Origin of the sequence: Burkholderia sp. BCC1993 (genome assembly GCF_905339865.1) — a bacterium.
Lineage (GTDB): Bacteria > Pseudomonadota > Gammaproteobacteria > Burkholderiales > Burkholderiaceae > Burkholderia.
Genome location: NZ_CAJPGZ010000022.1, coordinates 1 through 54,654, shown reverse-complemented (window position 1 = coordinate 54,654; position 54,654 = coordinate 1). Strand labels below are relative to the sequence as shown.

59 protein-coding genes and 2 tRNA genes (1 of these 61 only partly in view) are annotated in these 54,654 nt (G+C 67.7%); 32 read left to right on the top strand and 29 right to left on the bottom strand.

Annotated features, from left to right (window positions below; all coding sequences use genetic code 11):
• The 4 genes from U4Y91_RS31315 to U4Y91_RS31300 form a co-directional block, all read right to left on the bottom strand.
• Positions 1-205, bottom strand: partial view of a beta-ketoacyl-ACP synthase III gene (locus U4Y91_RS31315; protein ID WP_044844775.1) — the start only. 785 nt of this gene lie to the left of the window's left edge; 205 of the gene's 990 nt are visible here — the first part of the coding sequence; the start codon lies at positions 203-205; its stop codon lies off the left edge, out of view.
• A complete protein-coding gene (plsX, locus tag U4Y91_RS31310) occupies positions 206-1,312 on the bottom strand; it encodes a phosphate acyltransferase PlsX (protein WP_044844776.1) in 1,107 nt (368 codons plus the stop codon).
• A gap of 129 nt (positions 1,313-1,441) precedes the next feature.
• The gene (gene rpmF, locus U4Y91_RS31305) at positions 1,442-1,621 is read right to left on the bottom strand and encodes a 50S ribosomal protein L32 (protein WP_006051932.1); all 180 of its coding nucleotides are present in this window, start codon (positions 1,619-1,621) and stop codon (positions 1,442-1,444) included.
• A 98-nt stretch (positions 1,622-1,719) separates the two neighbouring features.
• Entirely contained in the window at positions 1,720-2,355 is a 636-nt protein-coding gene (locus U4Y91_RS31300; protein ID WP_321808302.1) for a DUF177 domain-containing protein, read from the bottom strand.
• A 291-nt stretch (positions 2,356-2,646) separates the two neighbouring features.
• Between U4Y91_RS31300 and U4Y91_RS31295 the strand changes: the two genes are divergently transcribed.
• Positions 2,647-3,279: a Maf-like protein gene (locus U4Y91_RS31295; RefSeq protein WP_321808301.1), complete on the top strand. Its 633-nt coding sequence runs from the start codon at positions 2,647-2,649 to the stop codon at positions 3,277-3,279.
• The gene (locus U4Y91_RS31290; protein ID WP_124487460.1) at positions 3,276-3,998 is read left to right on the top strand and encodes an SAM-dependent methyltransferase; all 723 of its coding nucleotides are present in this window, start codon (positions 3,276-3,278) and stop codon (positions 3,996-3,998) included. Before U4Y91_RS31295 ends, U4Y91_RS31290 begins: the two co-directional genes overlap by 4 nt.
• 73 nt (positions 3,999-4,071) lie before the next feature.
• Here U4Y91_RS31290 and U4Y91_RS31285 read toward each other — a convergent pair whose 3' ends face one another.
• From U4Y91_RS31285 to U4Y91_RS31270, 4 genes are read right to left on the bottom strand one after another with little or no spacing between them, the layout of a single operon-like run.
• Positions 4,072-5,064, bottom strand: a complete 993-nt coding sequence (locus U4Y91_RS31285) for a S49 family peptidase (RefSeq protein ID WP_321808300.1) — start codon at positions 5,062-5,064, stop codon at positions 4,072-4,074.
• 12 nt (positions 5,065-5,076) lie between these two features.
• Complete coding sequence (locus U4Y91_RS31280; protein WP_321808299.1) at positions 5,077-5,487, bottom strand: Rieske (2Fe-2S) protein; 411 nt, start codon at positions 5,485-5,487, stop codon at positions 5,077-5,079.
• Complete coding sequence (locus U4Y91_RS31275) at positions 5,484-6,143, bottom strand: HAD-IA family hydrolase (RefSeq protein ID WP_044844782.1); 660 nt, start codon at positions 6,141-6,143, stop codon at positions 5,484-5,486. Before U4Y91_RS31275 ends, U4Y91_RS31280 begins: the two co-directional genes overlap by 4 nt.
• Before the next feature lie 5 nt (positions 6,144-6,148).
• Positions 6,149-7,153, bottom strand: a complete 1,005-nt coding sequence (locus tag U4Y91_RS31270) for an RluA family pseudouridine synthase (RefSeq protein WP_321808298.1) — start codon at positions 7,151-7,153, stop codon at positions 6,149-6,151.
• A gap of 721 nt (positions 7,154-7,874) precedes the next feature.
• On the opposite strand from U4Y91_RS31270, the gene U4Y91_RS31265 reads away from it, so the two are divergent.
• The 6 genes from U4Y91_RS31265 to U4Y91_RS31240 all read left to right on the top strand — a co-directional run bounded on the left by U4Y91_RS31265 (position 7,875) and on the right by U4Y91_RS31240 (position 15,119).
• Entirely contained in the window at positions 7,875-11,039 is a 3,165-nt protein-coding gene (locus tag U4Y91_RS31265) for an Rne/Rng family ribonuclease (protein WP_321808297.1), read from the top strand.
• 131 nt (positions 11,040-11,170) lie between these two features.
• A complete protein-coding gene (moaA, locus tag U4Y91_RS31260; RefSeq protein ID WP_321808296.1) occupies positions 11,171-12,283 on the top strand; it encodes a GTP 3',8-cyclase MoaA in 1,113 nt (370 codons plus the stop codon).
• 28 nt (positions 12,284-12,311) lie between these two features.
• Positions 12,312-12,929 (top strand): molybdenum cofactor guanylyltransferase MobA, encoded by a 618-nt coding sequence (gene mobA / locus U4Y91_RS31255; protein ID WP_321808295.1) that lies wholly within the window; start codon positions 12,312-12,314, stop codon positions 12,927-12,929.
• A 105-nt stretch (positions 12,930-13,034) separates the two neighbouring features.
• A complete protein-coding gene (glp, locus tag U4Y91_RS31250; RefSeq protein ID WP_321808294.1) occupies positions 13,035-14,324 on the top strand; it encodes a gephyrin-like molybdotransferase Glp in 1,290 nt (429 codons plus the stop codon).
• A gap of 37 nt (positions 14,325-14,361) precedes the next feature.
• The gene (locus tag U4Y91_RS31245; RefSeq protein ID WP_006476519.1) at positions 14,362-14,637 is read left to right on the top strand and encodes a hypothetical protein; all 276 of its coding nucleotides are present in this window, start codon (positions 14,362-14,364) and stop codon (positions 14,635-14,637) included.
• The gene (locus U4Y91_RS31240; protein WP_124487468.1) at positions 14,634-15,119 is read left to right on the top strand and encodes a GNAT family N-acetyltransferase; all 486 of its coding nucleotides are present in this window, start codon (positions 14,634-14,636) and stop codon (positions 15,117-15,119) included. The genes U4Y91_RS31245 and U4Y91_RS31240 overlap by 4 nt, the downstream gene beginning before the upstream one ends.
• 103 nt (positions 15,120-15,222) lie before the next feature.
• Here the strand turns inward: U4Y91_RS31240 and U4Y91_RS31235 are convergent, their stop codons facing one another.
• The 5 genes from U4Y91_RS31235 to pncB form a co-directional block, all read right to left on the bottom strand.
• A complete protein-coding gene (locus tag U4Y91_RS31235; RefSeq protein WP_321808293.1) occupies positions 15,223-16,701 on the bottom strand; it encodes a DNA recombination protein RmuC in 1,479 nt (492 codons plus the stop codon).
• On the bottom strand, positions 16,698-17,687 hold the full coding sequence (locus tag U4Y91_RS31230; RefSeq protein ID WP_321808292.1) for a D-glycerate dehydrogenase: 990 nt from the start codon (positions 17,685-17,687) through the stop codon (positions 16,698-16,700). The genes U4Y91_RS31235 and U4Y91_RS31230 overlap by 4 nt, the downstream gene beginning before the upstream one ends.
• An 81-nt stretch (positions 17,688-17,768) precedes the next feature.
• Positions 17,769-19,199, bottom strand: a complete 1,431-nt coding sequence (locus tag U4Y91_RS31225) for a sodium:proton antiporter (RefSeq protein ID WP_321808291.1) — start codon at positions 19,197-19,199, stop codon at positions 17,769-17,771.
• 52 nt (positions 19,200-19,251) lie between these two features.
• Complete coding sequence (locus U4Y91_RS31220; RefSeq protein WP_321808290.1) at positions 19,252-19,914, bottom strand: lactate utilization protein C; 663 nt, start codon at positions 19,912-19,914, stop codon at positions 19,252-19,254.
• A gap of 89 nt (positions 19,915-20,003) precedes the next feature.
• Positions 20,004-21,200 (bottom strand): nicotinate phosphoribosyltransferase, encoded by a 1,197-nt coding sequence (gene pncB / locus U4Y91_RS31215; RefSeq protein ID WP_321808289.1) that lies wholly within the window; start codon positions 21,198-21,200, stop codon positions 20,004-20,006.
• 284 nt (positions 21,201-21,484) lie between these two features.
• On the opposite strand from pncB, the gene fdxA reads away from it, so the two are divergent.
• From fdxA to U4Y91_RS31175, 8 genes are all read left to right on the top strand, one after another.
• Entirely contained in the window at positions 21,485-21,808 is a 324-nt protein-coding gene (gene fdxA / locus U4Y91_RS31210) for a ferredoxin FdxA (RefSeq protein WP_011544919.1), read from the top strand.
• Between the two features lie 104 nt (positions 21,809-21,912).
• Positions 21,913-21,988 (top strand) — tRNA-Asn (locus tag U4Y91_RS31205).
• 74 nt (positions 21,989-22,062) lie between these two features.
• Positions 22,063-22,138: transfer RNA gene (locus tag U4Y91_RS31200), tRNA-Asn, on the top strand.
• 107 nt (positions 22,139-22,245) lie between these two features.
• Complete coding sequence (locus U4Y91_RS31195) at positions 22,246-22,731, top strand: CreA family protein (RefSeq protein ID WP_321808288.1); 486 nt, start codon at positions 22,246-22,248, stop codon at positions 22,729-22,731.
• Between the two features lie 61 nt (positions 22,732-22,792).
• Positions 22,793-23,698: an AraC family transcriptional regulator gene (locus U4Y91_RS31190; protein ID WP_321808287.1), complete on the top strand. Its 906-nt coding sequence runs from the start codon at positions 22,793-22,795 to the stop codon at positions 23,696-23,698.
• 113 nt (positions 23,699-23,811) lie between these two features.
• Entirely contained in the window at positions 23,812-24,585 is a 774-nt protein-coding gene (locus U4Y91_RS31185; RefSeq protein ID WP_321808286.1) for an AzlC family ABC transporter permease, read from the top strand.
• Positions 24,582-24,920, top strand: a complete 339-nt coding sequence (locus U4Y91_RS31180) for an AzlD domain-containing protein (protein WP_321808285.1) — start codon at positions 24,582-24,584, stop codon at positions 24,918-24,920. Before U4Y91_RS31185 ends, U4Y91_RS31180 begins: the two co-directional genes overlap by 4 nt.
• 159 nt (positions 24,921-25,079) lie before the next feature.
• Positions 25,080-25,856: a DUF4088 family protein gene (locus tag U4Y91_RS31175; RefSeq protein WP_321808284.1), complete on the top strand. Its 777-nt coding sequence runs from the start codon at positions 25,080-25,082 to the stop codon at positions 25,854-25,856.
• Between the two features lie 117 nt (positions 25,857-25,973).
• Here U4Y91_RS31175 and U4Y91_RS31170 read toward each other — a convergent pair whose 3' ends face one another.
• Positions 25,974-26,378 (bottom strand): hypothetical protein, encoded by a 405-nt coding sequence (locus U4Y91_RS31170; RefSeq protein WP_321808283.1) that lies wholly within the window; start codon positions 26,376-26,378, stop codon positions 25,974-25,976.
• A 280-nt stretch (positions 26,379-26,658) separates the two neighbouring features.
• Here U4Y91_RS31170 and U4Y91_RS31165 point away from each other — a divergent pair, with 280 nt between their 5' ends.
• From U4Y91_RS31165 to fumC, 3 genes are all read left to right on the top strand, one after another.
• Positions 26,659-26,877 (top strand): RNA-binding S4 domain-containing protein, encoded by a 219-nt coding sequence (locus U4Y91_RS31165; RefSeq protein WP_321808282.1) that lies wholly within the window; start codon positions 26,659-26,661, stop codon positions 26,875-26,877.
• A gap of 129 nt (positions 26,878-27,006) precedes the next feature.
• Positions 27,007-28,395, top strand: coding sequence for a multidrug efflux MATE transporter NorM (gene norM / locus U4Y91_RS31160; protein ID WP_124487478.1), 1,389 nt, complete (start codon positions 27,007-27,009; stop codon positions 28,393-28,395).
• Positions 28,396-28,536: 141 nt separating this feature from the next.
• Positions 28,537-29,931: a class II fumarate hydratase gene (gene fumC / locus U4Y91_RS31155; RefSeq protein WP_321808281.1), complete on the top strand. Its 1,395-nt coding sequence runs from the start codon at positions 28,537-28,539 to the stop codon at positions 29,929-29,931.
• A 57-nt stretch (positions 29,932-29,988) separates the two neighbouring features.
• On the opposite strand, the gene U4Y91_RS31150 is transcribed toward fumC, so the two are convergent.
• Together U4Y91_RS31150 and U4Y91_RS31145 are read right to left on the bottom strand one after the other, a co-directional pair.
• Positions 29,989-30,501 (bottom strand): acyl-CoA thioesterase, encoded by a 513-nt coding sequence (locus U4Y91_RS31150; protein ID WP_014897688.1) that lies wholly within the window; start codon positions 30,499-30,501, stop codon positions 29,989-29,991.
• Between the two features lie 136 nt (positions 30,502-30,637).
• Positions 30,638-30,778 carry a hypothetical protein gene (locus tag U4Y91_RS31145; protein ID WP_185500387.1) on the bottom strand — a complete coding sequence of 47 codons (141 nt, stop codon included), beginning with the start codon at positions 30,776-30,778 and terminating at the stop codon, positions 30,638-30,640.
• 178 nt (positions 30,779-30,956) lie between these two features.
• On the opposite strand from U4Y91_RS31145, the gene U4Y91_RS31140 reads away from it, so the two are divergent.
• Together U4Y91_RS31140 and U4Y91_RS31135 are read left to right on the top strand one after the other, a co-directional pair.
• Complete coding sequence (locus U4Y91_RS31140; protein WP_321808280.1) at positions 30,957-31,664, top strand: helix-turn-helix transcriptional regulator; 708 nt, start codon at positions 30,957-30,959, stop codon at positions 31,662-31,664.
• A 162-nt stretch (positions 31,665-31,826) separates the two neighbouring features.
• Positions 31,827-34,325: a DUF6600 domain-containing protein gene (locus U4Y91_RS31135; protein ID WP_321808279.1), complete on the top strand. Its 2,499-nt coding sequence runs from the start codon at positions 31,827-31,829 to the stop codon at positions 34,323-34,325.
• 103 nt (positions 34,326-34,428) lie between these two features.
• On the opposite strand, the gene U4Y91_RS31130 is transcribed toward U4Y91_RS31135, so the two are convergent.
• Positions 34,429-35,400: a thymidylate synthase gene (locus U4Y91_RS31130; protein WP_321808278.1), complete on the bottom strand. Its 972-nt coding sequence runs from the start codon at positions 35,398-35,400 to the stop codon at positions 34,429-34,431.
• Between the two features lie 42 nt (positions 35,401-35,442).
• On the bottom strand, positions 35,443-36,840 hold the full coding sequence (locus U4Y91_RS31125) for a sigma-54 dependent transcriptional regulator (protein ID WP_321808277.1): 1,398 nt from the start codon (positions 36,838-36,840) through the stop codon (positions 35,443-35,445).
• Here U4Y91_RS31125 and U4Y91_RS31120 point away from each other — a divergent pair.
• The 3 genes from U4Y91_RS31120 (at position 36,820) to U4Y91_RS31110 (ending at position 38,468) form a co-directional block, all read left to right on the top strand.
• The gene (locus tag U4Y91_RS31120; RefSeq protein WP_321808276.1) at positions 36,820-37,218 is read left to right on the top strand and encodes a hypothetical protein; all 399 of its coding nucleotides are present in this window, start codon (positions 36,820-36,822) and stop codon (positions 37,216-37,218) included. The genes U4Y91_RS31125 and U4Y91_RS31120 overlap by 21 nt on opposite strands.
• 123 nt (positions 37,219-37,341) lie before the next feature.
• Positions 37,342-37,680, top strand: coding sequence for a hypothetical protein (locus U4Y91_RS31115; RefSeq protein ID WP_321808275.1), 339 nt, complete (start codon positions 37,342-37,344; stop codon positions 37,678-37,680).
• A gap of 287 nt (positions 37,681-37,967) precedes the next feature.
• Entirely contained in the window at positions 37,968-38,468 is a 501-nt protein-coding gene (locus U4Y91_RS31110; RefSeq protein WP_321808274.1) for a dihydrofolate reductase, read from the top strand.
• Positions 38,469-38,550: 82 nt separating this feature from the next.
• Here U4Y91_RS31110 and pmbA read toward each other — a convergent pair whose 3' ends face one another.
• Positions 38,551-39,921: a metalloprotease PmbA gene (pmbA, locus tag U4Y91_RS31105; RefSeq protein WP_044844808.1), complete on the bottom strand. Its 1,371-nt coding sequence runs from the start codon at positions 39,919-39,921 to the stop codon at positions 38,551-38,553.
• Positions 39,922-40,049: 128 nt separating this feature from the next.
• Here pmbA and yjgA point away from each other — a divergent pair, with 128 nt between their 5' ends.
• Positions 40,050-40,664: a ribosome biogenesis factor YjgA gene (gene yjgA, locus U4Y91_RS31100; RefSeq protein ID WP_321808273.1), complete on the top strand. Its 615-nt coding sequence runs from the start codon at positions 40,050-40,052 to the stop codon at positions 40,662-40,664.
• Positions 40,648-41,271: a molybdopterin adenylyltransferase gene (gene mog / locus U4Y91_RS31095; protein ID WP_257767893.1), complete on the top strand. Its 624-nt coding sequence runs from the start codon at positions 40,648-40,650 to the stop codon at positions 41,269-41,271. Before yjgA ends, mog begins: the two co-directional genes overlap by 17 nt.
• A 16-nt stretch (positions 41,272-41,287) precedes the next feature.
• On the opposite strand, the gene orn is transcribed toward mog, so the two are convergent.
• On the bottom strand, positions 41,288-41,908 hold the full coding sequence (orn, locus tag U4Y91_RS31090) for an oligoribonuclease (RefSeq protein ID WP_321808272.1): 621 nt from the start codon (positions 41,906-41,908) through the stop codon (positions 41,288-41,290).
• Between the two features lie 117 nt (positions 41,909-42,025).
• On the opposite strand from orn, the gene U4Y91_RS31085 reads away from it, so the two are divergent.
• The 3 genes from U4Y91_RS31085 to U4Y91_RS31075 are packed head-to-tail and all read left to right on the top strand — an operon-like array spanning position 42,026 to position 44,600.
• Entirely contained in the window at positions 42,026-43,285 is a 1,260-nt protein-coding gene (locus U4Y91_RS31085) for a M48 family metallopeptidase (protein ID WP_321808271.1), read from the top strand.
• Complete coding sequence (gene rsgA, locus U4Y91_RS31080; protein ID WP_321808270.1) at positions 43,282-44,223, top strand: ribosome small subunit-dependent GTPase A; 942 nt, start codon at positions 43,282-43,284, stop codon at positions 44,221-44,223. Before U4Y91_RS31085 ends, rsgA begins: the two co-directional genes overlap by 4 nt.
• 59 nt (positions 44,224-44,282) lie before the next feature.
• Positions 44,283-44,600 carry a DUF2007 domain-containing protein gene (locus U4Y91_RS31075; RefSeq protein WP_321808269.1) on the top strand — a complete coding sequence of 106 codons (318 nt, stop codon included), beginning with the start codon at positions 44,283-44,285 and terminating at the stop codon, positions 44,598-44,600.
• Between the two features lie 186 nt (positions 44,601-44,786).
• On the opposite strand, the gene U4Y91_RS31070 is transcribed toward U4Y91_RS31075, so the two are convergent.
• From U4Y91_RS31070 to rpsP, 6 genes are all read right to left on the bottom strand, one after another.
• The gene (locus U4Y91_RS31070) at positions 44,787-45,725 is read right to left on the bottom strand and encodes a CobD/CbiB family protein (RefSeq protein ID WP_044844813.1); all 939 of its coding nucleotides are present in this window, start codon (positions 45,723-45,725) and stop codon (positions 44,787-44,789) included.
• 119 nt (positions 45,726-45,844) lie between these two features.
• On the bottom strand, positions 45,845-46,531 hold the full coding sequence (locus U4Y91_RS31065) for a CoA pyrophosphatase (protein WP_321808268.1): 687 nt from the start codon (positions 46,529-46,531) through the stop codon (positions 45,845-45,847).
• An 87-nt stretch (positions 46,532-46,618) separates the two neighbouring features.
• Positions 46,619-47,011 carry a 50S ribosomal protein L19 gene (gene rplS, locus U4Y91_RS31060; RefSeq protein WP_006753174.1) on the bottom strand — a complete coding sequence of 131 codons (393 nt, stop codon included), beginning with the start codon at positions 47,009-47,011 and terminating at the stop codon, positions 46,619-46,621.
• 133 nt (positions 47,012-47,144) lie between these two features.
• A complete protein-coding gene (trmD, locus tag U4Y91_RS31055) occupies positions 47,145-47,939 on the bottom strand; it encodes a tRNA (guanosine(37)-N1)-methyltransferase TrmD (protein ID WP_321808267.1) in 795 nt (264 codons plus the stop codon).
• The gene (gene rimM, locus U4Y91_RS31050) at positions 47,939-48,616 is read right to left on the bottom strand and encodes a ribosome maturation factor RimM (RefSeq protein ID WP_321808266.1); all 678 of its coding nucleotides are present in this window, start codon (positions 48,614-48,616) and stop codon (positions 47,939-47,941) included. The genes trmD and rimM overlap by 1 nt, the downstream gene beginning before the upstream one ends.
• 42 nt (positions 48,617-48,658) lie before the next feature.
• A complete protein-coding gene (gene rpsP / locus U4Y91_RS31045; protein WP_006476550.1) occupies positions 48,659-48,913 on the bottom strand; it encodes a 30S ribosomal protein S16 in 255 nt (84 codons plus the stop codon).
• Between the two features lie 153 nt (positions 48,914-49,066).
• On the opposite strand from rpsP, the gene U4Y91_RS31040 reads away from it, so the two are divergent.
• Together U4Y91_RS31040 and U4Y91_RS31035 are read left to right on the top strand one after the other, a co-directional pair.
• Positions 49,067-50,206: a PQQ-dependent sugar dehydrogenase gene (locus U4Y91_RS31040; protein ID WP_321808363.1), complete on the top strand. Its 1,140-nt coding sequence runs from the start codon at positions 49,067-49,069 to the stop codon at positions 50,204-50,206.
• Between the two features lie 110 nt (positions 50,207-50,316).
• Positions 50,317-50,784, top strand: a complete 468-nt coding sequence (locus U4Y91_RS31035) for an NINE protein (protein WP_044844818.1) — start codon at positions 50,317-50,319, stop codon at positions 50,782-50,784.
• 18 nt (positions 50,785-50,802) lie between these two features.
• Here U4Y91_RS31035 and U4Y91_RS31030 read toward each other — a convergent pair whose 3' ends face one another.
• On the bottom strand, positions 50,803-51,981 hold the full coding sequence (locus U4Y91_RS31030; protein WP_321808265.1) for a PA0069 family radical SAM protein: 1,179 nt from the start codon (positions 51,979-51,981) through the stop codon (positions 50,803-50,805).
• Positions 51,982-52,072: 91 nt separating this feature from the next.
• On the bottom strand, positions 52,073-52,561 hold the full coding sequence (locus U4Y91_RS31025) for an Lrp/AsnC ligand binding domain-containing protein (protein ID WP_044844820.1): 489 nt from the start codon (positions 52,559-52,561) through the stop codon (positions 52,073-52,075).
• A 145-nt stretch (positions 52,562-52,706) separates the two neighbouring features.
• Between U4Y91_RS31025 and U4Y91_RS31020 the strand changes: the two genes are divergently transcribed.
• Positions 52,707-53,993 carry a D-amino acid dehydrogenase gene (locus U4Y91_RS31020; protein ID WP_321808264.1) on the top strand — a complete coding sequence of 429 codons (1,287 nt, stop codon included), beginning with the start codon at positions 52,707-52,709 and terminating at the stop codon, positions 53,991-53,993.
• 324 nt (positions 53,994-54,317) lie between these two features.
• Here U4Y91_RS31020 and U4Y91_RS31015 read toward each other — a convergent pair.
• The coding region (locus tag U4Y91_RS31015) for an electron transfer flavoprotein subunit alpha/FixB family protein (protein ID WP_321808263.1) at positions 54,318-54,654 on the bottom strand (337 nt) is incomplete at its 5' end.

Genomic DNA, 54,654 nt, shown 5'->3' with positions numbered 1-54,654 from the left:
CCGCCTCGAGCGCGAGATCGCTCGTCGTGACGTCCGGTGCGGCGAAATGGCGCGCATGGATGCCCGTGCGCGCAACGATCCACTCATCGCTCGTCTCGATGCCTTCCTTCGCGAGACGGTCGGCGAGCTGCTGGTTCGTGACGCGGTCGGGCGGCAGGTAGCTGCCCGTGCCGAGCACGCGGGAATAGAGAGTCGATTGGGCCATTTATGCTTTAGAGGATTGCGCAGCGGAAGGTTCGGCGTGATGGCCTGCGGCCGGGCTCGTCGGGCCCGCGCCGCCCGCGTCGTGTTCGCCGTCGCCGAGCGACACCGAATTGTCCGCCATCGCACGCGTGAGGCGCTCCAGCACGCCGTTTTTGACGGCATCATAACCCCGTTTGATCGCCCACTCAAACGCGTAGGCGTCGGCCGAACCGTGGCTTTTGATCACGAGGCTCTTCAGCCCGAGCAGCGCCGCGCCGTTGTACTGGCGGTGGTCGACGCGCTTCTTGAAGCGCATCAACACCGGCAGCGCGAGCAGCGCCATCAGCTTCGACATCAATGAACGGCCGAACTCCTCGCGGATGATGTCCGACAGCATCTGCGCGAGCCCTTCGGACGTCTTCAGCGCGACGTTGCCGACGAAGCCGTCGCAGACGATCACATCGACCGTACCCTTGTAGATGTCGTTGCCTTCGACGTTGCCACGGAAATTCAGCGTGCTGGCGCGCAGCAGTTCGCCGGCGCGCTTGATGGTCTCGTTGCCCTTGATGACCTCTTCGCCGATGTTCAGCAGGCCGATCGTCGGACGCTCCTTGCCTTCGAGCGCGGCGACGAGCGCGTGCCCCATCTCCGCGAACTGCAGCAGGTGCTGCGGCTCGCAGTCGACGTTCGCGCCGAGGTCCAGCATCATCGTGTAGCCGGTCGGGTTCGGCAGCGCGAACGCGATCGCAGGCCGCTCGATGCCGGGCAGCGTCTTGAGTACGTAGCGGGAAACGGCCATCAATGCGCCGGTGTTGCCGGCGGAGATGCAGGCCTGGGCCGCGCCTTCCTTGACGTGGTTGAGCGCGACTCGCATCGAAGAATCCTTCTTCTTGCGCAGCGCCACTTCGACAGGGTCGTCCATCGCCACGACTTCGGTGGCGGGCACGATGGTCAGCGCGGGATCGTCGAGGGCTTTCAGCTTTTTCAGCTGAGCGCGGATCGCGCTTTCGATGCCGACGAGCATCAGGTGCGCATCGGGATGCGCGCGGACGAACTTGACTGCCGCGGGAACGGTCACGGACGGGCCGTGGTCGCCTCCCATGCAATCGATTGTGAGCTTTACGGTCATGGAATGCGACGAATTTCAGGCACAAAAAAGCGGCAGTTGAATGCCGCCCTTTTGTTGCGCCAGGAAAGTGTCAAGCGAACCAGTTGTCACGCGAACGGCGAACGTAGCGCGCAACGCGTGACTTGACGCTTAGTCGTTCTTCGTCTTGACGACTTTCTTGCCGCGATAGTAGCCGTTCGGGCTGACGTGGTGACGCAGGTGCACTTCACCCGTGCTCGGCTCGACTGCCAGCGGCGCTGCCGTCAGGAAATCGTGCGAACGATGCATGCCGCGCTTCGACGGCGACTTCTTGTTTTGCTGGACTGCCATGACTAACTCCTAAATAATTTTCCGGATTCTAACACAGCCCGATCCGGCGCTTAACTACCCTGGCCCAAAGCCCTTACGCCTTCCCGCGCCACAACTGCTTAGTGTTTCTTGTTGCCGTCCCCGTCCTTCTTCAGCGCTTCCAGCGCCGCGAACGGATTCGGCCGTTTGCCTTCGTCCTCGTCTTCGGCGGACTCGTCGCCCGCCTCTTCCGAAGGACCGCTCGCACCCGACACGAGGCTTTCGTGAACTGCCGGGCAAACCTCGTGCTTGGGCACGAGCGGCAACGAAAGCAGCAATTCCTCTTCGATCAAGTCGACGAGATCGAACTGGCGCGAGCCCACGATCACATCGGCTTCATCGTCGTCGAGCGGAAATTCTTCAGCTTCTTCTTCGGTCGCAACGACCCGGTACGTCATGTCGACGTCGAACGTCTGGTCGTACGGGGTCATGCAGCGCTGGCACGTGAGCCACGCATGGCCGTGCACCGCGAGGCGCAGATACGGCTGCTGCCCATCGGCGCCGTCGTCCTGCAATTCCTTCTGGGTGAACCCTTCGGCCTGCCACGTGAAGACCGTGTCGCGATCGGGCGCGTCCGCCGGCACTTCGTTCAGCATGCGCGGCAGTTGCGACAGGCGCACGGCACCCGCTGCCTGCCGCCCGCTGCGGGCGAACTCGAACAGGTCGACCGCGTGCGGATCAAGCGCTGCCGCAGGCTTGCCAGAAGAAGTGTTCATGTTGCGCTCCTGCCTACAGGCTGACTTGCGGGATCCGGCTTGCTGGCGCCACTCATTTGACGCCGCACACGTACGCGATCTACTGGCGCCGCGCACGTACGCGATCTACGCCGCGTACGCCTCGCACGATTACGTACTTTACTTCCGAAGACCCGGCAGGCGCCACCACTGCGGAAAGCCTGCCGACGAAAAGCGGGAAAGCATACCTGTTTTACCTTTTTCGGTCAATCACTTATGCTTGCGCCCTTGCAACACCGCACCACACTTGACGACTCACCGACCCAACCGACCATGCCGGATACCGTTTGCCGCCCACCGCGGCTGATTCTTGCCTCCAGTTCCCGCTATCGCCGCGCGCTCCTCGAGCGCCTCGGCATGCCGTTCGACGTCGTGTCGCCCGACCTCGACGAAACCCCGCTCGCGGGCGAAACGCCGGCCGCCACCGCGCTGCGCCTCGCCGGCGCGAAGGCGCGCGCGGTCGCCGCGACGATCGACGCGCCGGACGGCGTGCTCGTGATCGGGTCGGACCAGGTCGCGACGTTCGACGGCCACCAGGTCGGCAAGCCCGGCACGCACGAGCGCGCGCTCGCGCAGCTCCTGTCGATGCAGGGCCGCGACGTCGAATTCCACAGCGCGCTCAGCCTTTACGACAGCCGCACCGGCGAAACGCAGAGCGAGGACGTCGTCACGCACGTGCGCTTTCGCTCGCTGCCCGAAGCCGAACTCGATGCGTACCTGCGCGCGGAAACGCCGTACGACGTCGCCGGCAGCGCGAAGTCCGAAGGGCTCGGCATCGCGTTGCTTGACGCGATCGACTCCGACGACCCGACGGCGCTCGTCGGCCTGCCTCTGATCGCGCTCACGCGGATGCTGCGCGCCGTCGGTTATCCGCTGTTCGCCGCACCCCAAGGAGACCGCGCATGACCGCCGGCACGCTCTATCTCGTCCCGAATACGCTCGGCGAGGGCGACGCATCGATGCTCGCCGCCGTGCTGCCTGCCGCCGTGCAGGCGCGCGCCGGCACACTCGGCTATTACATCGGCGAAAACGCGAAAACGACCCGCGCGTTCCTGAAGAAGATCGGCACGACGCGGCCGATCCAGGAAATTGAGATCAGCGAACTGAACGTCAATACGCCGGCCGGCGCCATCGACCGGCTGCTCGCGCCCATACTGGCCGGTGCGGACGCCGGCCTCGTGTCGGAAGCCGGCTGCCCGGCCGTCGCCGATCCGGGCGCGCTGCTGGTGCGCCGCGCGCACGAGCGCGGCGTGAAGGTCGTGCCGCTCGTCGGACCGAGTTCGATCCTGCTCGCGCTGATGGCGTCGGGCCTGAACGGCCAGAGCTTCGCGTTCAACGGCTACCTGCCGGTCGACGCGGCCGCGCGTGCGAAGCGCTTGCGCGAACTTGAGCAACTGTCACGCAAGGCGCGCCAGACGCAGATCTTCATCGAAACGCCGTACCGGAACCAGGCGATGCTCGACACGCTCGTCGCGACCTGCGCGCCGTCGACGCAAATCTGCGTCGCGGCCGACCTGACCCTCGAGACCGAGACGATCGCCAGCCGCTCCGTGGCGGACTGGAAAAAGACGCCTGCGCCGAATCTGCAGAAGCGCCCAGCTATCTTCCTGCTGCTCGCGAACTAGAGGCCGGCACCCGCGGCAGCCGCGCGACACGGGGCGCCCTGCCCCGTTCGCCGCGGCGCCGGCCGGCCGCTGCTCAGCGCAGGCTGAACGACGTGCCGCCTGCGGTGAGCGCCTTCATCGCGGCACCGCCGACCGCCGCGCCGAACTTGCGCGCGACGCGGTTCGTCAGGCTTTCCTTCACCGTGTAGTCGACGAGATCCGGCGCCTTCAGCACGTCGCGCGCGACCGTGTCGGTCGTGCCGTAGCCGTCGGCGAGCCCGAGCTCGACGCTCTTTTCGCCGGTCCAGAACAGGCCCGAGAACATGTCGGGCGTTTCGTGCAACCGCTTGCCGCGGCCGTCCCTCACGGCCTTGATGAACTGCGCATGGACCTGGTCGAGCAGCGCCTGCGCGTGGGCATCCATCTTCGGCGTCTCGGGCGAGAACGGGTCGTAGAAGCCCTTGTTTTCGCCCGACGTATGCAGGCGGCGATCGACGCCGAGCTTGCCCATCAGGCCCGTGAAGCCGAACCCGTCCATCAGCACGCCGATCGAGCCGACGATGCTCGCCTTGTCGACGAAGATCTTGTCGGCGGCGGACGCAATGTAATAACCGCCCGATGCGCACATGTCGGTCACGACGACGTACAACGGCTTGTCCGGATACTTCGTGCGCAGCCGGCGGATCTCGTCGTAGACCATCCCGGCCTGCACCGGGCTGCCGCCCGGGCTGTTGATCCGCAGCACGACGCCGGCCGTGCCGCTGTCGTCGAAAGCGGCATCCAGCGCCGTGTTGATGTCGTCGGCGTTCGCGTTGGTGCCCGCCGCGATCTCGCCGTCGATCGTCACGAGCGCCGTGTGGCGCCCGCTCGACGAGAACTTCGAGTCGCTCGAAAAATCGATCAGCGCGAACGCGAGCAGCACGAACACGCCGAGGAACGCGAAGCGGAAGAAGATCTTCCAGCGCCGCGCAGCGCGCTGTTCCTTGACCGCCGCAAGCGCGATCCGCTCGAGCGCCGCTCGCTCCCAGTTCGGTTCGTGGGGGTCGGGACGGGACGAGGAATCAGGAAGGTTCGGTTGGTCGGCCATGCAGTGGTGTCGTCAGTCGGTCGTGGCGGGATGGGGCGGAGCGGCGGGACCCAGGTCGGCATCCGGCACCCAGAATACCGCACGCCCGTCCGGCGTGTCGCGCTCGTCGACCTCGACCGGCCGCAGGCGGCCGCCGCGGCACGGGCCGCCGACGCACTTGCCGGTATCCGGCGCGTAGATCGCGCCGTGCGTCGCGCACATCAGGTACAGGCCCGATGACTCGAAGAACTGCCCTTCGGCCCAGTCGAGCTCCATCGGCACGTGCGCGCAGCGGTTCAGGTAGCCGTAGGCACGGCCTTCGTAGCGCACGAAGAACACGACTGCCTCGTCGCCGCGCAGCGTCGCATCGACGCGCACGCCGGCGCCGCCGTCGGCCAGCGCGTCCGACGCGCACACGCGCACGGCATCCGGCGCCGCGCTCATGCGTGCTCCCGCAACCACGCCGCCAGCGCGCCGACGTCCGGCGCGACGAAGCGCGGTGTCAGCGCGGCCAGCGCGTCGGCCGTGTGCGCGCCGTATGCGACGCCGATGCCGGCCGCCCCTGCACTCGCGGCCATCTGCAGGTCGTGCGTGGTGTCGCCGATCATCACGGTGCGCGCCAGATCCTGCCCCAATTCACGGGTCAGTTCGTGCAGCATCGCCGGGTGCGGCTTCGAGAACGTTTCGTCCGCGCAGCGCGTCGCATCGAACAGGCTCGTGAGCTTCGACTGGTCGAGCACGCGGTTCAGCCCGACCCGGCCCTTGCCGGTCGCGACCGCGAGCAGGTAGCCGGTATCGCGCAATTCCGCGAGCAGTTCGCGCACGCCGGCGAACAGTTCGATGCGCTGATCGTCCAGCAGGTAGTGATAGCGGTAGCGTTCGGCCAGCCGCGGATAGTCGGACGGATCGAGGGTCGGAGCAGTAATCTGCAGTGCATCGCGCAGGCCGAGGCCGATGACGTAGCGGGACGCCTCGTCCGACGGCGTGGGCAGGCCGAGATCGCGGCAGGCGGCCTGGATGCTGTGCGCGATGTGCGCAGTCGAATCCATCAGCGTGCCGTCCCAGTCGAAGACGATCAGATCAAATTGCTGTCGGGCCATGCGAGTCAGGCGGTATCGCGCAGAGCGCGGAGTTGATCGAGGAAGCGCCGGCATTCGTCCGGCAGCGGCGCATCGAACTGCAGCGCCTCGCCGGTCAGCGGGTGCGCGAGCTTCAGCCGGTGCGCATGCAGGAACATCCGTTTGAGCGACGGTTGCGCGTTCGCGCGCGCCAGCGCCTTGTTCAGTGCGAAATCGCCATACTTGGCGTCGCCGGCGATCGGCAGGCCGAGATGCGCGAGGTGCACCCGGATCTGATGGGTCCGACCCGTTTTGAGTTCCGCTTCGACCAGCGCGTAGTCCGGCCAGCGCTCGATCAGGTTGAACACCGTGTGCGACGGCAGGCCATCGTCCTGCACGCGCACGCGCCGCTCCCCTTCCGGGGTCGAATACTTGAACAGCGGCGCCTTCACGGCACGGCGGCGACCCCAGTCGGGCTGCCATTCGCCGTGTCCGCACGCGAAGTAGCGCTTGTCCATCCGGTTCTCGCGGATCTGCTCGTGCAGGCCGACGAGCGCCGTGCGTTTCTTCGCGAGCATCAGGATCCCGGAGGTCTCGCGGTCGAGCCGGTGCACGAGTTCGAGGAATTTCGCGCGCGGGCGCGCCTGGCGCATCTGCTCGATCACGCCGAACGCGACGCCGCTGCCGCCGTGCACGGCGACGCCGGCCGGCTTGTTGATGACGAGCATCGCGTCGTCTTCGTACAGCACCTCGAACTGCGCGGGCGGCACGATCGGCGTGTCGGCGCGCGCGAGGTCGGCGGCCGCCACCCGCACGGGCGGCACGCGGACGAGGTCGCCGAACGCGAGACGGTACTGGGCGTCGACCCGACCCTTGTTCACGCGGACTTCGCCGCTGCGCAGGATCCGGTAAATATGGCTTTTGGGCACGCCTTTACAGACGCGCAACAGGAAGTTGTCGATCCGCTGACCGGCCGAGTTTTCGTCGATCTGGATCATCGATACCTGGCCGCTTGCGACTGAATTCTGGGATATTTTGCCTAACTCATTCATACTGAATATAATTTTGCCCAGCCTGACGTTGAGGGTGGCCTGACAGGCCGGTCCCGACGGAATCGGGCAAGGCGCAAGCGCAAACCGTTATTTTACTTGCGCCGGGGGTCTGCTGCTCGCCCCTAATCAAAGAGATGCAGCAAGTTGCACGCACGGCGCCGCCGTCGGCAAGGATCGCGCCCACAGGCGGATTCGGTCGACCAGGCGCCGCGGTAACGGAAAGTTGGTTGAAAAGAATTTGATCGGCAGCCCGACGGCGCGAGGTGCGTCCGCAGGCTGCCGGTTGCGAAAATTACGGCGTTGCGCCCGATTTGGTCCCGCGAAGCGTGCGGGGCTTGGCGACGTCAAACCAGGGAAGTACACCCCAAGCGGGAAAGTCGGGCTGGATTCGATACTCCCCGCTGCGGCCCAAGCCGCAGCATCTGCCGCCCGTCGGCGCGCGCGACGCATTGCGCGCGCCCGTGGCAATGCCCGGACTCAGGCTTAGCGCGCTTTTGCAGCGTGCGGTGTGTGAACGCCGTGCTTTGAAACCGTATTCGCAGGTGCCCTACGGCCGCCGGCCCCGTCTTTCGGGCCCAAGCGCCTCTTCAGGCAATTCTCCCCGCCATCGTTCCCGCTCCAGCGTGCTTGTGACAACACAACAAGGTGCGGCCTGCCGTCGTTCCCGCCCTCGCGACTGACAACCGCGAGGCGCCGGCAGCGGAGCCGCCTGGAGTCGTTCATGAAACGCATGCTGTTCAATGCGACGCAGCAGGAGGAGTTGCGCGTCGCCATCGTCGATGGGCAGAAGCTCATCGACATCGACATCGAGACAGCCGGGCGCGAACAGCGCAAAGGCAATATCTACAAAGGTGTCATCACGCGCATCGAGCCGTCGCTCGAAGCGTGCTTCGTCAACTACGGCGAAGACCGCCACGGCTTCCTGCCGTTCAAGGAAGTCGCCCGCCAGTACTTCAAGGAAGGCATCGACATGCGCTCCGCGCGCATCCAGGATGCCCTGCGCGAAGGCCAGGAGCTGATCGTCCAGGTCGAGAAGGAAGAGCGCGGCAACAAGGGCGCCGCCCTCACGACCTTCATCTCGCTCGCCGGCCGCTACCTCGTGCTGATGCCGAACAATCCGCGCGGCGGCGGCGTGTCGCGCCGGATCGAAGGCGACGAGCGTCAGGAACTGCGCGAAACCATGGCGCAGCTGCAGATTCCGGACGGCATGAGCATGATCGCCCGCACCGCGGGCATCGGCCGCAGCGCCGAGGAACTGCAGTGGGACCTGAACTACCTGCTGCAGCTGTGGCGCGCGATCGAAGCGGCGTCGCAAAGCGGCAATGCCGGCCAGCCGATGCTGATCTATCTGGAATCGAGCCTCGTGATCCGCGCGATCCGGGACTATTTCCAGCCCGATATCGGCGAAATCCTGATCGACACGACCGAGATCTACGATCAGGCCCGTGCGTTCATGGACATCGTGATGCCGGACAACGTGTCGAAGGTGAAGCGCTACCACGACGACGTGCCGCTCTTCTCCCGCTTCCAGATCGAGCACCAGATCGAGACCGCGTACTCGCGCACGGTGCCGCTGCCGTCGGGCGGCGCGATCGTGATCGACCACACCGAGGCGCTCGTCGCGATCGACGTGAACTCGGCGCGTGCGACCAAGGGCGCGGACATCGAGGAAACGGCAACCCGCACGAACCTCGAAGCGGCCGACGAAGTGGCCCGCCAGCTGCGCCTGCGCGACCTCGGCGGCCTGATCGTGATCGACTTCATCGACATGGAATCGGCGAAGAGCCAGCGCGAAGTCGAGCAACGCCTGAAGGACGCGCTCAAGCACGACCGTGCGCGCGTGCAGATGGGCAAGATCTCCCGCTTCGGCCTGATGGAACTGTCGCGCCAGCGCCTGCGTCCGGCCCTGTCGGAAGGCAGCCACGTGACGTGCCCGCGCTGTAACGGCACCGGCCACATCCGCGATACCGAATCGTCCGCGCTGCAGGTCCTGCGGATCATTCAGGAAGAAGCGATGAAGGAGAACACCGCGGCGATCCACTGCCAGGTGCCGGTCGAGGTGACCGCCTTCCTGCTCAACGAAAAGCGCCAGGAAATCAACAAGATCGAGTCGCGTTTCAAGGTCGGCATCGTGCTGATCCCGAACAAGCACCTCGATACGCCGCACTACAAGCTCGAGCGCCTGCGCCATGACGACGCGCGCCTCGACGATCCGCGCGCGTCCTGGAAGATGGCCGAGGAAGCCGCCCGCGAACTGGAGTCGGAAACCGGCTACAGCAAGCGCGCGGCAGAAGTGAAGCCGAAGCAGGAAGCGGCGGTCAAGGGCATCACGCCCGAGCGTCCGGCGCCGAGCCCGGCACCGCAGCGCCCGGTCGAGCCGGTTGCGGCACCCGCACCGGTCGCCGCGGCGAGCGGCGGCTTCATCGGCTGGCTGAAGGGTCTGTTCGGCATCTCGCCGGCTCCGGCGCCTGCGCCGGTTGCACCGGCACCGGCAAAGGAACAGGCTGCCCGTCCGGCCCGCGAGCGGACCGAGAAGACCGAGCAGCGCGGCGGCGATCGCAACCGCAATCGTCGTGGCGGCGCCCAGCAGGCTCAGGGTGGTCGCGACCAGGCAGCGGCAGGCCGTGGCCAGTCGCAACGCCAGGAACGCGAAGGCAAGGAAGCGCGCGAGCCGCGTGAACCGCGCGAGGGTCGCGAACCGCGTGAAGGCCGCGAGCCGCGCGAAAACCGTGAAGGTCGTGAGGGCCGCGAAGGTCGCGAGGGCCGTGGCCCGCGCGAAGGCCGCGAACCGCGCGAGCCGCGCGAGCCGCGTGAAAGCCGTGAGCCGCGCGAACCGCGCGAGAACCGCGAACCGCGCGAGCACACCGAGCAGCCGGAAGCCGTCGAGGCAGCCGGCCGCGGCGAGCGCCAGGAACGCGGCGAGCGTCGCGAACGGGGTGAACGCCGCAAACCGACGCAGCATGCGGCTACGCTCGAGACCGTCACGCGTGGCGAGAACCACCCGGAAGCGGAAGTCGACCAGATCGCCGCAACTGCCCTGCCGGGTGCCGATGTGGCCGCCGACGCGGAAGCTGGCGCACGTGACGGCGAGGAACGTCGCCGCCGCCGCCGCGGCCGCCGCGGTGGTCGTCGCGAGCGCGAGGACGAAGGCGCAGTCGGCGAGCATGCCGAGCAAGGTGCAGACGGTGAAGCCGCCGCGCAGACCGTGACGGCGGAAGCGCCGAGCGCGATCGAGCCGGCCCGTACGGCCGCACCGGCCGCCGTGGCAGCTGTCGCCGCGGCAGGTGCCGTCGTTGCCGAAGCAGCAGTCGAGCAGCGTGCTGAAGCGGTCGCACCGGCCGCGGTCGAGCCGCAACCGGCACCGGTTCGCGTCGAAGCGACGCCGGTCGCGCCGATCGAGCCGGCCGCAGTTGCCCTGGCAGCCGAATCGGCACCAGTCGCGGCAGCTGCCGCTCCGGAGGCCGGCCCGGCTCCGGTCGCGGTTTCGCCGACCGATGCGTTCGAAGTGCCGGCCGCGCCGGCTGCCATCGAAGCGCCGCAGTCCGCGCCCGTCGAACAAGCCGCACCGGCACCGGTCGTCGCAGCCGAAGTTGCTCCGGCAGCCGTCGAGCCGGCTCACGTCGAAGCCGCACCGGTCGAAACCGCTGTCGCACCGGCAGCGGCACCGGCGCCGGTTCGTCCGGCAGCAGCCCCCGCTTCGGCGAGCCTCGATGTCGTGCTGGAACAAGCCGGTCTCGTGTGGGTGAACACGGACGCCGACAAGTTCCGCGCGGCGCAGGAAGCGGCGTCGAACCTGCCGCGTCCGGCCCGCGTGCCGCGCGAACGCAAGGCGCTGCCGGCGGTCGACTCGACCCCGATGCAGCAGGTCGAAACGTCGCACCATTAAGCGGCGCATCGCCCACCCCGAAAAAGCCCGCCTCCGGCGGGCTTTTTCATTTCCGCGCTGCGGGTTTCCGCCCACCGGCCCGGCCGGCCGCTTGCGGCTAAAATAGAGGTCTGGCTCGCACTTCTTTCAACATGTCCCGACGCATCATTCCCCTCGCCGACGTCAGCGGGATGCCCGATATCTCCGGCGTCGCGCATACCCCTGACGGCGCCCTGGCCGACACGTTTGCCAGGCCGCTGCGCGACCTGCGCATCTCGGTGACGGATCGCTGCAACTTCCGTTGCGTGTACTGCATGCCGCGGGACGTGTTCGACAAGAACTATCCGTTCCTGCCGCACAGCGCCCTGCTCACGCACGAAGAGATCGAGCGCGTGGCACGACTGTTCGTCGCGCACGGCGTCGAAAAGATCCGGATCACCGGCGGCGAGCCGCTGCTGCGCAAGAACCTCGAATTCCTGATCGAGCGCCTCGCGCGCCTGACGACGCACGACGGCCGCCCGCTCGACCTGACGCTGACCACCAACGGCTCACTGCTCGCGCGCAAGGCTCGCGCGCTGAAGGATGCCGGCCTCACACGCGTGACGGTCAGCCTCGACGCGCTCGACGACACGCTGTTCAAGCGCATGAACGATGCCGACTTCGCGAGCGCCGACGTGCTCGACGGCATCTTCGCCGCGCAGGCCGCGGGCCTCGCGCCGGTCAAGGTCAACATGGTCGTGAAGCGCGGCACCAACGACGGCGAGATCCTGCCGATGGCCGAGCGCTTCCGCGGCACCGGCGTGATCCTGCGCTTCATCGAATACATGGACGTCGGCACGTCGAACGGCTGGAACATGACCGAAGTGCTGCCGTCCGCGGACGTCGTCGCACGGATCGCCGAGCAGTTCCCGCTCGTGCCGCTCGAGCCGCACACGGCGGCGGAAACCGCGCAGCGCTGGGGCTATGCGGACGGCAGCGGCGAAATCGGCGTGATCTCGAGCGTCACGCAGGCATTCTGCGGCGACTGCACGCGCGCGCGGCTGTCGACCGAAGGCAAGCTGTACCTGTGCCTGTTCGCGTCGACCGGCCATGACCTGCGCGCACTGGTGCGCGGCGGCGCGAGCGACGCCGAGATCGCGACCGCGATCGCCCGGATCTGGCAGGCCCGCACCGACCGCTATTCGCAGCTGCGCGGCAGCGCGGCCGCCGACACCGCGCCCGACGGCGCCGGCAAGCGCGTCGAAATGTCGTACATCGGCGGCTGACGCGCGCCGCCCGCCCCGATTTCCCGCGATGTCCGCTTCCGCCTCGCCTTCCATCACCGGCCTGCTGCTCGCGGGCGGGCGCGCGACGCGCATGGACGGCGCCGACAAGGGCCTGCAACTGCTCGACGGTACGCCGCTCGCGCTGCACGTGCTGCGCCGGCTCGCGCCGCAGGTCGACGAGACGCTGATCAGCGCGAATCGCAACGCCGCGCGCTACGCCGAGCTCGGTGCGCCGTTCGACGCGCGCATCGTGCCGGACGAAACCCCCGATTTCCCCGGCCCGCTCGCGGGCCTGCTCGCCGGCATGCGCGCGGCGCGCGCACCGCTCGTCGCGTGCTCGCCGTGCGATACGCCCTATTTGCCGGCCGATCTCGTCGCGCGGCTGCACGCGGCGCTCGACGCGCAGCAGGCCGACATCGCGATGGCGGTGACCGTCGACGCGCACCACGCGCGTTCGCCGCAGCCGACCTTCGCGCTGCTGCGCGCGTCGCTCTCCGACGATCTCGCGGCCAGGCTCGCGGCCGGCGAGCGCAAGGTGCGTGCGTGGTACGCACGCCACAAGACGGTCGAAGTCGAGTTTCGCGACGAGCGTGCGTTTTACAATGCCAATTCCTGGCAGGAACTTGCCGCGCTTGCCCGCCGCTGACGGCACCGGCATCCGTTCCCGCCCGCCGCATGCGCCTTCGCGCTTCGGCGCCCTCCGCGCGCCACCGGCCACGAACCCGATACGCCTCGCGGCGCAGTCCGACTGATGATCACGCAATCCTCGCCCGCCTCCCGAACCGCACCCGATTCCGCGGCCCCGCTGTCGCTCGCCGATGCGCAGGCGCTCGCGTGCCGGTTCGCGGTGCCGGTCGACGCGTGCGAAACGGTGCCGCTGCATGACGCCCTCGACCGCGTGCTCGCGGCCGACGTGAATGCGCCGTTCGACATTCCCGCATACGACAACTCGGCGATGGACGGCTATGCATTCGACGGCAGCGCAGTCGCGCTGGCAGCGGCCGCCGACAGCACGCTGACGGTCGCCGGCACGGCGCTCGCCGGCCATCCGTTCGATGGGGCCGTGGTGCCCGGCACGTGCATCCGCATCATGACCGGCGCGTCGATGCCGGCCGGATGCGACACGGTCATTCCGCAGGAACGCGTGCGCGTCGACGGCGACGTCATCCGCTTCGCCGCACACGACGTCGCACGCGGCGCAAACTGCCGCCGCGCCGGCGAGGATCTCGCGCGCGGCGCCTGCGCGCTTGCCGCCGGCCGCATCCTGCGCCCGTCCGATCTCGGCCTGCTCGCATCGTTCGGGTTGCGCGAAGTCACGGTGCGCCGCCGCGTGCGCGTCGCCGTATTCTCGACCGGCGACGAACTGCGCGAACCCGGCGAGCCGCTCGGCCGCGGCACGCTGTACGACAGCAATCGCGGGATGCTGGTCGCGATGCTCGAAAGGCTGCACATCGACGCGCTCGATCTCGGGATCGTCCGCGACGATCCGGCCGCGCTCGAACGCGCATTGCGCGATGCGGTCGCCGCACAGGCCGACGCGGTGATCACGTCCGGCGGCGTGTCGGTCGGCGAAGCCGATTTCACGCGCGACGTGATGGCGCGGCTCGGCGACGTGACCTTCGCGAGCCTCGCGCTGCGGCCCGGCCGGCCGCTCGCGTGCGGCACGCTCGCGCGCACCGGCGACGGCCACGTGCTGTTCTTCGGGTTGCCCGGCAATCCGGTCGCCTCCGCCGTGACGTTCTACGCAATCGTGCGCCCCGCGCTGCTGACGCTGGCCGGCACGGATGCGCCGCCGCCGGCGATGTACCCGGCGCGCAGCACGCAGGCACTGAAAAAGCGCCCGGGCCGCACCGAATACCTGCGCGCCATTGCGACGCGCGCCGCCGACGGCCAGTGGGACGTCGCGCCGGCCAGTTCGCAGAGTTCCGCATCGCTGAGCGGCCTCGCGGCCGCCAACTGTTTCATCGTCCTGGGCCACGATTCCGCGGCAGTCGACGCGGGCGCCCCGGTCGACATCCTGCCGCTCGACGGCCTGATCTGAATTCCAATCGGTATATCTCTACGGGGGCAATCCGCACATGAAGAAACAAATCTCGTCGATCGCTGCGGGGCAGACCGCGAAGGCGCTGATCCTCGTCTACCTGACGTTCAGCGTACCGATCGTGCTGCTCGGCATCCTGGTCGCGTACATCCGCTACGGGATGGTCGAACTGAGCACGATCCTGAGCGCGCTGCTGCTGAACGCGATCCTCGGTTTCGTGCTGCTGTGGATCGCCTGCCACGCGTACAACTGGGTCGCATCGCGCTTCGGCGGCATCGAGATCGTGCTGTCCGATCCTCCGGAGGAAGCGTGAGCGGCACGCCGCTGATCCGCGCGGCCGAAACGCGCGACGTCGGCGCGATCCTCGCGCTGATGCGCGAGCTGGCCGAGTTCGAAAAGCTCACGCACCTGTTCGTCGCGAGCGACGCCGACCTGGCCGACGCGCTGTTCGGCGAACGCCCCGCCGCCGAAGCGCTGGTGGCCGAGCGCGACGGCGCGATCGTCGCGTATGCGCTGTTCTTCCACAACTATTCGACGTTCCTCGGCCGTCGCGGCCTGTATCTCGAGGATCTGTACGTGCAGCCGTCACAGCGCGGCACGGGCCTCGGCACCGCGATGCTGCAGCACCTCGCGGCACTCGCCGTCGAGCGCCGCTGCGCTCGCTTCGAATGGTCGGTGCTCGACTGGAACCAGCCGGCGATCGACTTCTACGAGAAGATGGGCGCGACCGTGCTGCCGGAGTGGCGCATCGTACGCGTCACCGGCGACGCGCTGGACGCGCTCGCCGCACGCTGAACGCGCGCCGGCCACGCCGGTCGCCGTGTCAAAGGAAAACGGGCGCCGCAGCGCCCGTTTTTCGTTCCAGCCGGTTTCGGCTGCGTGCATCATGCGGGATGCGTCATGCGTCGTCCGCATCGGCGCCGTCGGCGGCTTCCGCGCCGAGCAGCCCGGCCGCCGTCTCGCCCGGCAACGCCTCGACCTGTTTCAGCTTGCGGTTCATCACGCGGGTGCGCTGCTCGGCGGCCTCGATCGAACGCGTGACCGTCTCGAGCTGCGCCTTCGTGCGCGCGAGCACGTCGCCAAACTTGCCGAATTCGGTCTTCACCGCACCGAGCACCTGCCATACCTCGCTCGAGCGCTGCTCGATCGCGAGCGTGCGGAAGCCCATCTGCAGGCTGTTCAGCAACGCGGTCAGTGTGGTCGGCCCGGCCACCGTCACGCGATAGTCGCGCTGCAGCAGGTCGGTCAGCCCCGGGCGGCGCAGGATCTCCGCATAAAGCCCCTCGGTCGGCAGGAACAGCAGCGCGAAATCGGTCGTATGCGGGGGTGCGACGTACTTCTCGGCGATCGTGCGCGCCTCCATCCGCACGCGCGCCTCGAGCGCACGGGCCGCCTCCTCGACCGCCACCGAATCGGCACGCTCCTGCGCATCGATCAGGCGCTCGTAGTCCTCACGCGGAAACTTCGCGTCGATCGGCAGCCACACCGGCGGCGCGTCGCGCGTGCCGGCTTCGCGGCCCGGCAGCCGGATCGCGAACTCGACGCGTTCGCTGCTCTTCGGCACCGTCGCGACGTTCTTCGCATACTGGTCGGGCGTGAGCATCTGCTCGAGCAACGCCTCGAGCTGCACCTCGCCCCAGGTGCCGCGCGTCTTCACGTTGGTCAGCACCTTCTTCAGGTCGCCGACGCCGGCCGCGAGCGTCTGCATCTCGCCGAGCCCGCGGTGCACCTGCTCGAGCCGGTCCGACACGAGCTTGAACGATTCGCCGAGCCGCTGTTCGAGCGTCGCATGCAGTTTCTCGTCGACGGTGCGGCGCATCTCCTCGAGCTTCGCCGCGTTGTTCGTCTCGATTTCCTTCAGCCGCTGCTCGAGCGTCGCGCGCACTTCGCCGATCCGGCGATCGTTGGCCTCGGTCAGTTGCGTGAGCTGCCGGTTCAGCGTATCGCCGAACAGCCGCAGCGCGACCGTCTGCTCTTCGCGCGCCTGCTGCGCCTGGCGCTGCACGCTCTCGCGCATCGCGTCGAACTGCTGCGCGTTGCCCGCGACGAGCTTGCCGAGCTGTTGCGCGAAACCTTCGATCTGGTTGTTCTGCACGGTCGCGATGCTCGTCAGCTGCGTCGCGAGCGTCTGCTGAAGCTGCGAGAAACTGCCGGCCAGCTCGGTGCGCGAACCGCGCGCATTCTCGACGATCTCGCCGCGCAACTCGCGTTCGAGCCGCTCGAGCGCGAGCGCCTGCGCGTGCGCGGCGTCCTCGATCTGGTCGCCGAGGACGGCCGCGTCGTCGTGGCCGCCGCCGCCGCGCACGATCGCGACGATCGCCACCGCGAGCGCGACGGCCAGCACGACGACCGCCGCCAGCAACAACATCGTCGTCATGCGCGCGGCTTCCCGATCACGTCAGGGTTGATCGGATTCGGCGGCTGCCCCGCGCGCGGCCCTTCGCCCAGCGCGGCGATCAGGTTGTCGGCCGCGAGGTTCGCCATCGCGCGGCGCGTCTTTTCGGTCGCGCTCGCGATATGCGGCGTCAGCACGACGTTCGGCACCTCGAGCAGCGCCGGGTGCACGCTCGGCTCGCCTTCGAACACGTCGAGGCCGGCCGCGGCGATCGTCCCGTCGCGCAGCGCGACGGCCAGCGCCGCGTCATCGACGATGCCGCCGCGCGCGATGTTGGTCAGCGTCGCGGTCGGCTTCATCTTCGCGAGTTCGGCCGCGCCGATCGTGTGATGGTTCTCCTTCGTGTACGGCAGCACCAGCACGACGTGATCGGCACGCGTGAGCAGCGCATCCTTCGACACGTATTCGGCGTTCAGCTCGGCCTCGATCTCGGGCGCGACCCGCGACCGGTTGTGATAGATCACCTGCATCCCGAAGCCGCGCGCGCGGCGTGCGAGCGCCTGGCCGATGCGCCCCATGCCGATGACGCCCAGCGTCGAGCCGTGAATGTCGCCGCCGAGGAAACCGTCGTACGCCCACTTCTGCCAGTGCCCGGCGCGCAGCCAGTGCTCGGATTCGGCGATCCGGCGCGCGGCGGCCATCATCAGCGCCCAGCCGAAATCCGCGGTCGATTCGTTCAGCACGTCGGGCGTGTTGGTGCCGAGGACGTTCGCCGCGTTGAACGCGGCCATGTCGAAGTTGTTGTAGCCGACCGCCATGTTCGACACGACGCGCAGGCGCGGCGCCGCCGCGAGCGCAGCCGCGCCGACCGGGTCGCCCGCCGTCAGCGCGCCGTCCTTGTCCGCGAGACGCGCGGCGAGCGCATCCGGGGCGAGCGCGTCGCCGTTGTTCCAGTCGACTTCGAAATACTGCTCGAGCCGTTCGATCACGTCCGGAAAGATCGGACGTGCGACCAGGATCTTCTGCATCGCCATCTCCGCATGCCGCGGCCGGAACGCGGCGCATCGTGCGCCGCCCGAACCGTCCGCGCTTGGTTGAAAATCGTCAGCCTACGCCGTGAAGAAGATCCGCGACGTCAGCAGGAATACAGGTACCAGTATGGCGAACGCCCAGCCGAGATACGCGAAGAAGCTCGGCATCTTCACGCCGCGCGATTCCGCGATCGCCTTCACCATGAAGTTCGGCGCATTGCCGATGTAGCTGTTCGCGCCCATGAACACCGCCCCCGCGGAGATCGCGGCGAGCGTCGTCGCGCCCGCCGTCATCAGCGCTTGCGCATCGCCGCCCGCGAGGTTGAAGAACACGAGGTAGGTCGGCGCGTTGTCGAGGAACGACGACAACAGGCCGGTCGCCCAGAAGTACATCGCATCGATCGGCTTGCCGTCCGCCCCCGTCACGAGATGGACGATCTGCGCGAACGCACCGTCCGCCCCCGCGCGCAGGATCACGATCACCGGCGCGATCGTCACGAAGATCCCCGCGAACAGCTTCGCGACCTCCTCGATCGGCGCCCAGTTGAACGCGTTGCCTTCGCGCGCGGAGCGCGGCGTCAGCGCGAGCGACGCGAGTGCCACGACAACCAGCGCGACGTCGCGCACGAGATTCTGCAGCGCGACGTGCGTGCCCCACACGTCGAACGTGATGCCCGGCTTCCAGATGCCGCTCATCAGCACGAGGCCGATCACGGCCGCGAGCAGCACGAAGTTGACCTTGCCGTCGATCGACAGCGCGCCACCGTCGGGGGTCGGGTCGAGCACGACCGGCCGCTCCTCGCCGCCCTTCCGGTAGAAGTACGTATCGAGCACGAAGAACAGCGTCAGAAGCACCGCGCAGATGAACAGCATCGGCAGCGCGAGATGCGTGGTCGTCCAGAAGAAGCTCACGCCGTTCAGGAAGCCGAGGAACAGCGGCGGATCGCCGAGCGGCGACAGCGAGCCGCCCGCGTTCGCGACGAGGAAGATGAAGAAGATCACGACGTGCACGACGTGCTTGCGATTGTCGTTCGCGCGCAGCAGCGGCCGGATCAGCAGCATCGCGGCGCCCGTCGTGCCCATCACGCTCGCGAGCAGCGTACCGAGCGCGAGGATCGCGGTGTTCAGCTTCGGCGTGCCGTGCAGGTTGCCGTTGACGCAAATGCCGCCGGCGACCGTATACAGCGCGGTCAGCAGCACGATGAACGGGATGTACTCCTCGAGCAGCGCGTGCACCAGCGTACCGAACGCCGCGCCCGCGCCGAACGCGACCGCGAACGGGACCAGAAACGCGATCGCCCACGCCGCGGCGATCTTGCCGAAGTGGTGATGCCAGAACACCGGCGCGACAAGCGGGAACACCGCGATGGACAGCAGGATCCCGGCGAACGGGATGCCCCAGAGTGCGGACAGCGTGGCACCGTCGAGCGTGGCGGCCGATGCGAGCGCGGGAACGGCGCCAAGCGCGGCTCCCGACGCCATGCCCGCCCAGGCGGCATGTCGTTTCATGCAGAACTTCCTTGTGCGAGTGAGTCGAGTGAGGATCGATCGGACGCGATCGTCATGCACCGCGCACGATGATTGCGTGAACGCGGTACGGGCCGTGTGCGCCCAGCACGATGGTCTGCTCGATATCGCCGGTGCGCGACGGACCCGATACGAAATTGACCGCGCGCGGCAATTCGCCGCGCTCCGCGCGAATCAGCGCGAATGCGTCTTCATGGCCCGCGACGATCCGCGACGCCGGCACGATCGCGATGTGGGTCTCCGGCAGCAGGCCGGCCGATGCATAGGTGTCGGGGCCGGACAGCAGTACCAGCGAGCCCGTTTCGGCGGTGGCGCAAAAGCAGCCGGTGAGGCCGACGAGATCGCCGTCGCGCGGCTTGCGGCATTCGACCGACAGGCCGGCGCCGGCCCAGTCGAGCTCGGCCAGCGTGCGCCATGCGACGGCCTGCATCGGCAAGCCGTGAGCGGAAAGATAGCGGGCAGCGGCGGCGGGCGCGTCGGCCAGCGTCGCGACTTCGTCGACCGTCGTCGACAGGCGCGCCGCTTCATCGACGAATGCGGCGACGAGGTCGGCCGGCATCGGCGGGCGCGGCCCCTCGGGATGACGGGCGAGATAGTCGGCGACGCCGTCGCGCTCCGCTGCATCGGGTTCGGGCGCGCGTCCTTGCGCCGCGCGAATGCGTGCGAGGATCTGGCGACGGGCAGCGGAAGTGTCCATGAACGGTCCTCGTGACGTTGGCGTGCGATACCGTCGGATTATACCGGCCGCCCCCGCCGCGACGCACCTCGCCGGACGGCCGACGCTTGCTACGATGCGGCGTCGTCGGCCGGCTGCGCGATGCCGAACACCTGGCGCAGGTACGCGAGATACGCCTTGTCGTCGCACATGCTCTTGCCCGGCGTATCCGACAGCTTCGCGACCGGCTGTCCGTTGCAGCGGACCATCTTGATCACGATCTGCAGCGGCACGTAGCCGAGATCGTTCGTGAGGTTGGTGCCGACGCCGAACGCAAGCTTGCAGCGGCCGCGGAACCGTTCGTACAGCTGCATGACCCTCGGGATGTCGAGCGCGTCCGAGAACACCAGCACCTTGGTACGCGGATCGCAGCGGTTCGCCTCGTAGTGGCGCAGCATGCGCTCGCCCCACTCGAACGGATCGCCCGAATCGTGGCGCGCGCCATCGAACAGCTTGCAGAAGTACATGTCGAAGTCGTTCAGGAACGCGTCCATCCCGTAGACGTCCGACAGCGCGATCCCGAGGTCGCCGCGATACTCCTTCGCCCACATCTCGAAACCGTAGGTCTGCGAATCGCGCAGCCGCGGGCCGAGCGCCTGGCAGGCCTGCAGGTATTCATGCGCCATCGTGCCGAGCGGCGTCAGGCCGTGCTTCATCGCGTAGAACACGTTGCTCGTGCCCGCGAACTGCGGCCCGAGCCCGTCGCGCAGCGTCAGCGCGACCTCCTCGTGCCAGACCTTCGAGAAGCGCCGGCGCGTGCCGTAGTCGGCGATCTTGCAGTCGGCGAACTCTGGCTTCGCGCCGAGCAGCTTGATCTTCTCGCCCAGCCGCTCGCGGCCTTCGCGATAGTCGGGCTCGCGCTGCGTGTTGCGGAAATAGACCTCGTTGACGATCGCGAGCACCGGGATCTCGAACAGGATCGTGTGCAGCCACGGCCCTTCGATCACGATGTCGATCTCGCCGTTGCCCTTCGGCGAAGGCGTGATCGAAATGTACTTCTCGTTCAGGTGGAACAGCGCGAGGAAGTCGACGAAGTCGCCCTTGATGAAGCGCATGCGCCGCAGGTAGTCGAGTTCGTCGTCGGTGAAGCGCAGCGCACACAGGCCGCGCACCTCGTCGCGGATCTCGTCGATGTACGGCACGAGATCGACGCCGGGCGTGCGACACCGGAACCGGTACTCGACGTTTGCGGCAGGAAAGTGATGCAGGACGACCTGCATCATCGTGAACTTGTAGAGATCCGTGTCGAGCAGCGAAGTGATGATCATGATTACGGCACCGCCAATATCGTGACAGGGCCCCGGCGCACCGCGCGCCGCCCGGTCTGTCGGTCATGTTACCCGAATGCGGGCCCGACCATCGTGAAACCGCCCTGCCCGACGCGCCGGGCGCGCGGCCGCACGCGCCGCGCCCGCCGCCGGCCCCATAAACTAATCACGAAACGATATAAGCCGGAAAGCCGACCACGCCATGCGGGTTTTGCGCTTCAGTTACAATGCCGCTTTTGGCGCACACGCCACCCCCATATATACCGCCAAGCAGGAGCGTTTTAATGACTCACGTTGTGACCGAAGGCTGCATCAAGTGCAAATACACGGATTGCGTGGATGTGTGCCCGGTGGATTGCTTCCGTGAAGGTCCCAACTTTCTCGCCATCGATCCGGACGAGTGCATCGACTGCGCCGTGTGCGTCGCCGAGTGCCCGACCAATGCGATCTATGCCGAAGAAGACGTTCCGGGCGACCAGCAGCAGTTCACCGAGCTGAACGCCGAGCTGGCCAAGAACTGGCCGTCGATCACGAAGACCAAGCCGGCACCGGCCGACGCGGACGAGTGGAAGGACGTGCAGGACAAGCTGCACCTGCTCGAGCGCTGATCGCGCAGCGGCGCCGTAAAATTTTTTGGTGCGCCGCCGCTCAAAAGTGTTGACAGGTTAGCGAACACTCCATACAATCTCGTTTCTCTGCTGTTGTTGTTTGTTCCCCGATAGCTCAGTCGGTAGAGCGCCGGACTGTTAATCCGTAGGTCCCTGGTTCGAGCCCAGGTCGGGGAGCCAAAAAACAAAGGCCCGTTGAAAGTGGACGGGTTTTTTGTTGGTTACCGAACACGCAGGCAGATGTACCGATTTATTCCCCGATAGCTCAGTCGGTAGAGCGCCGGACTGTTAATCCGTAGGTCCCTGGTTCGAGCCCAGGTCGGGGAGCCAGACAACAAAAGGCCCGTCATTCGACGGGCCTTTTGTTTTTCCGGCGCCCGCCGGTCACCGCCGCGCATGCTAGAGTTTCTGTCCCGCATTCGCATCCGGTTCCGTCGATGAAGCACCGCCTCCTTTCCGCCGCGTCGTTCGCCCTTCTGCTCTCCGCCTTTGCCACCGCGCCGCTCGCGCACGCGGAGGAAGTCGGCAGCGTCAACACCCATTTCCGCGTGACGGGCTCCGACCGCGTGGTCGTCGAAGCGTACGACGATCCGCTCGTGACGGGCGTCACCTGCTACGTGTCGCGGGCACGCACCGGCGGGATCAAGGGCACGCTCGGCGTCGCCGAGGATCCGAGCGAAGCGTCGATCGCGTGCCGGCAAGTCGGCCCGCTCAGCTTCAAGGAGCCGCTCAAGCAGCAGACCGACGTGTTCAGCGAACGGATGTCGTTCATCTTCAAGACGCTGCACGTCGTGCGCGTGGTCGACAAGAAGCGCAACACGCTCGTCTACCTGACCTACAGCGACCGCATCGTCAGCGGCAGCCCGAAGAACGCCGTGACCGCCGTGCCGATGCCGGCCGGCACGACGATTCCGGTCAAGTAAGCCCGCGCCGGCCGGGCGCGCGAGCGCTACACTGTCGATTCGACCGCCCTCGCGCCCGACCATGTCCGCCCCCCGCCTTCTTCCGGACTCCGCACGTTACTGGCGCACGCCGCTGCTGCCGGACGCGGATCTACTCACCGCCACCTATCGCGACCACACGTTCGCGCCGCACTGGCACGACGCGTACACGATCCCCGTGATCCTCGAGGGTGCGGAGCGCTACACCTGCCGCGGCAGCGGCCATGTCGCCGAAACGGGCACCGTGCCCGTGATCAATCCCGGCGAAGTGCACACGGGCTCGCGCGCGACCGACGAAGGCTGGTGCTATCGCGTGAGCTACGTGCCGGTCGACTACATTCGCGCGCTCGCGAGCGCGATCGCGGGGCGACCGCAGGATGCGCCATGGTTCCCGTCCGACGTGATCCGCGACACCGATCTCGCGGCTCGGCTCGCGCTGGCCCACCGGATGATGGAAGCCGGCAGCGAACGCATGCCGCCGTTCCACCCCCGCGAGCAGCCGGCCGCCAATGACCCGGCCGCTGCGACACTGCGCGCCTACGATCCGCTCGCCGCCGAAACGGCGATGCTCGATGCACTGTCGACACTGATCGCGCGCCATGCCGACGCGCGGCTGCAACCGGCGGCGCTCGCGGCCGACGAACCGCGCGTCGACGCGATGCGCGAACGGCTCGCCGCCGATCTCACGGGCACGGTCACGCTCGACGACGTCGCGCAGGCCGCCGGCCTGTCTCCGTTTCACGCGGCGCGCCTGTTCACGCGCACGACCGGGATGCCGCCGCATGCGTGGCGCAACCAGCTGCGGCTGCAGCGCGCGCTTGCGCCGTTGCGCGCGGGTGTGCCGATCGCCGATGTCGCCGCAGCCAGCGGCTTCGTCGACCAGAGTCACTTCACGCGGCATTTCAAACGGATGTTCGGCGTGCCGCCCGGACGCTGGCAGGCGCGCTGACGCCCCTCCCTGCCTTCGACAACGGACGGCAACCCGCACGCAGCGCCATCGGCACCCGCGCGGGCGCAAGAACATACAAGCCGCCGCTGCATCACCCCGCTATCCTCCATTTCATGGAGACGCGCCCCTTGAACCCCACACCCGCACCTACGCCCCCGCCTCGCCGCCCGCTCAACGAATGGCTCGACGGTGCACGCGACACGATCCCGATGATGATCGGCGCGGCACCGTTCGGCGTGATCTTCGGCACGCTCGTCGGCGGCGGCCCGCTCGCCGCATGGCACGGCGCGCTGATGTCGCTCGCGGTGTTCGCGGGCTCCGCGCAATTCATCGCGCTCGGCCTGATCGCGGGCAGCGCGAGCTTCGTCGTCGTGCTCGCGACGACGCTGATCGTGAACCTGCGTCACCTGCTGTACAGCGCGACGCTCGCGCCGTACGTCGCGCACCTGCCGCTGCGCTGGCGCGCGACGCTCGGCGCGCTGATGACCGACGAGGTGTTCGCGGTCGCCTACGCGCACTACCGGCACTTCCCGCCCGGCGCGATCGGCCCGCACTACTTCTTCGGCTCGGGCCTCGCGATGTATCTGAACTGGCAGGTCTGGACGCTCGCGGGCATCGGCTTCGGCGCGGCCTTCCCGGGCCTCCAGTCGCTCGGCCTCGATTTCGCGATGGCGGCGACCTTCATCGCGATCGTCGTCCCGCAGCTCGGCACGCTGCGCTACCTGGCGGCCGCCGCGACGGCCGGCACGCTCGCGTACTTCTGGCAGGGCTGGCCGTACAAGCTCGGGCTGCTGGGCGCGGTCGCCGCCGGCGTCGTGGTCGGCGTCGCACTCACGCTGCTGCACGAGCGTTCGCGTGCCGCTTCACGCACGGAGGCCGCATCGTGAGCTACGCGCTGCTGATCCTCGGGATGGCCGTGATCACCTATGCGATCCGGACGACGCTGTTCCTGTTCGGCGAGCGGCTGACCTTCCCGCCGCTCGTGCGGACCGCGCTCGGCTTCGTGCCCGTCACCGTGCTGACCGCGATCATCGTGCCGATGACCGTCTCGCCGCACGGCGGCGCGGCCGAGCTGACCTGGCGCAATCCGCAGCTCGTCGGCGCGCTCGCCGCCGTGCTCGTGTCGGCGACGACACGCCGGCCGCTCGTGACGATCGCGGTCGGGCTCGCGGTGTTCTTCTTCTGGCAAGGGGTCGTGATGCCGCACTGGCTGCCGGCCTGAGCGGACCTCGCCGGCCGCGCTCAAGTTTCCGTCCGGCGCGCCGATATAGGATGTGAAGACCCGCCATCAGCCTCGGCGCGAACCGGTCCGTCGACGCCGCGCCCGCACCGGTGCGCGGGGTCGGCCGCCGGCCCGCGCGGGCCGCCATCGAGACGATTCATGGGCCAGATCACCCTTTCCCTCAAGGACGACACGCTTGCGTCCCTGCGCAAGGACTACGACGCGTTCGTGCGCGTGTCGCTGAAACTCGACCCGCAGTTCGCGACGCCGTCGTTCGAGGATTTCCTGCGCGCCAAGCTGCTCGACAACATGGTGCCGCTGACCGAGCATGCCGTGCAGCGGATGCTCGAGGGCGGCCAGTACGCGTGGGCGAAGCGCACGCTCGACAAGGAATTCCCGGACGTCGTCGCGATCCTGATGCGGCAGGCCGGCGAATTCGGCTTCGGCTTCGCGTCGCGCTCCGAATGGACGCCCGACGAGCTCGTGAAGGCGTGCCGCGACTGGGCCAAGGCGATCGTCGCCGAAGCACAGGGCGATGCGTCGCTCGTCGATCCGCTCGCGGCGCAGATCAAGAGCGCGGTGCACGACATCCAGGCGCTCGAGGAATCGATGCAGACGCCCGCGTGGCGGCTCGCGGAATCGCTGCGCCAGCGCGTCTACGAGGCGAAGCTCGCGTGCGAGATGAGCGTCGGCAGCGCCGCGCGCGACAAGCTCGGCGAACTGCGCGGCCTGCTGCGGCTCGGGCTCGCGCACGGCTCGTTCCAGAAACAGGAAGCGCAGCAGATCATGGAATATCTGCGGCTGCTGAAGCCCGAGCTCTTCGTCGATGAGCCGTACGACGTATTCGCGCGGCTCGCCGCGTGGCTGCGTGGCGTATTTACCCCGTCCGCGGCACGACCGGCGCACGGACCGGGGCCGGAGCAGCGCCGGCCGTGACGGCCCGCGTCCACGCATGAAGAACGGCCCGGTTCGCGCGAAGCGAACCGGGCCGCCGGTCGATCGCCGTCACGACGCGCCGTCCGGGGCGAGCGTCGTGCGACGTCGGGGTGCCGCTTACTGTGCGGCGCCCGAGGCCGATGCACCGCCCTGCACGCCGGCCGACACACCACCTTCGACCGCTTCGTCGCCGACCTTCGACTTCGCCGAGCCGGCGCGATGCTTGGCCGACTTCGCCGCATGCTTCGCGTGCTTCTTGGTCGAGCGGACCGACGACGCCGCCGTATCCTTCGCGCCGTCGGCTGCCGCGCCAACCGCATCGGTCGCACCGCCGACCGCGTTGCCCGACGCGTTCGCGTCGGCACCACCCTGCATACCCGCGCCTGCCCCTGCTGCCGGAGCCTGCGCCTGCACGCCGGCGCCTGCGGTGCCCTGCGCCGCAACGCCGGTCTGCGCGAATGCGGCCGAAGTGGCGAACGCCGTCAGCGCGGCACCGATCAGCATCGTACGAATCTTGGACATGACTATCCTCCTCAAGAAGTTGTGGGCGCGGAGCGCATCGATACGCTCCGTCGCGTCCCCTGCCGCAACACGCAGCAGGTACGACGAAAGACCCGCGGGCGGCACGGCCGGTTCTCGAATCTCTCAGACTGTTACCCACCGTTTCATTTGCTGACGAATCGCTCACAGTCCTTAACAACTACGGGGCGCAAACATGCGCGCGCGGCCGCACTCGCGCGCCGGCCCGCGGTGCCGTATGATGCGGGGCGATTCCTCCCGCGCATCGCGCGCCTCCTTCGTCATGCCCAACCTGGATTTCACGCTGACCGGCGAATACGTCGAGCTGCACAACCTTCTCAAGATCACCGGCCTCGCGGACAGCGGCGGCACCGCGAAGATGTTCGTCGCGTCCGGCGCGGTGAAAGTCGACGGCGTGATCGAACTGCGCAAGACCTGCAAGATCCGCGCGGGCCAGGTCGTGCTGTTCGGCGATACGCGGATCGCGGTTCACGACGCATAGCGGTTCCCCCTGACCGTGACATGGCCATCGGCGCGCGCGTTCGACACCGTTCGAATAAAGCCGTAAGCTAGCCGTCTCTCAAAATAAATACAGACAGCGCGGGCCCGCACCCGCGCGAGCGCCCATTCCATGTCGCATTCCGGTCTTACGCGGACGGCCGCCGCGCCGCCGTCGCTGTCCAGTCATGCCGCCGATACCGCGCGCCTCGCCGCGCCGCTCGCGATCGCGCAACTCTCGCAAATGGCGATGAGCGTCACCGACACGGTGCTGCTCGGCTCGCTCGGCCCCGATTCGCTCGCGGCGGGCGGCCTCGGCGCGAACTTCTTCTTCGTCATCGTGACCGTGCTGCAGGGTGTGCTGTCGTCGGTCAGCGTAAGCGTCGCGCATGCGCGCGGCGCGCAGGCGGAACACCGCGTGCCGCACATCTACTGGACCGGCTTCGTGCTGTCCGTGCTGCTCGCGATTCCGGCGATCGTCGCGCTGTCGCTGTCCGAACCGATCCTGCTGATGTTCCACGAGCCGCCCACGCTCGCGCGTCACGTCGGCGAGTACACCGGCATCCTGCGGTTCGCGGCGCTCGGCAGCCTGATCGGCGTCGGGCTGATGCGCGCCTTCCTGCCGGCGATCGGCGCCGCCCGGCGGCTGCTGTGGGTGTCGATCGGCGGCGTCGGCGTGAACGGCGTGCTGAACTACGGGCTGATCCACGGCGCCTTCGGCTTGCCGCGGCTCGGCTTCCTCGGCTCGGCGGTCGCGACGACCATCACCATCTGGCTCACCGCGCTCGCGCTGATCTGGCTGCTGCACGGCCGCCAGCGGTTCCGCCATTTCGTGACCGCCGCGCGCCCGAAACTGCCGATGATGGGCGAACTGATCGGCATCGGCTGGCCGGTGGCGATCACGTACGGGGTCGAATCGACGCTGTTTCTCGCCACGGGCCTGACCATCGGCGTGCTCGGCGCAACGTCGCTTGCCGCGCACCAGATCGCGCTGAACGTCGCGTCGGTGGCGTTCATGGTGCCGCTCGCGATCGGCCAGGCCGCCAACGTGCGGGTCGGCTACTGGGTCGGTGCCGGCCAGCCGGTCGCCGCGCGGCATGCGGGCTTCGTCGCGCTCGGCCTCGGCGTCGCGTTCATGTCGCTGTCGGGGCTCGTGCTGATCGTCGTGCCGCATGCGATCGTCGGCCTGTACCTCCAGCTCGACGATCCGGCCAACGCGGCGACCGTGTCGCTGGCCGCGTCGCTCCTCGGCATTGCCGCGGTGTTCCAGATCGTCGACGGCATGCAGACCGTCGGGTCGGGCGCGCTGCGCGGACTGCGCGATACGCGCATCCCGATGCTCGCGGCGACCCTCGGCTACTGGGGCATCGGCTTCCCGACCGGTTACTGGCTGGCGTTCCATGCAGGCCTCGGCGCACGCGGCCTGTGGTGGGGGCTCGCGGCCGGCCTCGCCAGCGTCGCCGCGCTGATGGCCTGGCGCTTCCATCTGAAGAGCGCGTCGCTCGTCGCATCGACGCGCTGAGCGCGACACGACGCAAAATCGCGGCCGGCGCTATGCTTGTCGGTTGAAGTCCCAACACGTCGCGCCAGCGGCGCGACTGCCTCACGATACGCCAGACGCCGCGCGACGCGCGGCCTTTCCCCTTCCCAAGAGGAGTGCATCATGAACGAAGCAGTTCGGATGGAACGCGACACGTTCGGCGAGATCGCCGTGCCGGCCAACCGGCTCTGGGGCGCGCAGACGGAACGCTCGCTGCAGAATTTCCGGATCTCGACGGAGAAGCAGTCGCCCGAGCTGATCCACGCGCTCGCGATCGTCAAGCGTGCCGCGGCCGCCGTGAACCAGTCGCTCGGCGTGCTGGCCGACGACAAGGCGCGCGCGATCATCGACGCGGCCGACGAGATCATCGCGGGCAAGCATCCGCGCGAATTCCCGCTCGCCGTGTGGCAGACGGGCTCCGGCACGCAGACCAACATGAACCTCAACGAGGTGATCGCGAACCGGGCGAGCGAACTGCTCGGCGGCGAGCGCGGCGAAGCACGCAAGGTCCACCCGAACGACGACGTGAACCGCGGCCAGTCGTCGAACGACGTGTTCCCGACCGCGATGCACGTCGCGGCCGCGTACGCGATCGTCAACCATCTGCTGCCCGCGCTGCGCACGCTGCGCGCGACGCTCGACACGAAGTCGAAGGCCTTCGCCGATATCGTGAAGATCGGCCGCACGCACCTGCAGGACGCGACGCCGCTCACGCTCGGGCAGGAATTTTCCGGTTACGTCGCGCAGCTCGACCAGGGCATTCGGCACGTCGAATCGGCGCTGCCGCACCTGTACGAACTCGCGCTCGGCGGCACCGCCGTCGGCACCGGGCTGAACGCGCATCCGGAGTTCGCGGTGCGCGTCGCCGACGAGATCGGCAGGCTGACGACGCTGCCGTTCGTGACCGCGCCGAGCAAGTTCGAGGTGATGGCGGCCGCCGACGCGCTGGTGTTCGCGCACGGCGCGCTGAAGACGGTCGCGGCCGGCCTGATGAAGATCGCCAACGACGTCCGCTGGCTCGCGAGCGGGCCGCGCTGCGGGCTCGGCGAACTGTCGATTCCGGAAAACGAGCCGGGCAGCTCGATCATGCCGGGCAAGGTGAACCCGACGCAGTCGGAAGCCGTGACGATGCTGTGCTGCCAGGTGTTCGGCAACGACGTCGCGGTGAACGTCGGCGGCGCCAGCGGCAATTTCGAGTTGAACGTGTTCCGGCCGATGATCGCGCACAACGTGCTGCAGTCGGTGCGGCTGCTCGCCGACGGCGCGCAGAGCTTCAACGACCACTGCGCGGCGGGCATCGAGCCGAACCGCGCGCGCATCGACCTGCTGCTGAACGAATCGCTGATGCTCGTGACGGCGCTCAATCCGCACATCGGCTACGACAAGGCCGCGCAGATCGCGAAGAAGGCGCACAAGGAAGGCACGACGCTGAAGGCCGCCGCGCTTGCGCTCGGCTACCTGACCGAGGCGGAATTCGACGCGTGGGTGCGTCCCGAGGAGATGATCGGATCGCGGTAATCGCGGGTGCGACGCGATGATGCGACGGGCGCGGCGCGAACGCTGCGCCCGTTGTCGTCAGACGGTGCCCTTCGCCACTTCCTCGGGCTTCATCTCGACGATCTTGTCGAGCGCGGCGCGCACGTCGGCCGCATACTTCGCGAGCACCTTCTGCTCGTCGGTCTCGGGCACGAACGGCGGCACCGGCACCGGGTTGCCGTTCTCGTCGACCGCGACGAACACGACGAGGCAGTCGGTCGTCTGGCGCAGCACGCCGCCCTTCGGATCGCCGGCGTGCACGGACACATGGATGTGCATGCTGGTGCGGCCCGTCGCGACGACGCGCGCCTTCAACTCGACCAGGTTGCCGACGAGGATCGGACGCTGGAAGCGGATGTTGCCGACGCTGACCGTCACGCAATAGCGGCTCGACCAGACCGCCGCGCACGCATACGCGACCTCGTCGATCCACTTCATCAGCGCGCCGCCATGCACCTTGCCGCCGAAGTTCACGGACGACGGCTCGGCGAGGAAGCGGAATACGGTTTCGGTGCGGTCGAGGGCGGCCGGTACGGGGGATGGTTGGGACATCGTGGTAGCTCCAGGCGGCGGGGGTACGGCAATCGGCGCATTATACGTTGCACTGCGGCAACACGTCGCAGTGCCCGCCGCACGGCCGGCCGCCCCCGTGCGTTGAACCGGCATCGGCACCGGCAATCGACGCCTGTCAGCGGCGCACCGTGATGCCCTGATCGATCGTCCCGTACATCTCGAGGCTGCCGCCCCGCTCGCCGGCGGCGCCCGCACCGCCCTGCGCACAGGCCGCGCAGAGGAACGCGGCCGCCAACAGGCAGAAAATCGTCTTCATCGTCGCATCGTGTCGCATCCGGCGGCCCACTGCCGCCGCGTCCGGCCATTCTACGCGTGCGCGGCCGGCGACCGCGGGTCGCGCGCCGCCGCGCCGCATCCGACATTTCATCCGAACACGAAACATCGAATGTGCGCAGCACCTACACTGCAGTCATTCCGCCTGACGAGACACGACGATGACCGATCAAGACGACCACCACTTTCCGGGCCTGAGCCGGATCGGCGCACTGATCGCCGATCCGGGGCGCGCCGCGATGCTGTGGGTGCTGATGGACGGCAGCGCGCGGCCGGCCGGCGAACTGACGATGATCGCAGGGCTGTCGCCGTCCGCGGCGAGCGCGCACCTCGCGCGCCTGACCGAAGGCGGCCTGCTCGCGCTCGACGTGCGCGGCCGGCACCGCTACTACCGGCTCGCGTCGGCCGACATCGCGGCGTCGCTCGAGGCGCTCGCGAACGTGGCCCGCGCGGCCGCGCCGAACCGTCCGGTGCCGCCGCCGTCGCGCGCGGTGCCGGCCGAGCTGCGCTACGCACGCACCTGCTACGACCACATGGCCGGCGAACTTGCGGTCCGCATCTTCGACGGGCTCACCACACGCGGCTGGCTGCAGGCGGACGGCGACGCGATCGAAGCCACCGAGCTCGGCACCCAGGCGCTCGCGCGCTGGGGCATCGACGTCGCGCAGCAGCGCACGCGCCGCCGCCGCTTCGCATGCGGCTGCCTCGACTGGAGCGAGCGCCGCCCCCATCTCGGCGGCGCGCTCGGCGCGGCACTGCTCGATAGCTTCTGCGCCCACGGCTGGATCGAGCGCACCGCACGGCCGCGCGTGCTGCGCGTCACCGTGCCCGGACAGCAGGTTTTCGACGACTGGCTTACGTCCGCTTGACGCGTACATTGCGACGGGACGACAACCGCGCGCGATGGACAGGTTTTGTTACATCGCGTGCCATCCGACTTACAAAACACCGAGCACTGAAACAGGCCGAGCGGATATCGTGAACTCAACGGCACGAATCGACGCGCCGCGATAACGACGAAGACGCTCATCATGGCTTCCCTGTTCACGCTCAAGCGAACCGCCCGCTGCACGCTGCTCGCGTTCGCCACGCTGGCGACCGTGCCCACCGCATTCGCGCAAACGACCGAGGCCGCCGCGTATGCGGCCGCCGCCCGGCAGCCGGGCGGCGATCCGCCGAGCCGCGTCGCCCGACTCAACTACAAGTCGGGTGCCGTGACGACGGAGCCCGCCGGCACCGATACGTGGTCGTACGCCGCCGTGAACCGGCCGCTGACGACCGGCGACCAGTTGTGGAACGATGCCGGCGCGCGCTCGGAACTGCACATCGGCTCGACCGCGGTGCGACTCGGCGAATCGACGAGCCTGTCGGTGCTGAACCTCGACGACACCACGACGCAGTTGAAGGTCGGGCTCGGCACCGTATCGACGCACGTGCGCGATCTGCCGTCCGGCGGGTCGTACGAAATCGACACGCCCAATCTCGCGCTCGGCATCTCGGGCCCGGGCGACTATCGCGTCGACGTCGCGCCGAACGGCGCGAGCACGACGGTCACCGTGCGCAGCGGCAGCGCGACCGTCTACGGCAGCAACGGGCAGTATCCGCTGTCGCCCGGACAGCAGGTCGTGTTCACCGGCACCGACCTGCAGGTCGCGCAGCAAGCGGCCGCGCCGGCCCCCGATGCGCTCGACCAGTGGGCCGCCGGCCGCGATGCGGCCGAGCAGCGCTCGGTGTCGGCCCGCTACGTGTCGCGCGACGTGCCCGGCTACCAGGATCTCGACGCGAACGGCACGTGGCGCGAAACCCCGAATTACGGCGAGGTCTGGGTGCCGAACGACACGCCCGCCGACTGGGCGCCGTATCACGACGGCCACTGGATCTGGCAGGCGCCATGGGGCTGGACCTGGGTCGACGATGCGCCGTGGGGCTTCGCGCCGTATCACTACGGCCGCTGGGCCTATGTCGACGACAGCTGGGCGTGGGTGCCCGGCCCGATGGTCGTCAGCCAGCCGCCCGCTTACGCGCCGGCGCTCGTCGCCTTCGTGGGCGGCGGCGGCGGTCCCGACTGGAGCGTCGCGCTGACCGTCGGCGGCGTCGCGGCGGCCGGCTGCGCATGGTTCGCACTCGGCCCGGGCGAACGCTGGCATCCCGGCTGGGGCGGCTGGAGCCCGCATTACTACGATCGCGTGAACCGGAACGTCGTGGTCAACAACGTGACGGTCAACAAGACCGTGAACGTGACGAACATCACCAACATCACGAACATCAACAAGACGTACGTGAACTTCCGCGCGCCGCATGCGATCACGGCCGTGCCGGCGTCCGCGTTCGTGCACGGCCAGCCGGTCGCGCACTTCTCGCAACGCGTCGATCCGCAGCAGTGGCGCAACGCGCACGTGATGCCGGGCACGCCCGGCATTGCGCCGGTGCGCCAGAGCTTGACCGGCGGACTGCGCACGGCCAGCTACCGTCCGCCGGCGGCGCTCGGGCAGCACACGTTCGTCGCGACGCGCAATCCGGCCGTGCCGGCCGCATATCGCGACCAGGCGGCCGCGCATCTCGCACGGCAGGGCCAGCACGTGCCGGGCGCAGGCGCACCGGTCGCGAGGACGAGCGTGCCGGCCGACTATCAGGCTCGCCCGGTCCGCGTTCCGGGCAACCCGAAAGCCGGTGCGTGGGCGATGCGCAACGTGCAGCTCGTGAATCCGCACGGTCCGGTCGTGCAACCGGCGCACACGCCGCGCGACGGCCAGCCGGCACAGGCCGCACGGCCTGGTGCGCCGATGCCGGTCGTGCCGGACGGCGCACGGCCGACGAACGGCGAAGCCCCCAATGCACCGCGCTTCGCCAACGGTGCCATGCCGCAGGCGCCGGGCAATCCGGCTCCGCATCAGGCGTTGAGCCCTGGAAATGGCGTCCCGCGTCCGCCGACGGCCGCCAACGGGCCGGCCGGGCGCGACAACACGCATCCGGCGGCGGCGCCCGCGCCCGCGTGGATGCAGCCGCACACGCCGATGGAGCGTCAGCGCCCGACGCCGCCGACGGCACTCCACGCAGCGGGACAGAACGCGCTGCCGCCCGTGCGCAGCGCGGCGCCGGTCCCGCATCCGGAAGCCACGCCCGGTACGCAGCCCGGCCGTCGGCAGGAAACGCCGCACGCGTTGCCGCAACCGCGACTCGACATGACCGCGCAGATTCCGCAGCAGCGTCCGCGCCCCGATTTCGCGGCACCGGCCCAGCATGCGCAGCCGCGGCCCGAGCGGACCGCTCCGGCACCGCAACCGCGCCCCGAATTCGCGCAACCGGCACCGCGCCGCGAAGTCGCGCCGCCGCACGTGAACGAGTACCGTCCGCCCGCGCCCGCCGTGCATGACATGCCGCGACCGCAGCCGCAGGCCCCGCGCATGGAGCCGCGGCCATCGATGCCCGCGCCGCACATGGAACCGCGGCCGCAACCGGCACCGCACGTCGAGGCGCCGCACCCGGGCAATCCGCCGCCCGGCGGCCACGACGAGCGGCGCCACCAGTAACCGCACTCGCTGAAACGGCAAGGCCCGACCGGCGAGTGCCGGTCGGGCCTTCTTCATTCTGCCTGGCGCGGGTCGCGTCACCCGCCGCCGTCGCACGCCGGGCTCAGACCGCCATCGGCGCGGTCAGCGGCTCATGGTGACGGTAGCCGACGAGCGAGAAATCCGACGGCTCGATCTGCTCGAGCCATTCGGGCGCATAAACGCCGGTCGTCGCGTAGTCCGGCACGCGCTCGGCAATGTCGAGCCGCGGGCTGTCGTACGGCTCGCGCGTAAGCTGCTGCTGCAGCATGTCCAGCTGGTTCTCGTAGATGTGCGCGTCACCGATGAAGTACGTGAACCACCGCGGCGTATAGCCCGTCAGCCGGCCGACGAGCGACAGCAGCGCGGCCCCTTCCGTCAGGTTGAACGGCGTGCCGAGCCCGACATCGTTGCTGCGGATGTACAGGCACAACGAAATCTCGCGCTTCGTGACGTTCGGCAGGAACTGGTACAGCAGATGGCATGCGGGCAGCGCGATCTGGTCGAGCACGGCCGGATTCCATGCGTGGAACAGGATGCGGCGGTCGGCCGGGTTCTCCATGATCGTGTCGAGACACTGGCGCAGCTGGTCGATTGCCTTGTACAGCAGCACCTTCGGCACCCCGTCCTCGTCGAAACGCGTGACGATCCGGAAACCGCGGCGCGTCGCGTCGGCGATCTGCGCATCGGCGCCAGCGTCGAGTACCTTGTAGCCGGGCCACTGGCGCCATTGCACGCCATACACGTCGCCCAGGTCGTCGACGCCCTGGCGGTACGGGTTCGCGAGCCACTGCGCGTTGTCGTTCGCGTTCGCGTCCCACACCTTGCAGCCGAGCGCGCGGAAATCGGCCGCGCTGCGCGATGCGCGCAGGAAACCGACCAGTTCGCCGATCGCGGACTTGAACGCGAGCTTCTTGGTCGTGACCGCCGGGAAACCTTGCTGCAGGTCGAACCGCAGCATCGCACCGGGCATGCTGATGGTGCGGATGCCCGTGCGGTTCTCCTGCCAGGTGCCGGTGTCGAGAATGGTGCGAACGAGGTCGAGGTACTGTTTCATGCGGGTTCCTTCGGCCGCGAGGGCGACCGTTACCCGCCAATTCTAGCAAGCGTGATGCTGAACCTCCGGCAACGGTGCCGAAAACCCGCTCAGCGGGTCGCCGCGATCGCGCATGCCATGCGCGCACATCAGCCTGTACAGCGTGACGCGCGACACGCCGAGTTCGCGCGCCGCGTCGGCAAACCGGCCGCGGTGACGCAGCAGCGCCTGCTCGATCGCCTGCCGTTCGGCCGCTTCGCGCGCCTCGGTGAGCGAGACGGGCGCCAGTACCGCGAATTCGTTGAGTTCGAGATCGGCCGCGGTAATCATCCGGCCCTCCGACATCACGATCGCCCGGCGCACGCGATTGATCAGCTCGCGCACGTTGCCCGGCCACGAATAGCCGTACAGCGCGGCGATCGCGTCCGGCGAGAAGCCGCGCAGGCGGCGATGCGCATCCCCCTTGAAACGCTCGAGCATGTGGCGCGCCAGCAGTTCGATATCCTTGCCGCGCGCGCGCAGCGGCGGCTCCTCGATCTTCAACACGCACAGCCGATGAAACAGGTCCTCGCGGAACCGCCCTTCGCGCAGCGCCGCTTCCATGTCCACGTGCGTCGCGCAGATCACGCGCACGTCGACCGGCACCGATACATGCGCGCCGAGCCGTTCGATCTTGCCTTCCTGCAGGAACCGCAGCAGGCTCGCCTGGCTCTCGAGCGGCAGGTCGCCGATCTCGTCGAGAAACAGCGTGCCGCCGTTCGCGGCCTCGACCCTGCCGATCTTGCGCTGGTTCGCGCCCGTAAACGCGCCGCGCTCATAGCCGAACAGTTCGGCCTGGAGCAGCGTCGACGGAATCGCACCGCAGTTGATCGCGACGAACGGCGCGTGCGCGCGCGCCGAGCGCTCGTGGATCGCAACGGCCGTCAGTTCCTTGCCGGTACCCGATTCGCCGGAGATGAACACCGGCGCATCGGTCGTCGCGACGCGCCGGATCGTCCTGAACAGCCCGAGTATCGCGTCGCAGGTGCCGACCATCTCGCCTTCGGCGCGTCCGGCGCCGACTGGCGCGGCTACCGGCTCGGTCAGCGCGATCATGCCGTGCGCATGGCCGATGGTCTCGACGATGCGCGCCGCCTCGTACGGCATCGTGACGTAGTCGAAGCAATAGTCACGAATGAGATGCCGCAGCGTGGCGTCCTGCAACTGGCCACGCCGGGTCGCCGCGATCCAGCCGATGTGCTGGATGCTCAGACACGCTTCGAGTTCGCGCAGATCCGCGGGCCGAAAACCCGGCGAGAAATCGAGCAGGCCGGCAGTTGCCACGCCGTGCTGCACGACACGCCGCACGTCGCGTGCGCTTTCCGCAAGATCGACGCGCCACCCGCATTCGTCGAAATGCCCGCGCAACGCGTCGTTCGGCTCGCGCGAGAAGTAGATCACATGCCGCTGCTCGGCTCCCATATGCTCACCCCGTTCATCAACCGTCTAACGATTGCCGTACACGCCAAGTCGCGTGCAAAAGGATCGAACCGGGTCAGCCGAAGCGGCTCGATTCGCCATGCCGATGCGCGGCGACGACAGGCCTCGCATGATGGCGCTCATCTCGCGTCCAGTTATTTTTTTGATCAAGACAGCTTAGTTATAGGCGCCGAATACGATAAACCGATTGCAGCGCGGATGGGCGAACGGTCGAATCGCTCAGTGGTCGATGTTTATCAATCGTCTGCACATAGAAACACGCAGCGACGCGTACCTGCATCGACACACGCGAAGATTTTCATCCTTGAAGCGTATCGATTGAATCCGCAGTATTCCCGAGCCCCCTCGTTTCACGCCTGAAACATTTCCCGGCGTTTTCGATCGCGAGTCACGACGCTTCCCCGCAAATCGCAGACGCGACAATGCGCTTCGCCCGATGGCATGCATTTCGCTGAACGCGTAACGGATTGGGAGAAGGTGGCCATGCGAACATTTTTTTTGCTGTCTTGTGCGCAGATGACGATTGCATTCGCGCTCGCTTGTCACTTCATGCCGGCACGCTCGGAAGAACGCACGAGGCCCGAACACGCGATGCCGCTTGCCGATAACGCGCCGCGCATGCAACAGGACCACCGGTTCGGCATCGTGCCCGTCGCCGCGCCGCAAGCGCGTTCGTCAGACAAGTCGTCGGTGACGCTGTGGGACGAGCTCGTCCCGCCGGCTCGGCTGCCGATACCGATTCCTGTGGCGCTCCCCGGCAACGCGCAACATGCGATGGAAGGAAACGTAGGAAACCTGCGTGCATCAATAATCCGCACATGATTCCATCACGCTGCTTAATCGATGAGGATTGCAGATTGAATTGAACGGCGCAGGTCGTTTCCTGCAGCGTCGACATCGCGACGCGAACCGTTTTTGTGTCCGTCCCCCGGCGGGCACTCTCTTTATTCAGGACATCACGAAGCAAAGGCCGCACCGCGTCGCCACCGCCGACCCGGTGCGGCAGGCCGGAAACCGCACATACGCCCGCGCATCCGCACCGGCGCAGTCACGCGCCGCCATTCCGGTAGAATCGGCGCCATTCCGGTTCTCCTCTTCCCCCGACCTTCATGACGACGTTGACCCTGATCGTCGCGCGCGCCCGCAACGGCATCATCGGCCGCGACAACCAGTTGCCCTGGAAACTTCCCGAGGACCTCGCGTTCTTCAAGCGCACGACGATGGGCGCGCCGATCGTGATGGGCCGCAAGACCCACGAGTCGATCGGCCGGCCCTTGCCGGGCCGCCGCAATATCGTCGTCACGCGCGACGCAGCTCGCCGCTTCGACGGCTGCGACACGGTCACGTCGCTCGCCGACGCGCTCGCGCTCGCCGCGCGCGACGGCGCGGCCGAAGCATTCCTGATCGGCGGCGCACAACTCTATGCGGAAGGCCTCGCGCTCGCCGACAAACTGGTCGTCACCGAGATCGATGCCGACTTCGACGGCGATGCGTCGTTCCCGGCGCCCGATCCCGCGCACTGGCGCGAAGTCTCGCGCGACCCGCACCAGGCCGCCGCGCCCAACACGTTCGGTTATGCGTTCGTCGTGTACGCGCGCAAGCGCGGCTGACACGCGGCACGCGAAAAAAAGCCCGACCGGCTCATGAACGCCGGTCGGGCTTTTCGTTTCCTGGCGGCCGATGCCGCGCCGCTTACTGCCCGGCGATCGTCATCTGCTCGATCAGCACCGAGCCCGTTTCCTTCGTACCGCGCACGATCGAATCCGCGCCGATCGCGACGATATGCCGGAACATCTCCTGCAGCGTGCTCGCGACGGTGATTTCCTCGACCGGATACTGGATCACGCCGTTCTCGACCCAGAAGCCGGCCGCGCCGCGTGAATAGTCGCCGGTCACGTAGTTCACGCCCTGCCCCATCAGTTCGGTCAGCAGCAGGCCCGTGCCGAGCTTCTTCAGCATCGCGTCGAAATCGTCGCCCGGCTGCGTGTTCGAGCTGCGCAGCGCGAGGTTGTGCGAGCCGCCCGCGTTGCCGGTCGTCTGCGTGCCGAGCTTGCGCGCCGAATAGGTCGACAGGAAGTAGCCTTCGACGACACCGTCGTTGACGACGCTGCGCGCACGCGTGCGCACGCCTTCCTCGTCGAACGGTGCGCTGCCCATCGCGCGCGGCACGTGCGGATCCTCGACGACCTGCACGTGCGGTGCGAACACCGGCTTGCCGAGGCTGTCGACGAGGAACGACGTCTTGCGGTACAGCGCGCCGCCGCTGACGGCCTGCACGAACGCGCCGAGCAGGCCGGCCGCGAGCGGTGCCTCGAACAGCACGGGCACCTTGCGGGTGTCGAGACGGCGCGCGCCCATCCGCGCCAGCGCACGCTCGGCCGCATAGCGCCCGACGGCTTCCGGCGCCGCGAGATCGACCGCGCTGCGCTTCGACGAATACCAGTCGTCGCGCTGCATGTGGCGGCCGGTGCCCGCGATCGGCGCGCACGCGATGTAGTGGCGCGAGTACGGGTAGCCGGCGAGGAAACCGCGCGACGTCGCGAGCACGAACTGCGAATGCTGCGCCGACACGCTCGCGCCTTCCGAGTTGCGGATCTGCGGGCTGACCGCGAACGCGGCGTCTTCCGCGCGGCGGGCGAGCTCGACGGCCTCGTCGGCCGTCAGCGCCCACGGGTGATAGAGGTCGAGGTCGCGCGGGTCGGTTTCGAGCAGTTCGGCCTCGGCGAGGCCGGCCGCGTCGTCCTCGGCCGTGAAGCGCGCAATGTTGTACGCGGCGGCGACGGTATCCTTGATCGCGGCCGGCGAGAAGTCCGACGTGCTCGCGTTGCCGCGCTTCTTGCCGATGAACACGGTCACGCCGACCATCTTGTCTCGGTTGTGTTCGATCGTCTCGACCTCGCCGCGGCGTACCGACACCGACAGGCCGTCGCCTTCGGAGATTTCGGTCGCGGCGTCCGTCGCGCCGAGCGCCTTCGCATGGCGAAGGATGTCCGAGGCAATTTCTTTGAGCTGGTCCTGCGTGTGCGGGAAATAGCGCGCTTGTACGTCGAGATTGGCTGCCATCGTCGTGTTATCCGGTGGCGGGCGATCCGCCCGCATGGTCAAAATGTTGCGTATCCCGCGATCATAGCAAGGTCCGGGGCCATATACCGACAAGCTTGGGGCGTCCGCACCGCGATACAATGCCGCCCATGACACGCAAAACCCGAATCCAGCCGATCGAGCATGCCGTCGAAGAAGACGACAACGGCTACGATCGCCCCAGCAAATCCCAGTTGAAGCGCGAGATGCACGAGCTGCAGGTGCTCGGCCAGGCGCTCGTCGAGCTGCCGAAAGACGCGCTGAAGCGCATGCCGATGCCTGAAAGTCTCGCGGACGCCGTGCGCGAGGCGCGCCGGATCACCGATCACGAAGGCAAGCGCCGCCAGCTCCAGTACGTCGGCCGCGTGATGCGCTCGCTGTCCGATGAAGAAACGGCCGCGCTGCGCACCGCCCTCGACGCCCAGCGTGGCGTGAACCGGGCCGCGACGGCCCGCCTGCACTGGATCGAGCGCACGCGCGAACAGTTGCTCGCGAACGACGACGCGCTGACCGAATTCCTCCGCCAGCACCCCGAAGCCGACATCCAGGAAGGCCGCACGCTGATCCGCAACGCACGCAAGGAAGCGCAGCAAGGCAAGCCGCCGCGCTACTTCCGCGAGCTGTTCCAGTGGATCAAGACCGCAGGCGGCGCGGGCGAGTCGGACGGAGACGAAGCGACGGACGACGCCGGAGACGACCATGACGACCATGACGACGAAGCGTAACCACCCGGACGAACTCGTGGTCGGCCTCGTGTCGATCAGCGACCGCGCCAGCACGGGCGTCTACGAGGACAAGGGCATCCCGGCGCTGCAGGAATGGCTCGCCGGTGCGCTGCGCTCGCCATGGCGCGCCGAAACCCGGCTGATCCAGGACGACGCGCCGACGATCTCCGCCACGCTGGCCGAACTCGTCGACGTCGCCGGCTGCGATCTGGTGCTGACGACGGGTGGCACCGGCCCGGCGCGGCGCGACGTGACGCCGGAAGCCACGCTGGCCGTGGCGACGAAGGAAATGCCGGGATTCGGCGAACAGATGCGGCAGATCAGCCTGAATTTCGTGCCGACCGCGATCCTGTCGCGGCAGGTCGCGGTGATTCGCGAAACAGCCCAGGCCGACCACGCGGCGCTGATCATCAACCTGCCCGGCCAGCCGAAGTCGATCCGGGAAACGCTCGAAGGGCTGCGCGACGCCGACGGCAAGTCGACCGTGCCCGGCATCTTCGCGGCGGTGCCCTACTGCATCGACCTGATCGGCGGCCCGTACATCGAGACTGACGCCGCGGTGGTCGCGGCGTTCCGGCCGAAGAGCGCGCAGCGCGCGCCGCGCTGAACGCGTGCCGGCCCGCTCAGGCGGCCGGCGCGGACTCGCCTGCCGGCGCCGACGCGGCCGGAATCAGGAAATGCTCGCGGTAGTACTTCAGTTCGTCGATCGACTCGTTGATGTCCGCGAGCGCCGTGTGCATCGCACGCTTCTGGAAGCCCTTGTAGATCGCCGGCTGCCAGCGGCGGCACAGCTCCTTGAGCGTGCTGACGTCCAGGTTGCGGTAGTGGAAGAATCGTTCGAATTCCGGCATCCAGCGCGCCATGAAGCGGCGATCCTGGCAGATCGAGTTGCCGCACATCGGCGACTTGCCGGGCGACACGTACTGCAAGAGGAACGCCTGCAACTGCGCGGCGGCGTCCGCCTCGGTCACGGTCGACGCGCGCACGCGGTCGATCAGCCCCGAACGGCCGTGCGTCGACTTGTTCCAGTCGTCCATCTTCGCGAGCGTTTCGTCGCTCTGGTGGATCGCGAACACGGGGCCTTCCACCGCGATGTCGAGCGTGGAGTTGGTCACGACGACCGCGATTTCGATGATGCGGTCGTTATCCGGGTCGAGGCCGGTCATCTCCATGTCGAGCCAGACGAGGTTCAACTCGTTGCGCACGAGCGCAGGCTGGCTGGCGGAAGCGGCGGTATCGGTCATGAGTCATCCTGGAAAATGGCGGACGGCGCATGGCGCCGCCCGGGCGGCCGGCATCGCGTGAGCGGGCCCGGTCCGCAAGAACATATAATTCTCGCATAGAACCCTTTGGCGCCTTCGATGTCACCCTTTTCGTTCACCCTGCTGTTCGCGATCGCCGTGCTCGCGATGGTCGTCACCAAGCTGTGGCTCGCGTCGCGGCAGATCCGCTTCGTCGCCGCACATCGCAACAGCGTGCCCGCGCAGTTCAGCGCCACCATTCCGCTGAGCGCCCACCAGCGTGCGGCCGACTACACGGTCGAGCGCACCCGGCTGGCGATGTTCGAGATCGTCGTCAGCGCGGCCGTGCTGGTCGGCCTTACGCTGCTGGGCGGCGTCGGCGCCCTCGACACGCTGCTGACGGGCTGGTTCGGCCGCGGCTACGGGCAGCAGGTCGCGCTCGTCGCCGCGGTGCTCGCGATCACGAGCGTGATCGACGTGCCGTTCGAGTATTACCGCCAGTTCGGGATCGAGCAGCGGTTCGGCTTCAACCGGATGACCAAGCGCCTGTTCTTCACCGACATGCTGAAGAACACGCTGCTCGGCGCCGTGCTCGGCCTGCCGCTGCTGTTCGTCGTGCTGTGGCTGATGAACCAGGCCGGCAGCCTGTGGTGGCTGTGGACCTGGATCGTCTGGGTCGCGTTCCAGATGCTCGTGCTGCTGATCTATCCGACCTTCATCGCACCGATCTTCAACAAGTTCGAACCGCTGAAGGACGAAGCGCTGCGCACGCGCATCGAGTCGCTGATGAAACGGTGCGGCTTCGCGGCGAAGGGCCTGTTCGTGATGGACGGCAGCCGCCGTTCCGCGCACGGCAACGCGTACTTCACGGGCTTCGGCGCATCGAAGCGGATCGTGTTCTTCGACACGCTGCTCGCGCGGCTGACGGGCCAGGAAATCGAGGCCGTGCTCGCGCACGAGCTCGGCCACTTCAAGCGCCGCCACGTGATGAAGCGGATGCTCGTGTCGTTCGTGCTGAGCCTCGTGCTGCTCGCGCTGCTCGGCTGGCTCGCGCAGCGCACATGGTTCTATACGGGCCTTGGCGTCACGCCGTCGCTCGACACGAGCAACGCGGGCGCCGCGCTCGTGCTGTTCTTCCTCGCGATCCCCGTGTTCCTGTTCTTTGCAACACCGTTCAGCAGCCTGACGTCGCGCAAGCACGAATTCGAGGCCGACGCGTTCGCGGCCAGCCAGACCGACGCGCAGGATCTCGTCAGCGCGCTCGTGAAGCTTTATGAGGACAACGCGTCGACGCTCACGCCGGACCCCGTCTACACGGCCTTTTACTACTCGCATCCGCCCGCGTCGCAGCGGATCGACCGCCTGATGCAGCACGCATGAGCCGGCCGACCTCCCGCAAGCCGGCCCCGCGCGCGTCGGGCGCGCCGCGTGTCGAAGGCCGCGTGATCGCGGCGCACGGCCGCCACTACATCGTCGCGCCCGACGACGGCGGCCCGATGCTGCAGTGCTTCCCGCGCGGCAAGAAAAGCGAGATCGCGGTCGGCGACCGCGTCGTGTACGAACAGGCGTCGGCCGACCAGGGCGTGATCGTCGAGATCGGCGAGCGGCGCAACCTGCTGTACCGCTCCGACCAGTTCAAGTCGAAGCTGTTCGCGGCCAACCTCGACCAGCTGCTGATCGTGCTCGCGACCGAGCCCTATTTCAGCGAGGATCTGCTCGGTCGCGCACTGATCGCGGCCGACGCGAACGAACTGAAGCCGCTCGTCGTGCTGAACAAGATCGACGTCGAGGCCGCGCTGCCGGTCGCCCGCGAGCGCCTCGCGCCCTACCGCGCGCTCGGCTACGACGTGCTCGAGCTGTCGGTGAAGGGCGCGCCCGACGATGCGCGTGCGCAGCTGATGCCGCATCTGGCCGGCCATTCGACCATCCTGCTCGGCCAGTCCGGGATGGGCAAGTCGACGCTCGTGAACCTGCTCGTGCCCGATGCCGAGGCCGCGACCCGCGAAATCTCGGCCGCGCTCAACAGCGGCCGCCACACGACGACGTTCACGCGCCTCTACCCGCTCGACGGCGGTGGCGCGCTGATCGATTCGCCGGGTTTCCAGGAATTCGGCCTCTACCACCTGACGGAAGGCCGCCTCGAGCGTGCGTTCCCGGAATTCCGCCCGCTGCTCGCGGACTGCCGTTTCTATAATTGCCATCATCTGCACGAGCCGGGCTGCGCGATTCTCGAGGCCGTCGCCGACGGCCGCATTGCACCGTCGCGGCATGCGCTTTACGCGCAGCTCGTGCACGAGGCAAGCCAGATCGTCCGCTGACCGCGCGGCGGGCAGAAGGCGGCCGGGGCCGCGCCCGGCCTTCACCGACAGGAGCCGCGATGCGTTTCAAGGCCCCCGATCTCGCCACCGCGCAGCATTGGGCGAATGTGCTGCAGGTGGCCGGCATCGGCTGCGAGTTGCACAACTGCTACGCGACCGGTGCGCTCGGCGGCCTGCCCGCCGACGCGTGCACTCCCGAGCTGTGGCTCGACGACGAGCGCGACGATGCGCTCGCGCGGCGGCTTCTCGATGTCGCGTCGCACGGCCCGTCGGCCGGCGCCGCACCGTGGCGCTGCCGCCAGTGCGGCGAGGCGCTCGAGGCCCAGTTCACCGCCTGCTGGCAATGCGGCGCCATACGCGATCCGCTCGACGACTGAGCGGACGGGTCACCGACAGCTTAAAAGCCAGGCTGTAGTCCCGTTGCGTCCGCTTGATCCCTTGTTCCACTTGCCACCTCTTCGTCTCGGCGAAAAAGTGTCAACCTATTTCAGGACGGGTCACGCACAGCAAAAAGGCCGGCATGAAGCCGGCCTTTTCGTTTCATCGCGCACTGCGCTGCCGCGTCACGATACCCAGACGGCCAGCGTCAGCATCAACAGCAGGATCATCCACAGGATCACGGCGCGCCACACCAGGCCGACTGCCGACTGCAGCGTGCGCGGCGTGCAATCGTCACCGACCGTCAACGGACCGCTGTCGCCGACCGCCAGCGCGTCGAGGCTCGATGGTTCTGCGAGCGGCCCCGCGAGGCGCGCGCCGAGCGCGCCGCTGCCGGCCGCGAGCAGCACGCCGTCGTTCGGGTCGGGCCACTGGCGCGTGTGATTGCGCCACGCGTAGATCGCGTCCTCGAAGTTGCCGACGATCGCGAAACCGAGCGCGGTCAGCCGTGACGGAATCCAGTCGATCACGAAGAACGCGCGCTGCGCGAACGTCGAGAACGCGGCCGTGCGATCGTCGCCCGGCGTCGACCAGCTGCGCGCGAGATATTCGGAGATGCGGTACAGCACGGCGCCGGCCGGACCGATCGGCAGCACGTACCAGAAGAACACGCCGAACACGTGGCGATGCGACGCAACGACTGCATGAATCAGCGTATGACGGACGATTTCGCCGACCGGCATGTCGACCGTGTCGAGGCCCGTCCACTCGTGCAGGATTTCACGCGCGCGCGGCACGTCGTCGTTGTTGAGCGCGAGATGGATATCGGTGAAGTAGTGGCTGAACTGGCGGAAGCCGAGCGTGAAATACACGACCGCGACGTTCCAGATGAACGCCAGCACGAAGCTCACCTTGTACAGCAGGAAGTAGATCAGCGCGACGATCAGCACCCACGGCAGCACGACTGCGAGCCATGCGAGCACGCCATGTTTTTGCTTGCCGGCGTCGAGGCCATGCGCAACGGTTTCCGCGTGAAACTGGAACAGCGCGAACACCGGATTGCTCGGCGACAACGCGCGGACCTGTTCGATGATGAGAGCGAGGAGAACCGAAAAGAAAGTCATGCGTGCGCCGTCTTCGGAGTTATGTCATTTTTTGCATAACGATAGCACAGCGTAAGCGGCGCATGGCTGACGATGCGATCGCCCGGCGGCCGGCCGCGCGCGCCGCACAGCGCGGGAGGTCAGCCGGCTGCCAAGAAGCGGTACAGATTGCGCAACATGCCGGCAGTTGCGCCCCAGATGAAGTAATGCCCGGCTGATTCGCCATTGGGATAGGGCATCGCAAAAAAACGACGCTCGCCGCCTTCCCAGCGGAACACGCGCACCTGGTGGTTCGCGGGACTCATCAGGAACGCGAGCGGCACCTCGAAAATCTCGGCGACTTCGAACGTGTCGGCCTGCACGGTGAACGGCGGATGCACGAGCGCCACGACGGGCGTCACGCAGAAGCCGGTCCCCGTCAGGTAGTCGGGCAGCGCACCGAGAATCTCCACCGGCTCGGCGGCCAGTCCGATTTCTTCCTTCGCCTCGCGCAACGCGGTTGCCGTCGCATCGCGATCGAACGGCTCGCGACGGCCGCCGGGGAAGCTGATCTGCCCGGCATGGTCGTTCAGGTGATCGGCGCGCTGGGTCAGCAGCACGGTGAGGCCGCTCTCGCGAACGACGAGCGGGATGAGGACGGCGGCGCTGCGCGGGTCGACGCCCTCCTGCAGCCGTGCCTCGCCGGGCTCGACGCTCCATTCGAGCGTGCGCGCAAAACGCTCGCGCAGCCCGGGCGGCGTCATCAGGCGGGACTCGATGGACGGCAGGCCCGCGCCGGTGCCTTCAACCGGCAGCACTTCGGGATCAATGATGGGGCGGCGATTCAATGGGGCTCTCGCGTTCGTGACATAACGAGCATATTGTCGCGCCAGAATGAAAAAAGCACCCGGGTGGGTGCTTTTTCCTTACAGCTCTTACTCTTGGGAGGCTGCTGCGGCGCGATCCTTCGACACCAGCTTTTCCTTGATACGAGCCGACTTGCCCGAACGCTCGCGCAGGTAGTACAGCTTCGCACGACGCACATCACCGCGACGCTTCACGACGATGCTCGCCAGCAGCGGCGAGTACGTCTGGAACGTACGCTCGACGCCTTCGCCCGACGAAATCTTGCGGACGATGAAGTTCGAGTTCAGGCCACGGTTGCGAATCGCGATCACGACGCCTTCGTAAGCCTGAACGCGCTTGCGGTTACCTTCAACCACGTTCACGTTCACGATCACCGTGTCGCCCGGGGCGAATTCGGGGATCGTCTTGCCGGCGAGCGCGCGCTCGATCTCTTCCTGCTCAAGTTTTGCGATCAGATTCATTACTGACTCCTTATGCCATCTTGTCGGCGTTTGCACCCGCCCGTTTCCAGGCCTGGCCCCGATAGAGGATGGATTCACATCAGGCACCGCACACACATGCACGGCACCGCCATTTCCCGTCCGCGACGCCGCCTCAGGAGGCGTTCTTCGCTTCGCGTGCGAGGTTCGCAAGCCACGCCTCGTCGGCACGACTCAGCAACTTCTCGCGGCGCGCCCGGACGATCAGGTCCGGCCGCTTCCGCAACGTATTCTTCAATGCTTCCTGCCGCCGCCACTTCTCGATCTCGGCATGATGCCCGCCGAGCAGCACGTCCGGCACGCGCATTCCCTCGTATTCCTCGGGGCGCGTGTAATGCGGGCAATCGAGCAGCCCGTCGGCGAAGCTGTCCTGCACGGCCGACTGCGCATCGTTCAGCACGCCGGGCAACAGGCGCACGACGGCATCCATCATCGCCATCGCCGGCAGTTCGCCGCCGGACAGAACGAAATCGCCGAGGCTGATTTCCTCGTCGACACAACGGTCGAGCAGACGCTGATCGATCGCCTCGTAGCGACCGCACAGCACGATGACACCGGGCTCCTGCGCCATCCGCGCCGCACGTTCGTGCGTGAACGGCGCACCTTGCGGCGACATCATCACCACCCGCGTGCTCGCGACGCCCTGCTCCGCCTGCGCGGCTTTCGCAGCACCGATCGCGGCCTCGAGCGGCCTGGCCAGCATCACCATGCCCGGACCGCCGCCGTACGGACGATCGTCGACCGTGCGGTAGTTGTCCGTCGTGAAATCACGCGGATTCCAGGTGCGCAGCCCGAAGCGCTCCTGCTTCACGGCCCGGCTGGTGATTCCCCAGTCGGTCAGCGCGCGGAACATTTCGGGAAAGAGCGTGACGACGTCGAACTGCACCGCGCTCTCCGTAACCTGGTTCATTAGTAATCGGCTTCCCAGTCGACGACGATGCGACGTGCCGCCTGATCCACCGTCTTGACGTAGACGCCGACGAACGGAATCAGCCGCTCGTCGGTGGTCGGCCGACCATCCTTGCCGACTGCCGGATACTCGACGCGCATGATCGAATGCACGCCGTTGTCGATCATCCCGCTCACCGTCCCGAGCGCCACCGATTGCTCGTTGACGACCTCGAGGCCGATCAGGTCGACCCAATAGAATTCGTCCGCGGACAATGCCGGGAAATCTTCCCGGCGCACGAACACGCGAAAGCCGCGCAAAGCCAGTGCGGCATCGCGGTCGCTGACACCCGCGGTATGCGCGACGACTGTGTCGCCGTGCGTCTTCGACTGCAGGATGCGGGCGGACAACCGCTCCCCACCCCGTTCCAGCCACCAGCGGCGCGCCGTGAGCAGCGCATCGCCGCCGCGACCGACGTCGGCATGCGTCGCCACCTTGACCCAGCCTTTCAGGCCGTAGGCGTCGACGACTGCCCCGACCTCGACAGCATCGTCGGGCCAGGCTTGCACCGCTTCGAGACTGCCCTGCTCGGCAGCCGTGCCGGCGCTCGCGACAGTGTCGCGCTCGACCGGCTTGCGGACGAATGCGCCAAACGACGCTCGCCCGCGCCTTGCGTTACCGGAATCGTGACCGGACATCAATGCTCCTTGCAGCCGGCACGACCGGCACACCGCGCCATGTTAGGCAGCCGGTTGCGCCTTTTGCGCTTCCTTCACGAGACGCTGGACGGTCGGCGACAGTTGCGCGCCAACGCCTTGCCAGTACGTCAGGCGGTCCTGAGCGATACGCAGCGATTCGCCCTTCGTGGCGACCGGGTTGTAGAAGCCGACGCGCTCGATGAAGCGGCCGTCACGACGGTTGCGCGAATCGGTAGCAACGATGTTGTAGAACGGGCGCTTCTTCGAGCCGCCGCGAGCCAGACGGATGATAACCATATGAAATCCTTCGGGAAAACCGGGTTCGAAACTACTGAAACGTGCGATTATAGCCGGAAACCAAAGCCACAACAAACACTTACGCGCAAAAATTCCGCGGACGCCCTGTTCGCCGGGCATACAATCGTCGTGTCCACGACGCTCCCCGCCGCCATGCCGCTATTTCGCGTCACCCCGGCGCGCCGCGCGCAGCACCGCCTCGCAGGCTTGCTGACCGGCCTCGTCACCTGTCTCGCATCCGCCGCGGCTTGCGCCGCACCACCGGTGGACGAACTCGTCGTGCCGCCCGGCTTCCATGTCGACGTGCTGACCAACGCCGTGCCGACCGCCCGCGAAATGGCGTGGTCGCCGCGCGGAATCCTGTATGTCGGCTCGCAGGAAGGCCGCGTGCATGCCTTCGTGATGCAGGAGGGCCGGATCACCGCCCACCATGTGATTGCGTCGGGGCTCGACACACCCGTCGGCGTCGCGTATCGCGATGGCGCCCTCTATATCTCCGCCGTATCGCGCATCCTGCGCCTCGACCACATCGACGACCGGCTCGCCAGGCCGCCCGCGCCGGCGGTCGTGACGGACGCGCTGCCGACCGATCACCATCACGGCTGGAAATTCATCGCGTTCGGCCCCGACGGCAAGCTCTACGTGCCGGTCGGCGCACCGTGCAACGTCTGCCTCGCCGATCGCAGCCGATACGCGATCATCGCACGCATGCACGCCGACGGCAGCAACCGCGAAGTATTTGCCCGCGGCGTGCGCAATACCGTCGGCTTTGCGTGGCACCCCGATTCGGGCGAGCTATGGTTCACCGACAACGGGCGCGACATGATGGGCGACGACGTGCCCGACGACAAGCTGAACCGGGCGCCGCGCGCGGGCCTCGATTTCGGCTTTCCGTACTGCCATGGCGGCGACACGCCCGACCCCGAATTCGGGAGCCCCGCCGTGTGCCGGCGCTATGTGCCGCCCGCGCTGAAACTCGGCGCACACGTCGCGGCGCTCGGCATGCGCTTCTATACGGGGCCGATGTTTCCGGCGTCGTATCGCAACAACATCTTCATTGCCGAGCACGGTTCGTGGAATCGCAGCATGAAGGTCGGCTACCGCGTGATGCGCGCTGTCGTGTCGGCCGACGGCAGTCATACGCGCCAGACACCGTTCATCACGGGCTGGCTGCGCGCGGACGGCACCGTCTGGGGGCGCCCGGCCGACGTACTGCCGCTGCCGGACGGCTCGCTGCTCGTCAGCGACGACTACGCGGGCGCCATCTACCGTGTCACCTATGCGGCACATTGACGCAGGCGAGGGGTGACCGGGCCCGACCGGGCATCGTAGAATGCGTGCCGGGCCGAGCGCCCCGCGCCGGCCTGCCGGCCGCCCATGCCAACGATAATCCGCCGCCACCCATGTCCAGCAGCACCGCATCGCCCCGCCGCTTCCGCTCCAAGACGCTCACCGCCGCCCTCGCGTTCCTGTTCGGCTCGCTCGGCGCGCACCGCTTCTACCTGTACGGCTTGCGCGACGTGTACGGCTGGGCACACCTGCTCGCGACGATCGTCGGGATCCCGGGTTTCCTGCTGCTCGCCGCGACCCAGCGCAGTGCCGGCCTCGGCTGGTGGCTTGCCGTGCCGGGTGCGATCTCGCTGCTGGCCGCGTTCCTCGCCGCGCTCGTCTACGGCCTGCGCCCCGACGAGAAATGGGACGCGCAATTCAATGCCGACACGGGCAAGCACAGCCGGTCAGGCTGGACGGTGATCTTCATCGTGATCTTCTCGCTACTGATCGGCGCGTTCCTGCTGATGACCGCGCTCGCGCTGTCGTTCCAGACGTATTTCGAGTCGCAAGTCGAAGCGGCGAAGCAAATCTCGCAGTAAGCTGCCGACGCGGGTCGGTCAGAACAGGCTCAACTGCACGTCGTCGCGCGATTTCGCGCCAGTTGCGCGCACCACCGCGCGCTGCGCGGCCGCCCCGGCCGCCGGCGCACCGCGAAACTGCGACAGATCCAGAATGCCGTTCGTGCGCTCGTTCAACCCGAGCCGCTTCACGGCCTGACGGAAACGCTGCCGCAACAGGTCGGCCCAGATCCCTTCGCCCTTCATCCGTTTCGAGAAATCCGAGTCGTAGTCCTTCCCGCCGCGCATGTCGCGCACGCGATTCATCACGCGCTCCGCACGATCGGGGAAATGCGCGGAGAGCCAGTTCTTGAACAGTGGCGCGACCTCCCACGGCAGCCGCAGGATGATGTAGCTCGCGTGCGTCGCGCCGGCTTCCGCACAGGCTTCCAGCACACGCTCCATGTCCGGCTCGGTGACGAACGGGATCATCGGTGCAATGCTCACACCCACCGGCACGCCCGCGTCGCGCAGTGCGCGGATCGTACGCAGCCGGCGCGCCGGTGTCGCCGCACGCGGCTCGAGCGTGCGCGCGAGATCGGCGTCGAGCGTCGTGATCGTGACTGCGGCCATCACCTGCCCGCGCTCGGCCATCGGGGCCAGCAGATCCAGATCGCGCTCGATCAGCGACGATTTCGTGATCGCGGCGAACGGCAGCCCGTGATCGTGCATCACCTGGATCACGCTGCGCGTGATGCGCAGATCGCGCTCGACAGGCTGGTATGCGTCGGTGTTGACGCCGAGCGCGATCGGCTCCGGCACGTAGCGCTTGCGCGAAATCTCGCGCTCGAGCAATTCGGCCGCGTTGACCTTCGCATAGATGCGGCTCTCGAAATCGAGCCCCGGCGACAGGCCAAGATAGCTATGGGTCGGCCGTGCGAAGCAGTAGATGCAGCCATGCTCGCAGCCGCGATACGGATTGAGCGACACGCTGAACGGAATGTCCGGCGACTGGTTGTGCGTCAGGATGCTCTTTGCGCGCTCCTCGAACACCTGTGTGCGCAGCGGAGCAGACAGATCGGCGTCGTCCGATTCGTGCGTCCAGCCGTCGTCGACCACTTCGCGCAGCGCCGTTTCGTACCGCCCCTGGAGATTGTCGACCGCACCGCGCCCCTTGCGGGGCGCCGGCGGCGCTATCGGAAATTCGTTGTCGGACCGACCGTCCATGTGCTCACCCATTCGCCTGCACCCAATACTGTATATTTATACAGTATTGGGTGCAGCGTGCCAAGGGCGAGATAGCGGGACCGTCAGCAGGCCCCCGCCGCGCTCATTCGCCGACCGAAATCGTCAGCGTCTCCTTGATTTCCTCCATCACGACATAGCTCTTCGACTGCACCGCGCCGGGAAGTTGCAGCAGGATGTCGCCGAGCAGCTTGCGATAGTCGGCCATTTCGCCGATCCGCGCCTTGATCAGGTAGTCGAAGTCGCCGGACACGAGATGGCATTCGAGCACCTCGTCGATCTTCATCACTTCGCGCCGGAACTGCTCGAACATGTTGCCGCCCTTGTGACCGAGCGTGATCTCGACGAACACCAGCAGCGCGGCATCCAGCTGATGAGGATCGACACGCGCGTGGTAGCCGGTGATCACGCCGTCCCGCTCCATGCGCCGCACGCGCTCGATACACGGCGTCACTGTCAGTCCGACCTGTTCCGCGAGGTCCTTCATCGCCATCCGGCCGTCGTCCTGGAGCAGTTTCAGGATGCGCCGGTCGAGCTTGTCGAGCGAGCGTACTGGCTGGCGTTGCGTTCTCATTTGTTTATGCTGAAAACCTGAAAAATACGATAACAAAACCTACACATTCGACAATACCATAGCGCAAAAAACTAGATCAGCTAGAGGTTACACGGAGACGCAGGTGCGCCCGGCCTCGACCTGATCCCTTCCATCTGGAGCAGCTATGCGAGTCGTCATTCTGGGCAGCGGTGTGGTGGGCGTGGCAAGCGCGTATTACCTCGCGCGCGCCGGTCATGAAGTCACGGTGATCGACCGGGAAGCCGGCCCGGCGCTCGAGACGAGCTTCGCAAACGCAGGTCAGATCTCGCCCGGCTATGCGGCGCCGTGGGCCGCGCCCGGCGTGCCGCTGAAGGCCGTCAAGTGGATGTTCGAGAAGCACGCGCCGCTCGCGATCCGCCTCGACGGCACGCGCTTCCAGCTCCAGTGGATGTGGCAGATGCTGCGCAACTGCACGGCCGAGCGCTATGCAGTCAACAAGGGCCGCATGGTCCGCCTCGCCGAATACAGCCGCGATTGCCTGCAGGCGCTGCGCGCCGACACGGGCATCCAGTACGAAGGGCGCACCGGCGGCACGCTGCAGCTGTTCCGCACGCAACAGCAACTCGACGGCGCGGCGAAGGACATCGCGGTGCTGCAGGAAGCGAACGTGCCGTTCGAACTGCTGTCGCCGGCCGAGCTCAGGAATGCCGAACCGGCCCTTGCCGCCGTCTCGCACAAGCTGACGGGCGGCCTGCGCCTGCCGGGCGACGAAACGGGCGACTGCCAGCTGTTCACGACGCGCCTCGCGGCGCTCGCGGAATCGCTCGGCGTGAAGTTCCGCTACAACACGCCGATCGACGCGCTCGCGATCGCGGGCGGCAAGATCGCCGGCGTGCAGTGCGGCAGCGAGACGGTGCGCGCGGATGCGTACGTCGTCGCGCTCGGCTCGTACTCGACCCGCTTCGTCTCGAACCTGATGAAGATCCCGGTCTATCCGCTGAAGGGCTATTCGATCACCGCGCCGATCGTCGACGAGGCGGCCGCACCTGTGTCGACGGTGCTCGACGAAACCTACAAGATCGCGATCACGCGTTTCGACCAGCGCATCCGTGTCGGCGGCATGGCGGAGATCGTCGGCTTCGACAAGAACCTGCGCGCAGCGCGCCGCGAGACGCTCGAAATGTGCGTGAACGACCTGTTCCCGGGCGGCGGCGACACGTCGAAGGCAACCTTCTGGACGGGCCTGCGCCCGATGACGCCGGACGGCACGCCGATCGTCGGCCGCACGCCGGTCTCGAACCTGTTCCTGAACACCGGCCACGGCACGCTCGGCTGGACGATGTCGTGCGGATCGGGCCAGTTGCTCGCCGACCTGATTTCGGGCAAGAAGCCGGCGATCCAGGCCGACGACCTGTCGGTGCATCGCTACCTGAAGGACGTGGCCGGCCAGACGCGCCCGGCATACGCATAAGTCGGGACGGCCCGCGACGACGCAGGCCGGTCAGCATCAATGGAGAAGGCGCCCGTCGGGGCGCCTTTTTTCGCTTCTGCGAATGCGATACCGGCTCGGAACGGGGCTTCCGTCAACGCGCACGCTCGTTGCCCTTCGCGCCGACGATCGATGCTTCGAGCCCATCTGCCCGCACAAAAACTGTTCCGTGCGGCATGGTGCGATGGCGATGCCCCGCATCGAAGATAGATGCGTCCCCGCCCCTTCTGCCATCGCACAAAAAAAGGGGCGCTCGTCGCGCCCCTTGTCGTGCGACTTGCTGCCGAAGCATCAAGTCACGCCGCGTCAGCCCAGCTCGTTCACGAGCTCCGGCACGAGCGCGAACAGATCGCCGACGAGGCCGTAGTCGGCCACGCTGAAGATCGGCGCTTCCGGATCCTTGTTGATCGCGACGATCACCTTCGAGTCCTTCATGCCTGCCAGGTGCTGGATCGCGCCCGAGATGCCGACCGCGATGTACAGCTGCGGTGCGACGATCTTGCCGGTCTGGCCGACCTGATAGTCGTTCGGCACGTAGCCGGCATCGACTGCCGCGCGCGATGCGCCGAGTGCCGCCGACAGCTTGTCAGCCAGCGGCTCCAGCACCTTCGTATAGTTCTCGCCGCTGCCCAGGCCGCGGCCG

Coding starts and splice junctions, on each gene's coding strand:
- plsX (WP_044844776.1), bottom strand. CDS start 1,312: ATGACCGTAAAGCTCACAATCGATTGCATGGGAGGCGACCACGGCCCG.
- rpmF (WP_006051932.1), bottom strand. CDS start 1,621: ATGGCAGTCCAGCAAAACAAGAAGTCGCCGTCGAAGCGCGGCATGCAT.
- U4Y91_RS31300 (WP_321808302.1), bottom strand. CDS start 2,355: ATGAACACTTCTTCTGGCAAGCCTGCGGCAGCGCTTGATCCGCACGCG.
- U4Y91_RS31295 (WP_321808301.1), top strand. CDS start 2,647: ATGCCGGATACCGTTTGCCGCCCACCGCGGCTGATTCTTGCCTCCAGT.
- U4Y91_RS31290 (WP_124487460.1), top strand. CDS start 3,276: ATGACCGCCGGCACGCTCTATCTCGTCCCGAATACGCTCGGCGAGGGC.
- U4Y91_RS31285 (WP_321808300.1), bottom strand. CDS start 5,064: ATGGCCGACCAACCGAACCTTCCTGATTCCTCGTCCCGTCCCGACCCC.
- U4Y91_RS31280 (WP_321808299.1), bottom strand. CDS start 5,487: ATGAGCGCGGCGCCGGATGCCGTGCGCGTGTGCGCGTCGGACGCGCTG.
- U4Y91_RS31275 (WP_044844782.1), bottom strand. CDS start 6,143: ATGGCCCGACAGCAATTTGATCTGATCGTCTTCGACTGGGACGGCACG.
- U4Y91_RS31270 (WP_321808298.1), bottom strand. CDS start 7,153: ATGAATGAGTTAGGCAAAATATCCCAGAATTCAGTCGCAAGCGGCCAG.
- U4Y91_RS31265 (WP_321808297.1), top strand. CDS start 7,875: ATGAAACGCATGCTGTTCAATGCGACGCAGCAGGAGGAGTTGCGCGTC.
- moaA (WP_321808296.1), top strand. CDS start 11,171: ATGTCCCGACGCATCATTCCCCTCGCCGACGTCAGCGGGATGCCCGAT.
- mobA (WP_321808295.1), top strand. CDS start 12,312: ATGTCCGCTTCCGCCTCGCCTTCCATCACCGGCCTGCTGCTCGCGGGC.
- glp (WP_321808294.1), top strand. CDS start 13,035: ATGATCACGCAATCCTCGCCCGCCTCCCGAACCGCACCCGATTCCGCG.
- U4Y91_RS31245 (WP_006476519.1), top strand. CDS start 14,362: ATGAAGAAACAAATCTCGTCGATCGCTGCGGGGCAGACCGCGAAGGCG.
- U4Y91_RS31235 (WP_321808293.1), bottom strand. CDS start 16,701: ATGACGACGATGTTGTTGCTGGCGGCGGTCGTCGTGCTGGCCGTCGCG.
- U4Y91_RS31230 (WP_321808292.1), bottom strand. CDS start 17,687: ATGCAGAAGATCCTGGTCGCACGTCCGATCTTTCCGGACGTGATCGAA.
- U4Y91_RS31225 (WP_321808291.1), bottom strand. CDS start 19,199: ATGAAACGACATGCCGCCTGGGCGGGCATGGCGTCGGGAGCCGCGCTT.
- U4Y91_RS31220 (WP_321808290.1), bottom strand. CDS start 19,914: ATGGACACTTCCGCTGCCCGTCGCCAGATCCTCGCACGCATTCGCGCG.
- pncB (WP_321808289.1), bottom strand. CDS start 21,200: ATGATCATCACTTCGCTGCTCGACACGGATCTCTACAAGTTCACGATG.
- fdxA (WP_011544919.1), top strand. CDS start 21,485: ATGACTCACGTTGTGACCGAAGGCTGCATCAAGTGCAAATACACGGAT.
- U4Y91_RS31195 (WP_321808288.1), top strand. CDS start 22,246: ATGAAGCACCGCCTCCTTTCCGCCGCGTCGTTCGCCCTTCTGCTCTCC.
- U4Y91_RS31190 (WP_321808287.1), top strand. CDS start 22,793: ATGTCCGCCCCCCGCCTTCTTCCGGACTCCGCACGTTACTGGCGCACG.
- U4Y91_RS31185 (WP_321808286.1), top strand. CDS start 23,812: ATGGAGACGCGCCCCTTGAACCCCACACCCGCACCTACGCCCCCGCCT.
- U4Y91_RS31175 (WP_321808284.1), top strand. CDS start 25,080: ATGGGCCAGATCACCCTTTCCCTCAAGGACGACACGCTTGCGTCCCTG.
- U4Y91_RS31170 (WP_321808283.1), bottom strand. CDS start 26,378: ATGTCCAAGATTCGTACGATGCTGATCGGTGCCGCGCTGACGGCGTTC.
- U4Y91_RS31165 (WP_321808282.1), top strand. CDS start 26,659: ATGCCCAACCTGGATTTCACGCTGACCGGCGAATACGTCGAGCTGCAC.
- norM (WP_124487478.1), top strand. CDS start 27,007: ATGTCGCATTCCGGTCTTACGCGGACGGCCGCCGCGCCGCCGTCGCTG.
- fumC (WP_321808281.1), top strand. CDS start 28,537: ATGAACGAAGCAGTTCGGATGGAACGCGACACGTTCGGCGAGATCGCC.
- U4Y91_RS31150 (WP_014897688.1), bottom strand. CDS start 30,501: ATGTCCCAACCATCCCCCGTACCGGCCGCCCTCGACCGCACCGAAACC.
- U4Y91_RS31145 (WP_185500387.1), bottom strand. CDS start 30,778: ATGAAGACGATTTTCTGCCTGTTGGCGGCCGCGTTCCTCTGCGCGGCC.
- U4Y91_RS31140 (WP_321808280.1), top strand. CDS start 30,957: ATGACCGATCAAGACGACCACCACTTTCCGGGCCTGAGCCGGATCGGC.
- U4Y91_RS31135 (WP_321808279.1), top strand. CDS start 31,827: ATGGCTTCCCTGTTCACGCTCAAGCGAACCGCCCGCTGCACGCTGCTC.
- U4Y91_RS31130 (WP_321808278.1), bottom strand. CDS start 35,400: ATGAAACAGTACCTCGACCTCGTTCGCACCATTCTCGACACCGGCACC.
- U4Y91_RS31120 (WP_321808276.1), top strand. CDS start 36,820: ATGCCGCTGCTCGGCTCCCATATGCTCACCCCGTTCATCAACCGTCTA.
- U4Y91_RS31125 (WP_321808277.1), bottom strand. CDS start 36,840: ATGGGAGCCGAGCAGCGGCATGTGATCTACTTCTCGCGCGAGCCGAAC.
- U4Y91_RS31115 (WP_321808275.1), top strand. CDS start 37,342: ATGCGAACATTTTTTTTGCTGTCTTGTGCGCAGATGACGATTGCATTC.
- U4Y91_RS31110 (WP_321808274.1), top strand. CDS start 37,968: ATGACGACGTTGACCCTGATCGTCGCGCGCGCCCGCAACGGCATCATC.
- pmbA (WP_044844808.1), bottom strand. CDS start 39,921: ATGGCAGCCAATCTCGACGTACAAGCGCGCTATTTCCCGCACACGCAG.
- yjgA (WP_321808273.1), top strand. CDS start 40,050: ATGACACGCAAAACCCGAATCCAGCCGATCGAGCATGCCGTCGAAGAA.
- mog (WP_257767893.1), top strand. CDS start 40,648: ATGACGACGAAGCGTAACCACCCGGACGAACTCGTGGTCGGCCTCGTG.
- orn (WP_321808272.1), bottom strand. CDS start 41,908: ATGACCGATACCGCCGCTTCCGCCAGCCAGCCTGCGCTCGTGCGCAAC.
- U4Y91_RS31085 (WP_321808271.1), top strand. CDS start 42,026: ATGTCACCCTTTTCGTTCACCCTGCTGTTCGCGATCGCCGTGCTCGCG.
- rsgA (WP_321808270.1), top strand. CDS start 43,282: ATGAGCCGGCCGACCTCCCGCAAGCCGGCCCCGCGCGCGTCGGGCGCG.
- U4Y91_RS31075 (WP_321808269.1), top strand. CDS start 44,283: ATGCGTTTCAAGGCCCCCGATCTCGCCACCGCGCAGCATTGGGCGAAT.
- U4Y91_RS31070 (WP_044844813.1), bottom strand. CDS start 45,725: ATGACTTTCTTTTCGGTTCTCCTCGCTCTCATCATCGAACAGGTCCGC.
- rplS (WP_006753174.1), bottom strand. CDS start 47,011: ATGAATCTGATCGCAAAACTTGAGCAGGAAGAGATCGAGCGCGCGCTC.
- trmD (WP_321808267.1), bottom strand. CDS start 47,939: ATGAACCAGGTTACGGAGAGCGCGGTGCAGTTCGACGTCGTCACGCTC.
- rimM (WP_321808266.1), bottom strand. CDS start 48,616: ATGTCCGGTCACGATTCCGGTAACGCAAGGCGCGGGCGAGCGTCGTTT.
- rpsP (WP_006476550.1), bottom strand. CDS start 48,913: ATGGTTATCATCCGTCTGGCTCGCGGCGGCTCGAAGAAGCGCCCGTTC.
- U4Y91_RS31040 (WP_321808363.1), top strand. CDS start 49,067: ATGCCGCTATTTCGCGTCACCCCGGCGCGCCGCGCGCAGCACCGCCTC.
- U4Y91_RS31035 (WP_044844818.1), top strand. CDS start 50,317: ATGTCCAGCAGCACCGCATCGCCCCGCCGCTTCCGCTCCAAGACGCTC.
- U4Y91_RS31030 (WP_321808265.1), bottom strand. CDS start 51,981: ATGGGTGAGCACATGGACGGTCGGTCCGACAACGAATTTCCGATAGCG.
- U4Y91_RS31025 (WP_044844820.1), bottom strand. CDS start 52,561: ATGAGAACGCAACGCCAGCCAGTACGCTCGCTCGACAAGCTCGACCGG.
- U4Y91_RS31020 (WP_321808264.1), top strand. CDS start 52,707: ATGCGAGTCGTCATTCTGGGCAGCGGTGTGGTGGGCGTGGCAAGCGCG.